The sequence below is a fragment of the Teredinibacter waterburyi genome (genome assembly GCF_001922985.1).
GTDB classification, from domain to species: Bacteria; Pseudomonadota; Gammaproteobacteria; order Pseudomonadales; family Cellvibrionaceae; genus Teredinibacter; species Teredinibacter waterburyi.
In genome coordinates this window covers 1-57,671 of the sequence record NZ_MRUH01000164.1, presented here as the reverse complement: position 1 = coordinate 57,671, position 57,671 = coordinate 1, and the positions used below count along the sequence as shown (strand labels likewise).

Genomic DNA, 57,671 nt, shown 5'->3' with positions numbered 1-57,671 from the left:
ATATAGATATATTGAGAAGTAATAATTTTTGCATAAAAATGAAGGTTAATAATGAGTAAAACAGCTTTAATATGCGGTATATCAGGCCAAGATGGATCATTGTTAGCAAAGTTACTACTTAAAAAGGGTTATAACGTAGTTGGTACATCCCGAGATGCTCAGGCCTCCTCGTTTAGAAATCTAGTTACATTAGGAATAAAAAGTGACATTGATGTTATGTCGATGGCATTAAGTGATTTTCGCAGTGTGCTTCAAGTAATTGATAGAGTTAAACCAGATGAAATCTATAATTTTGCAGGACAAAGTTCTGTTGGACTATCGTTTGAGCAGCCAGTAGAAACTTTAGAAAGCCATGCCATCGGCACATTAAATTTACTTGAGGTAATCCGTTTTTTAGGTGGAGGTGTTCGATTATATAATGCGGGGTCAGGTGAGTGCTTTGGCGAATTAGGGGTGAGAGCGGCAAATGAAAATACAATTTTTAAACCGAGAAGTCCTTATGCTGTAGCAAAAGCCGCTGCATATTGGGAGTCGGTTAACTATAGGGAAGCCTATGGGCTATATGTTTGTTCAGGCATTTTATTTAATCATGAATCTCCACTGCGGCCTAGTCGATTTGTTACCCAAAAGATAATTCAAGCGGCATGTAGAATAGCTGAATACCCTAAAGAAAAATTAAAATTGGGCGAACTTTCAATTTCTAGAGATTGGGGGTGGGCAGAAGAATACGTTGACGCTATGTGGCGTATGTTACAGCAAGATAAAGCTAACGATTATGTTATAGCAACAGGAAAAAAATCTAGCCTAGAAAGCTTTGTGTCTACAGCGTTTAGTTGTGTGGGCTTAAATTGGCAGGATCATGTTATTTCTGATTCGGCATTAATACGACCGGCAGAAATAGAGAGTAATAGAGGTGATTCAAGCAAGGCTGAAGCTGATTTGGGCTGGACGGCGACTCTTTTTATGGAAGATGTTGTTCAAAAAATGATAGATGCAGAATTAGAGAAAAATAGCTAAAAGTATTGCTGGGCTTAAAATTAATAAAGAGGTTTATATGTTGGTTGTCTGTAATGGAATGGTTAGGTCCGGGTCAACTTTACAATACAATATTGTAAGAATGGTTTTGGAACATACTACCGGTGTAAGTGTAGATGGTTTTTATGAGTTAAAAGATGTGCTTGGAAATAAAGAAAAATTTTTGATTAAGCAAAAAGAAAAACATACAACTTTGATAAAAATGCACGAAGTTTACCCTTTTGTTTCTCAAAATAAAAGCTCAGAAATAAAGTTATTATATATATATAGGGATATTCGTGATGTTGCTGTTTCATTAAAAGAAAAATTAAATATTGATGGAGACCGTCTAATTGAAATGTTAGATGACGCTATAGAGCAATCAAATATAATACATAATTCCCCTGTGATTCTGTCTCAGAGATATGAAAATTTATTTACTGATTTAAAAGGAGGGATTCATGAAATTGCTAGTTTTTTAGAAGTAGAACTTTCAGGCGAGCAAGTTTTAAAGATAGAAAAGGAATGCTCAATAGAGAAAGTTAAAATAAATGTTGATAGATTGTCAAAGAAAAGAATGATAAATTTCGGAAAAAGGTTAGCGAATAGATTAGGTGTGAGAACGGGAAGGTATCATAAAAAAACGTTATATCACCATAATCATATATCTAAAAATGAAGGTTCAATTGGAGTGTGGCGTACAAATCTAACGGAATTAGAGAAAGATATAATTAATGAAAGGTATTGTGATTGGATTGCATTAAAAAAATATTAAAATGAAGTGGTAATATAAATGAAAAAATTTTTTTACGGATTAAAAATGTTTATATTAAAAATAATTTTTCTCCTTCCCTCTCAATTAATGAGAAGAAAATTAATTAATTTTTTTATGTCTAATAAGTTAGATTCTAGTGTTAGTATTTATGGCGGCTGCGAATTTAGATCTCCAAAAAATATTAAAATTGGCCGAAATTCTATTATTGGTAATGGGTGTTTATTAGATGGGCGGCGAGGTCTAGAAATTGGAAGTAATGTCAATATAAGTAGTGGTGTATGGATATGGTCGCTGCATCATGATGTGCAGTCACCCGAATTTTCTGTGGCTGGGGGAAAAGTAAGTATAGGAAATAGAGCTTGGCTTGGATCTAGGTGCACTATTTTACCCGGTGTAACTATAGGAGAAGGATCAGTGATTGCGGCCGGAGCGGTTGTAGTGAGAGACGTGCCTGAATTTTCAATAATGGGTGGCGTCCCAGCAAAAAAAATAGGTGAAAGAAATAAGAATTTGACATATCAGCTTGAAAGTGGGTTGCCATTTATATAAGAACGCTTAATCAAAAGCGTATTTAAATTTTAAAGTAACTGTCAGAGTTAATAATGAGAAAATTTTTAAACCATGATTTTATTTGGCAGTCTGCGATAGCTTTTACTATTCGTATTATTGCAGCTTTCTCGGCTTTTTTTTTAAGTGTTGTTATTACAAGAGTACTAGGTGTTGAGCAGTCAGGGTATTACTTTTTAACTTTTACTCTTGTAAGTGTTTTGGCTGTCTTTAGCCGCATAGGCCTAGATCAAACCTTACTTCGTTTTACGAGTGAAGCATTTTCCAATAAAAACTCATTTCAAATCAAAGATGTTTTACTAAAGTCTCTTCTGATTACGGTACCGGTTAGCGGTGTACTATCATTCTTTCTGTATATTTTGTCAGATATAATAGCAAATGAATTATTTGGTCAGCCTGGGATGGCTGAACCTATCAAAAATATGGCTTGTGGTATTATTGGATTATCAGTTATTACACACGTTTCTATAAGTTTACAAGCGATGGGGCACATAATATGCTCGATTATTATAATTAATATTGGGATAAATTTACTACTTATCGGTGCTTTATTAATCTTTTCTTTAACTGATGCACAAGAATTGGCAACATATTTTAGCATGGCTAGTTTAACTATTATTGTTCTATCTTTTTTGTATTGGAAATATATTCAACCTGTTTCTGGTAGCTCAAAGAAAGTGACAATAAGTTGGAGTGTTTTATATCAAAGTTGCATGCCACTTTGGGTTGTTATGATTTCAGCTCAGTTAATTCAGTGGTCAGCGCAATTAATAGCTGGTGCTTGGGTGTCCCCAGCAGAATTATCTATGTTAGCAGTTGCTCAACGTACAGCAATGTTAACAAGCTTTGTGTTGGTAGCAGTTAATTTAGTGGTTGCACCACGTTTTGCAGCCATGTTTAAGCGGGGTGATTTGAAAGGTGTTGAGCATATGGCAAAATTATCAGTGTTTATGATGGCCTTATTCTCACTGCCTATTGTTGTTTTCATGCTAATTTTTCCAGAATTTATAATGAGTATATATGGTGAAAAATTTATTGGAGGGGCTTGCTTGCTCCAAATATTGGTATTAGGTCAATTTATTAATGTAGTGACAGGTTCTGTGGGTTATTTGCTTTCAATGACTGGGAATGAAAAAAAATTACGTAATTCCATGATTTTTTCTGCCCCTTTTGCCGTAATTGCTAGCTTAATTCTAGTGCCAATTTATGGCGCTACCGGTAGTGCAATAGCGACAGCGTTAGCGGTATCCGTACAAAATTTATTAGCTTCCTGGCATGTAAAGCAGGCATTAGGTTTTAATACTTTTGCCATTTGGCGAAAATTGACTTGATATAACTTGTTTATATTTAAACATAGTAGTGCAATCACTGCTGTCCCGTTAAGGAGAAATAAAAAAGCCTGGTTCCACCACAATTGATACAATGAAGTTGCTTAGAAAACACTGTATTAATAGAGGGAACCAGGCCATGGCACATTGTAATACCATTCTTTCACAAATACTAAAACTTGTTCCGAGACATGAATTTGAGACCCTTGCCAAACAACATCATTCAGGTCGCGCTTTTCGTAAAGCCTCCCGCTGGTCACAGTTTGTGTCACTGACTATGGCTCAATTGTCTGGGAGAAATAGCTTGCGTGACATCATAGATAATATGTCGGCGCAAATGCATCGTCTTTACCATCTTGGCACCGCAAAGCTGTCGCGATCTAATCTCTCTCGGATTAATGAAGATAAACCCTATGCTCTGTACGAGGCGCTATTTGGAAAGTTACCAGCTCGCTGTCAAGGTGTAGCACCTAACCATAACTTCAGGTTTAAACACCCGCTTTATTCACTGGATGCGTCAACGATCGACTTGTGCTTGGCTGCTTTTCCTTGGGCGGATTTTCGCACCACCAAAGGCGCAGTAAAATTACATGTCGGCTTAAATCATGCAGGCTATTTACCTGAGTTTGTGACTATCACAGAAGGCAAGAAACACGATGTAACGGTAGGCCGTATGCTTAACTTTCCAAAAGGAAGTATTGTGGCGATTGATAAAGCGTACAATGATTACGCGTGGTATAAGCAATTGACAGATAAGGATATTTTCTTCGTTACCAGACTTAAGAGCAATGCGAAATTCCGTATTACTGAGCGTCGATCAGTGCTGAAAGGCAAAGGATTAACGTGTGATCAAACAATAGAGTTCACCGGTCCCCAAGTCGCTAAAAAATGCCCCGTCCAGTTACGGCGGATTGGCTACAAAGATGCAACGACGGGTAAGCACTATGTGTTTTTAACAAACAATTTTAAGTTGGCAGCCAAGACGGTTGCTGATATCTACAAAGCGCGATGGCAAGTAGAGTTATTCTTTAAGTGGATAAAACAAAACCTGAAGATCAAATCGTTTGTTGGCACCAGTAAAAATGCCGTGATGACTCAAATATGGATTGCCATGTGCGTATACCTACTCATTGCATTCCTAAAGTTTCAGTCCGCGCTAACGAAAAGCATGCGGGAGTTATTGCGGTTATTACAACTTAATTTGTTTGATAAACGTGATCTGATGGCACTACTGAGAGGTGACCCTCATGATGATAATTTCCCTGATGTGAATCAGATGAAACTCATATGAAAGTTAACGGGACAGCAGTGTAGTGCAATATAAAAATATATAGTAGCTAAACCTAAAAAAATTGGAAAAATAGAATGTTAAAAGTTTCTATAATAATAGCGGTATATAATGGAAAAGAAACACTGGAAAAAGCAATTACCTCTTGCTTAGAGCAAACATACAGAAATAAAGAGTTAATCATTATTGACGGAGGGTCAACTGATGGGACGCAGAGTATATTAGAAAAATATAATAACGATATAACCTTTTGGAAATCTGAAAAAGATCGCGGTATTTATCATGCTTGGAATAAAGCAATACAGCATGTGACGGGTGAGTGGCTATGCTTTATTGGAGCGGATGACTACTGGGCTTATCCAAAAGCTATTGAAGATTTGATTTTTGAAAGCCAAAAAACGGGGGCGGAGCTTGTTTCTGGAAAGGTTGTAATTATAGATTCACAGCATAATGTTAAGCGAATATTTGGGAAGCCGTGGAGTTGGAAGGCAATTAAACGTCATCATTGTATAGCGCACCCCGGTATGATGCATCATAAAGTTTGTTTTGAGCGCAATGGTAGTTATGATGAAGGTTTTAAGATTGCAGGGGATTATGATTTTTCTTTACGGTTGGGTCAAAAAACAACATCTAGTTTCATTGACAGAAACTTTGTTTGTATGGGCGACTCAGGAATTAGTCATACACAGATAGAAAAAACACTGTCTGAGGTGCGTGATATACAAGCCAAGCATCCTGACATCGGCGCATTAAAAGCAAATATTAACTATATTCGAACAAGAGTGGTTGTTACAATAAAAAATATTTTAGGATTTTTCTAACAATGAAAAAAGGTAATATCTTTCACGATTTTGTAATAATTATTTTCTTTAGTATAAATTCTATATTTTTGCCATTTGGACTTTATTTCTCACATATTTTTTCACTTATTTCCTTTTTTTACATTGTAAAATGGAGTAAAGGAAGTTTGTTTTTTTTGTTAGTTATTATAGTGCTATTTATCTTATATAGTTTCCCTGTGTTAATGAATAATAATGTTAGGATTAGTGATTATATTGTTGGATTTACGATATTATTTTTAAGTATAGTTTTTTCAGTATATATTTACCTTTATATTGCTTATAGATTAAATGATTTTCATACTTTAATAAGTATAATTATAAAGATCAACTTTTCGATTTCAGTTATTTCTTCTATCCTTTTTATTTTTGGTCAAGGAACATCTCTTTGGACAGATAGCGGGTCTTATGGGGTTAATAGATTGCAATTGTTTTTTTATGAACCGTCAATATATTCACTGGTTTCATCTATTTTTGTAATTTATGCAGTAACAAATTTTCTTAAACTAAAAAATAAAGAATCTTTCTATTTATTAATGCTATCCATATTCCCGTTATTTTTATCAAAATCATTTGGCGTGATGTCAGCAATAGCTTTATCAATTATCTTAGGCGACATTAAAAATATTGCTATATCACTTTCAAGTTTTAAGACATGGGCTCTTGGGTTAATACTTATTCTAACATTAATTTTTATGGCGGATAGTTTAATCGAAAGATTTGAATCTGCTCTACAGGGGCAGGATAATTCGGGGATGGTTAGAGTAGTATATTCTTTATTATCGGCTATAGAGCTGGTGAAAGACGAGGGTGTTTTGTTAGGTGTTGGCCCAGGACAGCTTAAGTATGTAATTGGAAAATATACAGCTGAACACGTTGGCTTTGGAGCTTCAGAAAGGCTGCCAAATTCAGTGGCCAGCACTATTGCAACTGTAGGCATTTTAGGATTTTCGTTAAAATTAATTATATTAATAGGTTTGTTTTATTTTACTCGATCATATAAGTTCTCATATTCAAGATGTATATTTATATTTATATTTATTTATCAGTTTACAGGCGGATATTTTAATAACCTTAATGAGTTTGTTCCCATTGCATTTTCGTTTGGTTACGCCAAGTATTTACAAAGAAAAAATGGTTGCTTATATAGGGTTGTTAGGTATGAAAATAATAGTTAAAACAAACAGGGCTATAGTATTTAGTAAAAAAATATTACGAACCCAATTAATGGGTTTACGCTTATCATCAATTAAAGGGCGTTACACAGCTCCAAAAGTTTTGACGAATAGTATTCCTAAGGCAGGCACTAATCTGATGGAGCGAGTGCTGATGTTAATGCCCGGTATGAGAATGGCGGCATCTCGAACAGTTTTAGATTGGGGTGAGTGCTCTTCAAAAACAGAAAGAAAATTAATAAATATTAAAAAAGGTCAATTCCTAAACGCACACCTCCCTTCCCACAAAAAAGTGATAGATATAGTTGATCGAAAGAATATTAAGTCAATTTTAATGATTCGTGACCCAAGGGATGTGGTTATTTCAAATTATAAGTATGTTAATGAAATTGATATTACACATCCAACGCATAAAATCATATCAACATTGAATGATGATAACGAGCGTCTCTTGGCAGTAATTCGTGGTATAGATGGTGCTATCGCTTCGGTTGACGAGTTATGGCGTCGCTTTGACTATTGGTTTAATGATTCAAATACTCTAATTGTAAAATATGAAGACCTTGTAGGGCCTTTGGGAGGAGGGAATCTAAAAACACAAGTATATACAGTAAAAAATATTGCAGAACATATTGGTGTGAATATATCAAGTGATGAAATTGAATACATAGCAAAAAATATTTATAGTTCGAAGGCTTCTACCTTCAGAAAAGGAACTGTTGGAGGATGGAAAAAAACTTTTAATAAGGAACATATACAGGTTTTTAAAAAACAATCTAAAGATCTGTTGATAAAGCTTGGTTACGAAAGCAATAATGATTGGGAGGGAAGTTAAGTGGCTAAAAAGATAAAAGTATTAGTTGATGGCCATGTTTTTGATGGAATTTTTCAAGGGTCAAGAACTTTTTTAAAAGGTTTGTATGCTAAATTATCAGAAAGTGACAGTCTCGATATATATATTGCTGCGAATGATCTAAATAATTTAGAGCGTGAGTTCTCAGGAATTAACGGCACGATTAATTTTGTTCGTCTTAAAAGTAAGTCTAAAATTAAAAGGCTATTAGTCGACCTGCCTGCATTAGTAAGTAAATATAAATTTGATTATGTGCATTATCAATACATGGATTCACCAATAAAATTATGTAAAAGCATTATTACAATACATGATGTTTTATTTTTGGAGTTTGTTGATGATTTTAGCTGGCTGTACCAGCAAAAAAAATATTTATTCGCTCTTGCGGCTTATAGGTCGAGTATTTTAACAACCGATTCTGAATATTCTCGGATAGCGATAAATAAATATTTAAACGTACCATTAAACAAAATACATATTGTACAACCTGCATTAGATGACGATTTTATTATCCCTTTATCGAAAAGGGTAGCTATAGCTTCAAAAAAAAACATAGAAAGAAAATTTAAATTAAATAAATATATTCTATATGTGAGTAGAGTGGAGCCTAGAAAAAATCATGAGATTTTACTTAGGGCTTATCTTGAGATGAAGCTATGGGAAAGCGGATATCATCTTATATTTGTTGGAAAAAACTCTATTAACAGCCCAAAGCTAAATTTTTTATTTGATGCTATGACAGAAAATCAACAACAATATGTAAGTCACTATGAGTCAGTGCCGCATAATGAATTGTTAGACCTTCTTCGGTCAGCCTCTATCTTTGTGTGTCCAAGTAAGGCTGAGGGGTTTGGCTATCCTCCTCTTGAAGCAGGGGCATTTGGTGTAGAAACATTAATTTCAAATGCTACTTGTTTGTCTGAGTTTGATTTTTTTGGCGATCGTTTTTTTGATCCAAATGATTTAGATGATCTTAAAAATAAAATATTAAATATTATTTCGGGTGATAATGTTTTGCCGTCAATGAAGGGTATTTCTAATACAATAAGAACTAATTTTAACTGGGATAGGACTGCTTATACCATGGAGCGTTTAATAGTGAATGATTTTAAAATTAATTAAAACATAAGGAATAACCTATTGAATAACAAAATTCTTGCTATAGTTGGAATTGTAGGTGTTCCTGCTTGTTACGGTGGTTTTGAAACTCTTGTTGAAAACTTATTAGATGAAAATGAAACGAAAGAAAATATACGTATCTATTGTTCTTCTAAAAGTTACTCCGGCCAGCTTAAAAAGCATAAAAATGCTAATTTGGTCTATATTCCGCTAAATGCAAATGGGGCTCAAAGTATTCCGTACGATATTTGGTCGTTATGTCATGCTGTATATAAAGGGGCTGATAGCATATTGCTGTTGGGTGTTTCGGGTGCTATTTTTCTGCCTTTTATTAAGTTATTTTCTAAGGTAAAAGTTGTTACTAATATAGATGGTTTGGAGTGGAAAAGGGCTAAATGGGTTTTTTTAATTAAGATATTCCTTAAGTTTTCTGAAAATCTAGCAGTGAAATATTCAGATGTTGTAGTGGCTGATAATGCAGCCATTTCTGATTATATTAAAAATGAGTATGGCTGTGATTCAGAGGTGATTGCCTATGGTGGTGACCATGCGGTAACAAACAATTTAACTCTTTTTGATGAAGGCTATGCCTTGGCTTTATGTAGAATAGAGCCTGAAAATAATGTTGAGTTGATCTTAGAGGCTTTTAGCCAAACAGATAAAAAAATAATGTTCATCGGTAATTGGGATAATAGTGAATTTGGTTGTGCGATGAAATCTAAATATCAGTCATTTGATAATATTGATATTATTAACCCTATTTATGATATTGAAACTCTTTTTAATATCAGACAAAAATGTAGTTTTTATGTGCATGGTCATTCAGCGGGCGGTACAAACCCATCGCTTGTTGAAATGATGCACTTTAATAAAAATATATTGGCATTTGACTGTAATTACAATAGAGCTTCAACCGAGAATAAAGCTGACTATTTTAAAGATTCTAGTGGGTTAAGATTGCTTATACAGGAACAATATTCCTTGAATAACGCAAGCGACATGCTAGAAATTGCTAAGCGACTATATACATGGGAGATTGTGAGTAAACAGTATTTTAGTCTTTTTAAATAAGAATTGAGGGTTTGTTAAGTGTCCAAAGGAATAATTTTAGCTGGCGGCAGCGGTACTTGCTTGTACCGGTTGCAAAACTGACTCCCTCCTTAATGTGTAGTAGCTCAGACTTGATCGGACAGTTACCCGTTTTTAAATTGGTGTCTGTTAGTTTAGATCTAAGCTAAATTTTTCTTAGCCCCAATCGATTTTCCATCCAGTAAAGTGTCCATCGGCGTTCTGCCACAACACATTTTTCCCTGATGTTCTGGTCAAGTAAAACCGGACACAATAATTTGAGAGTTTAAAGGCTAACGCGCTGCACTTATTGGCCACTATAAATCCTTGCCGAACCTACGCCCTTGGCACCATGGAGCGGTATTGCTGGTTGCAATTTTTAGGACGGTAAATCATTCAAATGTATAGGCTTAAAGCCTTATTTGGGTCACTACAAAAAGCTACTATCTATATTAAGCTTGCGGGTTAAGTTGGGATTTGTTTATTGTTCTATAGGGCTGAAGAGTGTACTCACTATTGTCCCTCTCTCTGTCGCCACCATAAATAACAATGCCTTTTTCGACTCGATCCCCAAGGAGTTTCTTGAAATATTGAATGCCCTTTAAAAATGAGCTGTGCCATGTCTGGGAGGTTTTAATTTCAATCGGCGTTAGTTGATTACCTTGTTGAATGACAAGGTCTACTTCGTTGCCATGACTATCGCGGTAAAAGAATAGCCTGGGATCTTTACCTTGGTTCAGCTTTGACTTAAGCACATCCATAATAATTAAGTTCTCAAATAAATTGCCACGTAAGGGGTCTCGCTGCATTTGAGTACTTGTCTCTATTCCCATTAGCCATGCTGCTAAGCCGGTATCAACAAAATACAGCTTGGGTGATTTTATTAATCTCTTGCCAATATTTTCGAAATAAGGTTGCAGTCGATAAATAATAAATGAGGCTTCTAATACGGATATCCATTCATTGACGGTATTGGATGACACTCCTATCTCATTCGATAGACCGTGGCGTGTTGGCAGTACGCCAGGGCAAAGGCAAAAAAGACCGCTTTGTGCCGATCAGTGAACGCGCCGTTCACTGGCTGCAACGTTACCTTGAAGAGGTGCGCACCGGCTTCGCCATCGAGCCAGACCCGCATAGCTTGTTCCTGGATAAAACCGGCTTACCGCTCATACCCGACCTTGTACCGGAAGCAGGCCGAGGAAGGCGAGCCAGAGGCCATGGAAGAGGAGTTGTTGGCAACACTGGAATCTGAGGATGACGATTGAAATGTAGGTGGCTATAATGCGATGTAATGCACTGTATTACACAAAGGTGAATCCTATGGGAATGACAAGCGTAAGAATGCCTGATGAGTTGCTGGATCGCTTAGAGCGTACAGCCGAACAGCTTCGCCGTAGTAAGGGCTGGATCATCAAAGATGCTGTTGAAGAGTACCTGGCGCGCGAGGAACTCAAGCAACGCCGTAATCTGGAAACTCTGGAATCCTGGGAGGATTACAAAGCGGGGCGCGTCATTGATGGTGATGAAGTGATGGCCTGGCTGGAGAGCTGGGGAACTGATGACGAAAAGGAACCGCCCTTTAAATGAAAGTGACCTATACCGCACGAGCCGGACGGGACTTTATCCGGCTTCGTGATATTATCCGCAAAAAGAATCCTCAGGCTGCACAGAAAGCAAGCCGCCAACTCAAGAAAAATATAGATGCACTTGTCAGTCAGCCGCAGATGGGCACGCCAGTGGAAGAACTGGAAGACTTCCGCGAGCTGGTTGCTCGTGATTACATTGTTCGCTATCGCGTGTTGTCAGATGAGATCGTGATCTTGAATATCTGGCATGGAAAGGAAGACCGCTAAGGTCGAACATCTAGCCAACATCCCGCGTGTCACTAAGCTTGCAGAAAAAAGCGCAAGCTTGTCCCACTGATTACTCAGATACACTAAAGCTTTACCAATGGCTGTTTTGGGCGGTACGGTAAGTAAGCTTTTATCCATCCATGTTTTTAGTTTTTCTAGAATGGGTTTGCTGTCTTTTTGTATTGATCGTTCTTGAGCTATTTTAAGCGTCGCTGCGGGTCTTGGCGGCCGTGTAGTACGCGGATAATTTCTACCGTTTCGGTAGTGACCCTGTAAAACAAGGTATGACTTTCAATAGGTAGGCTTCTGGTACCAGACAGGAATTCAGAGCGATCAATGCCTATCAGGGGTTGCTCGGTAAGTGTCCAGAACTGTTCCTTTATACTCTCAAGGTAGCTTTCGGACTGGGTTTGCCCCCATTGCCGCAGCCCATACTGGTAGATATCTTTTAGATCTGTTTTGGCGGCAGGGGCTATAACGAGCTGGTGTGCAGGCATGTGGCTTAAGCCTTAATGTCGTCGAACAGTGAATCTAAGGCGGATTTTGATTCTATGGCAATACCTTCACCGCGATCTAGCTGGTCAGTGCCAATTTTAAGTTGGTCGCGCAGGTGAGCCAATTTTACTTCGTGGATCCAGTCTTCGTGAGTATCCATAAATCGTAGTGCTTCGCGGATCACTTCACTGGCATTGTTGTATAGGCCGCTTTCAACTTTGGCTTTAACGCGAGACTCTAGTTCGTTAGTCAGTGACACGTGCATAATTAACTCCAAGGGTAGACATTTATATAGGCCATGCTATGAACGAATACAAGGATTGTCAATGTTTGTATTCTATGGGTGAGCGAGAAGAGTATTGATGAGCAAGAGACGCTAAAGCGATGTGCAATCTACTCACGTTCGTCTGTAGAAAAACGCTCTTATAGTAAAGGTTGTTCTGCTCAAGTAAAACCGGACTCTAAAATTTGAGAGTATAAACGCTAACGCGCTGCGCTTGTTGGCCACTATAAATCCTTGCCTAACTGATGCTAAGGCTCAAAAGAATGGATTCCGGCTCAAAACACTACCGGAGTGACGATACAAAATAAACCGTCATTCTTGTGGATGCGGGGATCCTGTCCGCTAAAAGCGGAAGACCTTGATGACAAAATGCGCACGTACGGATGTGTACGGGGGCACCGAGCGACCGGTGTTCCTACCGTGATCGCTTAATCTTGCAATGCCCGTCTAATAACAGCCCTAGTTGTCGACTTCTGCTATTATTACCAGCCTCCGAAATCGCCCAACTCGTGTTTGTTTAATGGACAATGCTATGAAATATCTAGTAACAGGAGCCGCAGGCTTCATTGGCTCGAGCGTTAGCCGTCGTCTACTAGCCGCAGGGCATACAGTCATCGGCCTAGACAACCTAAACGACTACTACAGTGTCGACTTAAAAAAAGCTCGCCTTTCCAGTATCGCGTCTCATCCAAATTTTGAATTCGTACAAATGGATCTCGAAAACCGCGAGGGCATGGCGGCGTTGTTTGAAAAGCATCAGTTCGATCGCGTGATCCATCTTGCTGCTCAGGCGGGGGTTCGTTATTCAATTGAAAACCCAATGGCCTATGCCGATAGTAATCTTATTGGCCACTTGGCGGTGTTGGAAGGATGTCGTCGTACTGGGGTCAAGCATTTGGTTTATGCTTCTAGTAGCTCGGTTTATGGCTTAAATATCAAAATGCCTTTTGCTACGTCCGACTCGGTGGATCATCCCCTTTCTTTGTATGCTGCTACCAAAAAAGCTAACGAATTAATGAGCCATACCTATTCGCATTTATATGGTGTGCCAACCACCGGCTTACGATTTTTTACCGTGTATGGGCCTTGGGGTCGACCGGATATGGCGCTGTTTTTGTTCACCAAGGCGATCTTAGATGGCAAGCCCATCAATATTTTTAACAACGGTGAAATGAGTCGGGACTTTACCTATATCGACGATATTGTAGAAGGTATTGTACGAATTCAGGATTGTATCCCGCAGCCAAATTCGAGTTGGTCTGTAGAGGCCGGTGCTACAAGTACCAGTAGCGCACCTTATCGTGTGTTTAATATTGGTAACGGTAATCCGGTTAAGCTTATGGATTATATTTCGGCGCTGGAGTCGGCATTGGGAATTGAGGCGATTAAAAACTTTATGCCTATGCAACCTGGAGATGTTCCTGCGACTTGGGCTGAAACTGAGGATTTGTTTACGGCTACAGGTCATCGCCCGCAGGTTTCCGTGGAAGAGGGTGTTGCGAGGTTCGTAGAGTGGTACAGGTCGTTCTATAAGGTTTAGCATCGCTACCGTGGGGTTCAAGGATTGAGCCATGCTTCAGTTTAGTCCCTCTGTAATTATTCTTTATTTTAGTTTTTAGTGCGCTAAGTGAGTCTCACCGGTAGTTAGGTGACGTGCCCTTTGACTGAAATCGCAGTTTGCTTTGGCATGGCTACTTTACGCCATTATTTGCAATAAAACTGAAACCTCTCAGCCATATATTGGCACTGTCTATTATGGCTCCGTCACTATCTAGGCTAACATCCATCTTAGTCAGGTAACGGTTCTGCAGGTTATCTGTATAAGGTAGAATTCGCTCCGCGGCTTTTTATCGTCAACCATGTATTTAGTTTTGAAAGGAAACCCTATGAAAATAGCTGTTGCTGGGACCGGTTACGTAGGGTTGTCTAATGCGGTGCTACTTGCTCAACACCATCAGGTGGTGGCGGTAGATTTACTGCCAGATAAGGTCGATATGATCAATCGTGGCCTGTCACCAATAATCGATACAGAAATAGAAGACTTCCTCACCAATAAAACTCTCAATTTAAAAGCCACTCTCGATAAGCGCGAAGCGTATCAAGATGCGCAGTTTGTAATTATTGCTACTCCTACTGATTACGACCCCGTCACCAACTACTTTAATACGCGTTCGGTTGAGGCGGTTATTCGGGATGTTTCTGAAATTAACCCCACTGCGACTATGGTGGTTAAATCGACCGTGCCGGTGGGTTTTATCAATAGTGTGCGAGAGGAGTTGGGAACCGAGCAGGTGCTGTTTTCGCCAGAGTTTTTACGTGAAGGCAAGGCCCTGTACGACAATCTATACCCATCCCGTATTGTGGTTGGTGAGCAGTCGGAGCGGGCAAAAGTGTTTGCTGGCTTGTTGTGTGAAGGCGCTATTAAGCAAGATGTCGAGGTGTTGTTTACCGGTTCTACCGAAGCCGAGGCAATTAAGCTGTTTTCTAACACCTACTTGGCGATGCGGGTTGCTTACTTTAATGAGCTGGATACCTATGCGGAATCCTTAGGTTTGGATTCTAAGCAAATTATTGATGGCGTGTGTTTAGATCCGCGTATTGGCAATCACTATAACAATCCCTCGTTTGGCTATGGCGGTTACTGTTTGCCGAAGGATACTAAACAGCTTCTCGCAAATTACAACGAAGTGCCGAACAACTTGATTCGCGCGATTGTCGATGCCAACAGTACGCGCAAAGACTTTATTGCCGACTCTATTATTCGCAAGCAGCCAAAGCGGGTAGGGGTTTATCGTTTGATTATGAAAGCCGGTTCAGACAATTTTCGTGCGTCGTCTATTCAGGGCATTATGAAGCGCATAAAGGCTAAGGGTATTGAGGTGGTTGTGTATGAACCTGTTTTGACCGAGCCGGAGTTTTTCCATTCGAAGGTGGTGAATGATTTGGCGGAGTTTAAACAAACCTGCGATGTGATTCTTGCCAATCGTATGGTGGACGATATTCGCGATGTTGCCGAGAAGGTTTATACCCGCGACCTCTTCAATAGCGACTAATAATGTATGTAAGTATTCCTGTTTGACGGGTTCATCCCGTTTTGCAGGTTCTAGAAAAGCGACTTTTTAGTCGCTTTTTTTTGTGTGCGGGTAAGCTAAGCCAAATTTCCGAAAACCTACAAACCCCATCATCGTTGGCGCCTATATCATTGAAACTTAACAATAAACCCACATAAAAACCAATAATAAAGTACTATTTTTTATATTCAATATCTCATTATTTTTTGATCCTTATACTTATAAAATAGTTTTATTTGGCGTGCTTATCATTTAGTATCCGGTTACATTGTGACAAAGATCACATTGATCTTCGCTTTCCTACTCTCAATAGGGAGGACGAATACAAGACTCATTAGGTTCGAATAATAACTAAAGTACCAGCTGGTCTTCTGCTGTAGTTCGGTACTTAAACAAGGCTAAAGAGGGTTTTCTATGAGTGGTTCAACAACAAAATTAATTAAAAAAGCATTGCTGGCTTCTGCAATCGCAGTGACATCTGTGTGCTCGCTAAATAGTTACGCTGGTTTCGATGTTAGCAATGGTGATTTAGTTGATGGCAACGGTACTCCATTCGTTATGCGTGGTATTAACTACCCCCACGCGTGGTTTAGTGATAAATACAATGAGTCGTTTCCAGCTATGGCGTCAACCGGCGCAAACGTTGTTCGCGTGGTTTTGTCTAATGGCGTTAAGTGGAATAAAACACCGGCATCTGAAGTTGCTGCACTGATTAGTGCTGCCAAAGCTAACAATATGATTACCGTGTTAGAGGTGCACGACACGACGGGTTATGGTGAAGAGTCCGGCACGTCTACGCTGGCGCAGGCTGTTGATTATTGGCTCTCAATAAAGAGTACCTTGGTTGGCCAAGAAGACTACGTGATTATCAATATTGGTAATGAGGCGTTTGGTAATAATTCAACTGCAAGCGATTGGGTTGATGGCCACAAAGATGCAATAAGCCGTTTGCGAGCAGCGGGTTTAAGCCACACACTAATGGTAGATGCACCCAACTGGGGGCAGGATTGGACTAACACCATGCGCGATAATGCCTCGGCAGTGTTCGCAGGCGATAGTGCAGCCAATACTGTATTTAGTGTGCACATGTATCAGGTGTACAACACCTACAGTAAGGTAGATGACTATATGAAGGCGTTTGCTAACGCTGGATTACATCTCGTTGTCGGCGAATTTGCCGATGATCACTTTAGCGAAGACGTTGCCGACGAAGCGATTATGGAGTTGGCTGAGCATTACGACTTTGGCTATATGGGTTGGTCTTGGAAGGGTAATAGCAGCGATTTAGTATCCTTGGATATCGTCTCCAATTGGGGGGGTAATAGCTATTCTGCCTGGGGGCAAAAGTTGGTAAAGGGTACTTATGGTATTGATGCTACCGCTTCTACAGCCAGTATATTTGGCGGAAGTTCATCTACGCCTTCTTCTAGTTCTTCGTCGAGCAGTTCGTCGTCTAGCTCTTCCAGTAGCTCTTCTTCTAGTAGCTCCTCGTCGAGTGGCTCGTCGACTGGTGGCGCTCAGGAGTGTAGTTGGTACGGTTCGCCCGCACCGGTTTGTACTACTAGCTCTACGGGTTGGGGATGGGAGAACGGTGGCAGTTGTATAGGCGCGACTACCTGTACCGAAGCGGGACAAACCTTGTCTGGCGGCGGTAGCTCGAGTTCTTCGTCAAGTTCTAGCAGTTCGAGCTCTTCGTCTAGTTCTAGTAGCTCTTCGAGCTCAAGTAGTTCAAGTTCTAGCAGTTCGTCATCTGGTGGCGGCGGAACCTGTAATTGGTATGGTTCAAGTGTGCCAATGTGTTCGTCTACTTCTAGCGGTTGGGGATGGGAAAATGGCGAAAGCTGTGTGTCGCCTTCGACCTGTAGCTCGCAATAACGGGTTAAGTTTCCGATTTAAATAGAGCGTGAACAAAAAAACCGGTGAGCGAAGTGCTTACCGGTTTTTTTATGGAGTGTCATTTTATAGACGGCTATTTTGTAGGTGCTGGGCTTATTATAGCCAGCGGTTTTCTGGATATAGATTTACAGGAGGTTGCGAAACGCGATTAAACTGGCGGTGACGGCAACGTTTAGCGACTCCACTTGGTTGCGCATGTCTATTTTTACTTGCCGGTTACAAAGCTGTTGAATCCTATCAGACAATCCCTCTGTTTCATTCCCCAAAACGTAAATAGCCTGCTGTTTAGGTTGGTAGCTTTTTAAGCTTGTTTGCGCATTTACGTTTAAGCCCACTATGTCGTAGGCCTGCTTGGCAAAGCTTTCAAGGCAGGTGTCGAGATTATCGCAGCGAATAATATTGGTGCGAAATAAGGTTCCAGTACTGGCTTTAATGACTAGCGAATCTAATTTCGCACAACCATTTCTAGGTAAGATCAAGCCTTTAAGCGGGCTTGCACATACAGAGCGCAGAATCATGCCGAGGTTTTGCGGGTTGGTAATTCTGTCTAGCGCGATCAGTTCAATTTTGTCGCTTTGCGGCTGGCGAAGAAAATCTTCGTATTCAATAAATTGCTTTAAGTGTAAGTCGACGGCAACGCCTTGATCTTGTTTGCCATTTTTCGAAATTCGAGAAAGCGCTTTTTTATCGTGATACAGCACCTCGGCACCGCGCTGTTCGGCGAGTTTTACCAATTCATCTAAAACTTTTGCGGACTTGTTAGAGTCGGCAAGATGCAGCCGATAAACGTCTACGTTTTTATCTGCCATCGCTTCCAAGCAAGGGTTGCGACCATAAATTGTTAGCAGCTGGTTAATGAATTTTTTTCGTTTTAAGTATTCGGGGGAGTCGCTGTTCATTAATGCCGGTTCCTAGGCTTTACAAATAGTGCAGTAGGCTGCAACTGCAGTATCGAAGCCGAGAAAAAGTGCGTCTACGGTTAGTGCATGGCCAATAGACACTTCTTGCAAGCCTGGTAGGTCGCGATAAAGTGTCATATTTTCTAAGTTTAAATCATGCCCTGCGTTTACACCCAAGCCGAGTTCAAGCGCTAAGTTTGCTGCGGCGCTGTGTTGTTCAAATACTGCCTGTGCGGCTTCTGCACTTTCTTCGTAGGCTGCCGCGAAGGGGCCGGTATAGAGCTCTATACGGTCGGCACCAATTTTTTTCGCAAGTTTAATTTGTTCCAAATCTGGGTCCATAAACAAGCTTACGCGAATGCCGGCGTTCTTTAGTTGTGCAATTAGCGGCGCTAGTGCAGCACCATCTTTGGTTAAATCAAAACCGTGATCCGAAGTTTTTTGGCTGTCGCTATCGGGTACCAGAGTGCATTGGTTTGGCATTGTTTCGAGGGCGAGTGGAATTAACCCTGGGTAATTGTCGCGCGCTGGCGCAAACGGGTTGCCTTCTATATTAAACTCCAAAGGTTTTTCCTGTGAGGACAGGCGTTTGACCATTAGTGCTAGCAAACGTGTGTCGTTGGGGCGAATGTGACGTTGGTCGGGGCGCGGATGAACCGTAAGTCCCGAGGCGCCAGCGGCGATACTTTTTAAACCAAAGCTTTCCACGTTGGGGAAGTCGCCCTCGCGGGAGTTGCGGATAAGGGCGATTTTATTAAGGTTAACGCTTAGCGCTATAGGCATAGATCTGTCTCTTGGCTTTGACTCGTCATTTTTCTAGTCGTGATAAGTAATCGCTTAGTTTGCGGCTGTGGTACTGGCATCACTCACGGGCGCTAGTCGCTGTGCGCGCAAAATTCTCACCGCATAGTTCGGTGCTTCGGGGTGGTTGCGAAATAATCCGCGCGGTTCTTTTTCGATTTTTTTGGCAACTTCAAAACCTTCAATTACCTTGCCAAATACGGCGTATCCAGGAGCATCGTCTTCGGGGTCGAGGTTAGTGTTGTGTTTGAGATTGATAAAGAATTGTGAGGTGGCGCTATCTGGGTCTGAGGTTCGAGCCATTGAAAGCGTAGCCTGCTCGTTAAGTAAACCGTTGTTGGATTCGTTGACGACCGGGTCGCGAGTTTCTTTACGTTGAAAGTCGTAAGTATAGCCGCCGCCTTGAACAACAAAGTTATTAACGACGCGATGAAAAATAGTGCCGTTGTAAAAGCCAGCATCAACATAGGCTAAAAAGTTAGCTACGGTTTTTGGCGCTTTTTCGGGGTATAGCTCGATAACCATTTTGCCTAAATCGGTTTCGAAAACGACCTTGGGTAGATCGACATTAGCTGCAGGCTTTTTAGCGGCAATTACGGGGCTAAGTGCCAAGCCTAGTACAACTATAGCTACGCTAAAAAATTGCGAGGTGGTGGTAAATAAGGCGGCGCGAAATGGTGAGCGCATTGTGTATCTCCAAAAAAGTAGTTTTAATCTTTTAGGTTAAGATTCCGGTTTTCGTTTATTGCTACTGCTAGCGCCAATCGGACTGGCGTTTGCGCGGGGTAATGATCGGTAAAATAATCGTTAACAGCATGCCCAATATCAATAGCCCTGCGCCGTATAACATTGAATCGCGGCTGCTATCGTTTTTAAGCTGCTCGTTTTCGGCTGTTAATACGTCTTTTTCAGTCTGTAGCATTTGGTGTGCTTCTAGTAGTTCTGTGTAGCGTCGTTCCAGTTCAATTGCTCCAGCGGAAAGCGTTTTTATTTTCTGTAGTTCTGTGGCCATAGCCGATTCGGATGAGCTAGCTGTTTGTGCATTGCTGTTTAACTGCTGGTTTTCATTTGCAAGCTTGGCGTTGCTCGTTTTTAACTGCGCATTGATTTGCGTTAGCTTGGCGACTTGAGTTTGCGCCTTTGTCAGTTGCAGTTTGGCCGGCTCTTCTTTGCTGACATATTGGCTGCGCATCCAGCCCTCTTCACCCGCTTCGGTACGTACTTTTACCCATTCGTCGGTGTCTCCTGGGCCAAGGTAGTAAATTTTTGTGCCGCTTTTTAAGCTGGAATTAATAATGCGATATTCATTGCCTTGGCCGGAGCGAATCGGTACAAAAAGCACGTCGGTTATATAACGTAATTCTTCTGCTGTGACGATACTGGCGGGGGCCAGTGAGCCAAAAAATAGTAACGTGGAGGCGATAGCGGTGAGCCATTGGCGATCTGCTCGGCCAGCCATACTGATGGCTGGCTTACGCGGGGAAGTAAAAAATAATCGGGTTTTCATACTTGTTCTCAGTGCTAGCTATTTTAGTGCTGTCGATCGTTGCGGCGGTTGTCAGTGTAGGTTTGATTGCCAGTGAAACAGAATCGACAGTTGAGTACGGTTAGCGGTTGAACACGGCTAAAAAGTTGAAAGCCGAGCCTAATGGGTGACGACGTTGGTCAGTCCGCTAGGGTAATACTTTTTTAAAGGGTTTGACCGTAACTCTGTCATAAACTCCGGCACTCATATAAGGGTCGGCGTTTGCCCAAGCTTCGGCTTCGCTTAGGGAGTCGAATTCGGCTACCACCAGGCTACCGCTAAAACCCGCTTCACCGGGATCGTTGGAATCGATTGCCGGATGCGGCCCAGCCAAAATTAATCGGCCCTGATCTCTCAGGTTTTGCAGGCGCTCCAAATGGGCGGGGCGAACGCTTAATCGTTTGCTTAGGCTGTTGGCAACGTCTTCGCTAATAATGGCGTAAAGCATAGTAGGGCTTCCTGTAAATTTTTTATTGTTGTTTGGCGTTTATTTGGCTTGAGCTTCATCTTCTTCGGGAACGTTTAAAATATGTTCAAGCGGCAATTCGGTTAGGTGTGTAATTCGGCGATATAAATAATACAGCGCGCCGAATAATACCAGCATGGCGGGTACACTGATGACCGGAAAACTGAGCGCGGTCATTTTACCCAGTTCTGCATTAAATTCTTCTGTTCCGGGGGGGCTAACCAACACGTATTTGGCCAGCGCATAATTGAGGAATGAAGACAAAAAGAATGAGCTGGCAATCATGCAGGATGCAATAAACAAGCTGGAGTCAAAGGCTTTTTGATTGCCACGCTCGATCAGCGAGGCTTCAACGCGCGCTGTTTGCATTATTTTATCGTTGTATAAAAATGTGCGTACCAACGGGAACCGTGTCTTCAGAGATATCAGTGTGGCAATACCGAACAGCGCGGGAATTGTAGCTTCTTTAATTGCAATATATTTGGGATCCAGCTCCAGCAGGCTAACGCCGCCGGTAAAGAGGATGCTAATTACGCCTAGAGCGGAGAAGAAGTTAATTTTGCCCGCGCGAAAAAAGTCGTAAATGCCGTAACCGATAGGGAAGCTTAGGGCGACGATGATACCTAGTTTAGTGCCCAATTCTTCTGGGCCGCTGAATTTCATCAAAACCACGGTTGGAATGACGATATTTAGGGCCAAGTTGAGCAGCATGTTTTCTTGCTTCTCTTTAACTATAGGCTGGTTGGTCGTCAGCTCGGCGGGCTCTGTTGGCACTGGTGTGGGGGATTCGCTCATGTTTATAACTACATCTTTAGTTTGGGTGGGAGCTAACCCACAATTAAAAGGTCATTTTACCTAGGTGGTACTAATGCTGGGGTGAATAGCCGAATCGCGGCGCTGTTTCATCAGTCGTATTCAGGTAAACTGCTAAGTCAGCCCACGAAGATAGAACGCATGCAGACTCTAAACGATTTAAATCACGATTTGCACTGTCACAGCAATCAGTCGGACGGTATTTTAAGCCCTGAAGAGCTGGTGTCGAGAGCTAAATCCAAAGGGGTTGAAGTTCTCGCACTTACCGATCACGATTCCACCGCTGGAATCGCCCGCGCTCAGGCGCAAGCCAAGCTTGAAGGTATGACAGTGATTGCGGGTATAGAGTTCTCCAGCGATTGGTGTGGTCGAGGCGTTCATGTTGTTGGCCTAAACGTAGATTTAGATGCGGCGGCGCTAAAAGAGGCCGAACAACAACAAGAAAACCGGCGCAATCAGCGCGCCACTACCATCGCCGAGCGCTTGGAAAAGGTGGGTGTAAAAAACAGCCTAGAAGGCGCTCAAGCCTACGCAGATAGCGGCGTACTGGGTCGTCCGCACTTCGCTCGGTTTTTGGTCGAGCAAGGTTATGTAAGCAATGTCAATCAGGCTTTTAAGCGCTATTTGGGCGCAGGCAAGCCGGGCGATGTGAAGAATATGTGGCCAGATGTTGGTGAGGTGGTCGGCTGGATACGTGATTCAGGCGGCGTACCCGTATTGGCACACCCGATGAAATACACCATGACTCGCAGCAAACTGTGTAAATTGATCGAGGATTTTACCGAGGCTGGGGGGCAGGCGATGGAGGTGATTAGCGGTGCGCAAGCTGCAAATGTTACCGGTGATCTCGCCAATATTGTTTGCAAATACAGCTTGGCTGCCTCCTGTGGCAGCGATTTTCACGTGCCAGACCAGCCGTGGCAAGAACTCGGCCGATTTGGGCGATTGCCCGAAAAGGTACAACCTGTTTGGGAACTATTTTGATCGAAGGAGTAACAATGGCGCAGTTTTTTACCATACATCCCGAAAACCCGCAGGCTCGGTTGATTCGCCAAGCCGTCGATATTTTGCGTCGCGGCGGGCTTATTGCCTATCCAACCGATTCGGCCTACGCGCTGGGCTGTCATATTGGCGACAAGTTTGCGCTAGATCGCATTCGAGCCATTCGTCAGCTAGACAAAGATCACAACTTCACGCTGATGTGTCGCGATCTGTCTGAGCTAGCCATGTATGCCAAGGTTGATAACACCGCATTTCGCTTGATCAAGGCACATACCCCGGGTTCCTACACCTTTATATTAAATGCCACTGCAGAAGTGCCACGACGGTTACAGCACCCTAAGCGTAAAACCTTGGGCATGCGCGTACCGGCCAACAATATTGCCTTGGCCTTGATGGAGGAACTGGGAGAGCCATTGATGAGCAGCTCGTTAATATTGCCGGGTGATTCGGTGCCGCTTACCGACCCCTACGACATTCGCGACTCCCTAGAGCATCAGTTAGAACTCGTCATTGATGGTGGTTTTTGCGGCTTGGAGCCTACGACGGTGGTCGACCTTACCGGCGATGAACCCGAAGTTACCCGACACGGTTGCGGCGATCCAGCGGCGTTCCTGTAATTAAACCCGACTAATGCAACGCGACCCGTTATAATGCGCGGCTATTTTTGCGGCGATGCTGCCTAGGCAGGCCTTTGAGCCATACTTCGGCGGCTAACTATTTTTTTGAGGATGTACCTTGTCAGTAAGTGAACACGATCCAATAGCTGAGCGAAACCTGGCGGACGAGCCCGTTGTGAGCGGCGCTGTGGTAGATGCTGCCGCGGCCGCAGGATCTGAAGCTGACACCACTCATGCCACTGCCGAAAAAGTGTCTGTCGAACAAGTATCCGCAGAAAAAGTATCGCCAGCTCAGTCAGAAATGCCTTTTGCGATAGTGCAGGGCAAGGCCTACACCCAGCTGCCCAAAGACTTGTATATTCCACCCGATGCACTCGAAGTGTTTCTCGAGGCATTTGAAGGCCCGCTCGATTTATTGCTGTATTTAATTCGCCGTCAAAATATCGATATTTTAGAAATTGATGTGTCGGAGATTACGCTTCAGTACGTCGCCTACGTCGAGATGATGGAAGCCATTCAGTTTGAACTGGCGGCAGAATATCTTGTTATGGCGGCGATGCTCGCCGAAATTAAGTCTAGAATGCTGTTGCCGCGTTCCTCTGAAGAGGGTGACGAAGAGGAAGATGATCCGCGTGCGAACTTGATTCGTCGCTTGCAGGAATACGAGCGCTTCAAACAAGCAGCGGAAGATATCGAAGAACTGCCGCGGTTGCATCGAGACACCTTTATCGCCAAGGCAAATGGCCCAGATCGCGCCTTGACGCGCCCCGATCCCGAAGTGGAGATGAAGGAAATACTGTTGGCGCTAGGCGAAGTGTTGCGCCGCGCGGACATGTTCGAAAGTCACCACGTTGAACGTGAGCGTCTCTCTACGCGCGAGCGTATGGGGCAGGTACTCGACAAGCTCAATGGCCACCAATTTGTGCCCTTTGTGAGTTTGTTTAGTGTCGATGAGGGGCGTCTTGGCGTAGTTGTTACCTTTTTAGCGGTAATGGAGCTGATTAAAGAAGCTTTAGTCGAAATTGTACAAACCGAAGCCTTTGGCCCCATTCACGTTAAAGCGCGCAGCCAGAAAATTAACGAAGACGAGCTGGACGAAGACGATTTAGACAGCGAAGACTACGACAGCGAAGAATCCAGTAACGAATCTAGCGAAGAGAGCAACGAAGAAAGCGCTATAGCGCCAACAGATAAAAACAACGCAGAATAGGGCAGAGCAAGAAATATACACTATGAGCTACGACGTGGAACAACTACAACGAATCCTAGAGGGGGCCATTTTAGCGGCCGGTGAGCCATTAAATTTGGATCGTATGATCTCTCTTTTTGAGGAAGAGGAAGCTCCCAGTAAAGACGAGCTACGGGCGGCACTAGAAGCCTTGCGCCTTAGTTGCGAGGGCCGTGGTTTTCAGCTAGTTGAAGTCGCAAGTGGGTTTCGTTTTCAGGTGATCGAAGACTTAGCCGAGTGGGTAAACCGCCTGTGGGAAGAAAAACCGCAAAAATACTCGCGCGCAATGCTCGAAACACTCGCCCTAATTGCCTACCGCCAACCGATTACGCGTGGTGATATTGAAGAAGTTCGAGGTGTGGCGGTGAGTTCGCACATCATCAAAACTCTGGTTGAGCGCGATTGGGTTAAAGTCGTAGGGCATCGCGATGTGCCGGGGCGACCAGCGCTGTATGCGACCACCCGTCAGTTCTTAGATTACTTTAGCTTAAAGAGCTTGGAAGAATTACCGCTCTTGGGCGAACTAAAGGATATTGATAGCCTCGACGGAGCTTTAAACTTTGAAAACCTACCTGAAGAAATTCAAGCCAGTATTGCAGTGGCAAGCCAAGCTGCCGCCGCTGTGACTTTGACCGAAGGCAGTGAAGTTCAAAGCTCTGAACTCGGCAATGAAGAAGCTGACGAAGAGATTGGTGAAGATTCTGTAAACGATGAGCTTGCAGACGATGACCGCGAATCAGTCGCCGATGGCGTTGAAAATGCCGATCAGATGAAAGCTGGCGACTCGATGTTTGCTGACCACGACACTACTGAGCAAACCACTAACGAAATGACCCGTACCGAAAACGAAAGTACTACCGAAGATCTAATGAATGCCGAAAGCGCAGCAGCAGACGATCGAGACGAAAACGAACCCTCTGAAGATGAATTGACAGACGCTGCCGAGATGGCCGCGACGGAAGCACCCAAAACACATGACTGATGATATAGAGCTAGACCTAGAACAACCCGCCCCTCCCGAAGGTGAAAAACTGCAAAAAGTACTCGCGCGCGCGGGTGCAGGTTCGCGCCGAGAAATGGAGCGAGCAATTACCGATGGGCGTGTTGGCGTGAATGGCGTAACCGCACGTCTCGGCGATCGAGTTGGTAGCGACGATAAGGTTACCCTGGATGGTAAAGTCATCGCCTCCAAGCAAATACCCGATCAAGCCCTGCGCGTTATTTTATACAACAAGCCTGAAGGCCAAATCTGTTCGCGTTCCGATCCCGAAGGCCGGCCAACGGTCTACAACGGTTTGCCGCGTTTGCACAACGGTCGTTGGATTTCAGTGGGACGTTTAGATTTTAATACCAGTGGTTTGTTGTTATTTACCAATGATGGCGAACTCGCCAACCGCTTAATGCATCCCTCAACCGGTATCGATCGCGAATACCTCGCGCGTATTCAAGGCGAAGTTACCGATGAAATGCTACAGCGGATGCGCGAAGGCGTATTGCTAGAAGATGGCATCGCACGCTTTACCGATATTGTAGAAGGCAAAAAAGAAGGCTCTAATCGCTGGTTTTACTGTGTGGTAATGGAAGGCCGAAATCGCGAAGTACGACGCCTGTGGGAATCGCAGGAAGTACGCGTAAGCCGTTTGAAGCGCGTGCGCTTTGGCAATATGTTTATCCCCTCGCAAGTGCGCGCCGGTCAGTGGATTGAGCTAACCTATAAAGAGTTAAGCGACCTGTGTACAACAGCTGGGTTAGAGCCACCAGCCAAGCAAAAGTTTTCGCCAGAGCTTCAAAAAGCGCGTATACGCCATCAAGAAAAACTACGCAAACCATCCAGTTCACGTTCGCGGCCAAAGAAGTAGGCTAGTGTGCAGCCTGGTTGGTTGTCTTTAAGTTCGGGTTTGTTTCGCCTTTCGATTTTACTGGTTAGCTTTTCCGCTGCGGTTTCTGCTGTAGCGGAGGAGCAGAAAGCTAACTTGGATAACCCCGTTATCGTCGAGACGCCGAGTAAATTCATTACACCTTTCACAACCGACGGCTGTAGCGCCTTTCCCGATGGGACACCAGAACAAAATCAATTGTGGTTGCGTTGCTGTACTCAGCACGATCTTGCCTATTGGCAGGGTGGTACCTACCAGCAACGTTTAGATGCCGATATAGCTTTGCGTAATTGTGTTGCCAAGGTTGGTGAGCCGGATGTTGCGGAGTTAATGCTTGCCGGGGTGAGGGTGGGCGGTTCGCCATTTTGGCCAACCCCATTCCGCTGGGGTTACGGCTGGCCTTATCCTAGATTTTATGGCCCGCTGAGCATTGCCGAAACGGCGCAAATTGAGGCGCTTTTTCCTGAGGGTTTCTGATTCGCTGTTTTCGACTTGCGTGTAACTCATCTAGAGTTGTGCTTCTCGCAAGCCTTTAGCCAATTCTTTTTGTTGCTTCTCGTCTTTTTGCTGTTTAGCGCTTGTTTTTGATGGCAGCTCAGTAAGCGATTTATTCATTTCCGAACTACAGATTACCCGATTCCGGCCGGTTCCTTTGGCCAGATAAAGCGCTGCGTCGGCACGTTCGAACAAGCTATCGGTTGTGTCTTTCTGGTCTAAATGACTAACACCGATACTGATATTGGCCGAGTAGGTGTCGTCACCGAGTTTGATTGGGGTCATTGCCACTTTCATACGAATACGTTCGGCAGTTAAATTTGCCGCGGTAAGCGAGGTGTTGTTAAGGATAGCGACAAACTCTTCACCGCCAAACCGGAAAACCTGATCGGTTTCACGCAGCGATTTTTGAATTGTTGTCGCCACATGTTGCAGTACTCGGTCGCCATTTCGATGCCCGTAGTTATCGTTAATCTTCTTAAAGTGGTCAATATCAATGACCAGCAGAGACAAAGGCTGTTGGTGGCGCTGTGCCAGTTTAACCTCTCGTTCGAAGTTGGCCTCTAGCGCTTGACGGTTACCAATCCCGGTTAAGGAGTCGCGTAGAGAATTGTTGAGTGCTTGCTGATAAAGCAATGCGTTGCGCAAAGGGTAGTAAAGTACACCGGTTAACATTTCCAGCCCGGCAAGTTCCGCCTCTAGAAAGGGTTTACCGCGGCTGAACTCTAATACACCCAAATCGGTATTGTCGTTTGTAAGGGTATAGCTAACGCGGTGTTTACAGCGTTTGCCTAACTGTGTTGATTTACTGTCGCTGGGCGACGTGTAGTGCAAGCCCGAAACGGTGACGGCTTCGCGAATATTGTCGTAGAACAACTCAAGCGTGGTGGTGAGGTTTAATGAGCACTGTAAATTGTGTGCCAACTTAAACTGAAAGTCCCGCAGGGTGTTCTCACCGGGAAACCCGTGTACCCCTAACTCTGACATTGACGCGTTTGCATCGGTAAGCGAAAACCTTGTGGCCGATTCGTTTTCATTTGGGCCTGTGGGCTTTTTGGATTTACTCTGCGTCGATGCTGCGTTAACCATAGGAGTTTCCTGCTTCGCAAATAAAGTTTTGATTTGGATGACCTCGACAAAGAGCTCGACCATCCAGATTATCTTCTAGAGAGTTAGCGATATTCATGCCAGAAATTTAAGGCGAAAATTAGTCAATAAAAACAATGACTTATAAGTGTCTGGTAATGCGCGCACTAAATGACGACTATTTTTTGACGGTTGAGAGCTACGTGACGGGCTTCACACTTGCCGTTGCGGCGAGAGTTTGCCGCTGAAGGGAATGACTTATGTTAAAGCGCTAAGCAAAAGACATAACTGAATGACCGTAAGTTAATGGTGTAAGTTAATGGCGTAAGTAATTGACCCTTTAGGGTTAGGTTGCGAGAATGTGCGCGCCGCGCTGGCGGCCTGCCTATACCGTGAAAAAAGGTGTCAGGCTAAGGTGGGTGTTTACCCAACTGTATTATTAATCGAGTATCGAGGTTTTCCGTGGCAAAAATCGGCCTATTTTTTGGCAGTGACGAAGGTAATACCGAAGGTGTTGCCTACCGTATTCAGCAATGTTTGGGTGAAGACTTAGTTGATGTGAAAGACATTAGCGACGCTACCCAGCTAGATTTCAGTGAATATGAACTGTTGATATTGGGTATTCCTACTTGGGACTTTGGTCAGATCCAATCCGATTGGGAAGACTTTTGGGGCGATATTTCGGAAGTGGATTTCAGCGGTAAAACGGTTGCATTGTTTGGTTTGGGCGACCAGTTTGGTTACGGCGATTTCTTTTTAGATGCTATGGGCATGCTGCACGATGTTGTCGTGGCCAATGGTGCGGATATTGTCGGCCATTGGTCTACAGAAGGTTTTGAGTTTGATGCGTCTAAGGCCTTAGTCGAAGGCGAAGCCATGTTCGTAGGTTTGGGTATTGATGAAGACCAACAGCCCGAACTCAGCGAAGAGCGAATTCAGGCTTGGTGCGCGCAGATTAAAGTTGAGTTTGGCCTTGCCGGTTAAGCCTTTTTATCGGCAATAAAAACCGCGCGAAGCGGAGCTGGATGGCCTTCGACGGTTTTGCTGGAATCTTTGGGGTCGAGAAACTCCGGTAGCGAGTGGAAGCGCATCCAGTCGGTAGAGCGTTGCTCTTCGGTTGTTGTGGTACAAACATCTACACAGCGCGGGTTTTCAAAACCACATTTACTCAGCCAAGCTAACAGGGTGGGTACACTGGGTAAAAACCAAACATTATTCATTTTCGCGTAGCGCTCTGGCGGTACGAGCACCTCTCCTAATCCCCCATCAATAACCAATGTTTCTAAAACCAGTCGGCCGCCAGGGCGCAGCGTATCTCGCAGTTCGTAAAGGTGATCCATGGGCGAGCGGCGATGGTAGAGAACACCCATCGAGAAGGTCATATCAAAGGCTTCTAGCTTGGCGGGTAGGGCTTCGATACCTATGGGTAAAACGTCTACCGGCGCTGTCGGTAGAAAGTGTTTGACCATATAAAATTGCACCACGAAACGCGGTGAAGGGTCGATACCTATAACGCGCTCTGCGCCAGCGCCAAGCATTCGCCAGCAGTGGTAACCGTTGCCACAACCCACGTCGAGTATGGTTTTTCCTTTTAGGCTACCGAGGTGGTCGCGCACTCGGTCCCACTTCCAGTCCGATCGCCATTCGGTATTAATGTTGATATCAAATAGATTGAACGGCCCTTTGCGCCAAGGAATCAGCTCGCGAAGCGCTGTATCCAGCTGTTGTTGTATTGCGGCTGTTAGCGGTTTGCTCATGCCAAGCGACACTTCGCTGTCGAGCTCGATATGGTCTGGAGCCAATTCGGGCAGCTGATTAAGTGCGTCTAACCAGCCGGGTAGGTCACCGTAGCGCTGGCTACAGAGCCCAGCGGCCAGTTGGTCTGGCAGGTTCTTCGCCCAGTCGGCCAATCGCTCGGCTCGCTTGGTTTCGGCTGGCGTTTGGCTGAGTGCGGTTAGCAGTGGGTTGAAGTTAATTCGGTTAAGGTTAACAGTCATAGCTTGGGTTTAAAGGCCAGTAGCGAGGCGAAGTTAAAACACTGAAACCACACCTCGGTGCCAACAAAACCGGCATCGGCGAGTCGTTGTTTATGGGTGTTAACAGATTCAGGGATTAGGACATTCTCTAAGGCGGAGCGTTTTTGCGCTATTTCGAGGTCGCTGTAGCCATTCGTTTTTTTAAAGTAGTGGTGCAGTTCAGTCATCAGCTCATTGTGGTGGTCATCGTCGAAATGCAGTTTCTCGGATAGTACCAGCACGCCACCGGGCAACATTCCTTGGTAAATTTTACGGATCAGGGTATTGCGCTCACTCGGGGCAATAAATTGCAGCGTAAAATTCAACACCACGACTGAGGCCTGTTCGATTTGTGTTTGCTCTAAGTCTTGGCAGTGCAACTCGACGGCCACTTCACCACTATCGGCTGCTAGCACTTGGCGGCAACGCTCGATCATATCTTCGGAGTTATCCACTGCAACAATCGAAGCATCGGCGGCGGTTATGCGGTGACGCATAGCAAGGGTGCTAGCACCTAGCGAGCAGCCCAAGTCGTAACAGCGGCTATTGCTCTGAGCATAGCGTTCTGCAAGTTGGCCAACCATGTGAATAATGGTGCTGTAGCCCGGCACCGAGCGTTTGATCATATCGGGGAATACGTCGACCACCTTCCGATCAAAGATGAATTCTCCGAGCTCGGGGTTGGCCTGTGCGTAGATAGTGTCCTGCTGATGGGAATCGCTCATAGAATTTCGGAATTGCCTATAGTCTTTCGGAGTCGTTACCGAGCCAGCGGATTGGTCATGCGCGGTACTGCGATTGTATAGATTGCAGCGGCTCCTGTTTAGGCTCAGCATTTTATCCTCTCTACTTATCCCTTGCCCACCCAAATCTCATATTCTCAAAAGCTAGGCTACACTAAGTACTAAGCGAACAAACCACTAGCGTAGATTTGTACCCACGTAGGCCACAAGGCGCGGCCGATCACACCAACTTAATGCATGCACAGGAGTAGTAGTGGCTGAACCGAACTATGCCAAACTTCGTATTTTGGTGGCTGATGATTTCAGCAGCTTCCGCAATACCGTTAATAGCATGCTAAGCGGCTTGGGTGTGGCGAATGTGGTGATGGCGGCAAATGCCAATGAGATGCTGGTGCAGTGTGAACGCGCGCGCTTCGACATTATTCTAAGTGATTACAACTTGGGAGCGGGACGCACTGGGCAGCATGTATTAGAGGAATTACGCTTCCGAAAACTGATCGATCAAGCCACGTTATTTATTCTTGTTTCCGCCGAATCCAGCCGTAATATTGTTATGAGTACCTACGACTGTGCGCCGGATGATTATTTAATGAAACCACTTACGACAAAAATGCTGCAGCAGCGTATGGATCGTTTGTTGCTTCAGCGCAGTGTTATGGCGCCGGTTTATAGAGCGTTACAGAAAAACGATTTGGGTGCAGCAAGCGAGTTGTTAATTGACCTTTCGTTGGCTGAGAATCGCTATTCTACGTCGGCGCAGAAAATGTTGGGTAGTGTTTTTGTTTCGATGGGCGAGTGGGATAAGGCCGAGCGCCTGTACACGCGAGCTCTTGAGGTTCGCCCTTTAGAATGGGCTCAACTTGGCTTGGCTAAGGTAAAACAAGTGCGTGGCGAACTAGAGTTGGCCGGTAGTTGGCTGGAAAAAATCGTCGATGAAAACCCGTTATACCTTCCGGCCTATGATGTGCTTGCCGACAACTGGGGAATGCGTGGTGATAGCCACAACGTTCAGTTTACGGTGCAACGCGCGGTTGATGTATCGCCGATGTCAATATTGCGGCAAAAGCAGTTGGCAATAGTGGCACAAGAAAATGCCGACCTAGTCACGGCGGCTGATGCGTTACGCAAAACGGTAAAGCTTGGTCAAATGTCCTGTCATGGCACTGTCAACGACCATCTCAATTTTGCTCGTGTTAGCGCGCTTGGCGTTGAACGGGATTTAAACCTCGGGTCAAATGTCAGCAGCGAAGCCTTAGCGGTGTTAAAGCAAGCCGAAGAACGCTATGAGCTAAGTGATGCCGAACAGGCCCAAGTGCATTTGTTAAACGGTCGTATTCACGCGTTAAACAATCAGCCAGATCTGGCGATTAAGGCAATGGCGGAAGCTGAGCGGCTGCAACCCGCCGCCGAAAATATCGATGTCGAATTAGAATGTGTTTCGTTGATGCTGGCGTTAAAGCAGACCGATAAAGCGGAAGAGCGCCTGCAGGAATTGGCAAAATTATTTGCCGATGATCAATCTGCACTAGAAAAACTCGACAAGTTTCTTAATGAGCCTGCCAGTGATTCTAATCGCGCGGTGGTGGCGGAAATCAATCGTGAAGGTATCGACCTTTACAATCAATCGCAATTTGATGCGGCGCTCGATTGCTTTGAAAAAGCACGTAAGCTATTCCCCAAACATGTGGGCATTCAGCTGAATATCGTTCAAGCCTTAGTGGGTAAACTCAAAATAGATGACACGGATGAACTTGCCTTACATGAATATCAGGCGGCACTGGAATTGGTGGCGTCGCTAATTGATTCGTCTCATCCGCAGTTTGATCGTTACAATCGTCTGAGAAATAGAGTCGGAGCTTTAAATGCCTAACAATGCCGGAGTTTTAAATGTCTAAAAATGATAGCCCCATTGATTTTTCTATGGTGTTGGCCTCGAGCGTACACGACATGAAAAATTCTGTTGGCATGTTACTGGCGTCGTTAGAGTCGGTAATTTCTGATACGCCGCCAACCAATGATGTGCAGGCGCGACGTTTTACCACGCTGCACTACGAGGCCTCACGGATTAACAGTGAGTTAATTCAGTTGTTAACCATTTACCGTATGCAGGACAATCATTTGCCGGTGCATATTGATGAGCACTATCTAGTCGACGTGCTGGAAGACCAAGTTGCACGCAATCACATGCTGATCGAAACCGGCGCCTTGCAGTTGCAGTTCAATTGTGACGACGAGCTGCGCTGGTATTTTGATTCCGACCTGATCGGCAGCGTGGTGCACAATATTCTGGTGAACTCTATTCGCTATACCAAGACTACTATCGCCGTGAGTGCAGAGCTGGTTGATGATTTGCTTTGCATCACTATTGCCGACGATGGCCCAGGTTACCCAGACGATATGCTGCGACGACCGGCGGGCTTAATAGACGAGGGCGAAGTGAGTAAGGGGGAGACTCATTTGGGGCTGTATTTTGCCGAGCGTATCGCCGCCTTACATAAACAACATAATCGCGAGGGGTATATCCAGCTGGCCAATGGCGGTGACCTTGGTGGTGGGGTATTTAAGTTATTCCTTCCCTGATGGTAAGTCTTCCACAATCGTGTAGAGCCGCTGCAGAATCTCTTCGGGTATAGCTTGGCTGGTTTGCGTTTTAAAATCAAAATGTACTAATACCGCCGTTCCCGACGCGGTTTTACGTCCTTGCTGCCACGCCTCGTGGTAAATCTCTAACGACTTCGTGCCTATCTTACTGACGTGAGTGCGCAGTAGTACATCTTGCTCAATAAATGTTTGCAGATGAAAATCGACATTAATATGGGCGATCACAAAAGCCCAGTTTTTAATGTTAATTTCCGGTTGCATGGCGAGAAATATTGGCCGCCGCGACTCTTCGAACCAAACTGGAATTATTGTATTGCTAACGTGACCGAGAATGTCGGCATCACAAAAACGTGGCTGTAATATTGTTTCAAAAATCATCGGTAATCCCTTTCCATTTGGTCTGTGTGTTCAATTCTTGCTTAGTTTTACGTGCGAGAGCATTACAGTTGGTGTTGCAGCTTAACCTGCAACACCAAACCGACATGTTTAAAACATTACAAATTTATGGGGTTCAAGCCCAGTTTTAGCACTGCATCTTTTTGGCTGAAGTCGGTCACAATTGCGGTGCAAGCATTTTCGCTGCGCAGGTAAGTGTCGGCGACTCGATGCAAATCGCTAAGCGTTGTTGCTAGTACCCGCTCCCTAAAATGTTGTCGAACTTCTTGGGTGCGACCGTGAAGTTCTGCGTGGAAAATTCGCTTGGCACGACCGGCGGGCGACTCTGACCTATCCAGCGAGCTTACTGTACCGAGAATGGCTTCCTCAACTTTTTGTGCATCGTGTTTACTGCTGAGTAACCAGTCGATGGCACGATCAAAATCTTGCAGCGTTTCGCCCATGCGCGGATCGCGATAGGAATAAAAACGGAACGAACCAGAGTTGTTATCCTGCGAGGCTCCGCCACCGTAGGCGCCACCTTGCTCGCGCACCGCTTTGTGCAAAAAGCCATTGCGCAAAAATCCACCGAGAACAATTAACGCGGCAGCATCCGGATGGCCTGATGGAACGGTAGGGAAGGCGCGCGCACAAAAGTTAACCTGTGAATTGGTTAGCCATGCGTCGTTTACGATTTCTTGATGCTTGGCTAAGTCAAACCGACTGACATCTTTGACGCTCTTGGCGTTATTGAGCTTGGTCGATAAGTTGGTTTGAAAGGCGTCTAACTGAGTCGGTTCGGCAACAAGCAATAACTGGTGTGGCGCGGCGGTGAGGTGCTGGTGCAGGCTGTGTAAGTTACTCGACAACTCATCTAAGCCTTTACCTTGTTTAATGTCGCTATCCAACTCTTTCAGGGCGCGAATTCCCGCAAGACCATTAAGTTTGTGACTGAGCAGCGCCGAGGCGCATAAACCTGAGGTGGCGGCGAGCATTGCCAGTACGTGACCGCTGCCGGTAACGCTCTGTTCACGGTGGGCACGCATTTGACCAATCAGTTCTAACAGGCGTCCGGTTTCATCAAAGCGTGCCGCATCGATAAGAGTTTTCATCAGATCGGTCAGCGCCGCTTGATTGCGATTCAGCGCTTTACCGGAATAGGTAATAAAGCCCGATAGCGAATGCACATCATCGGTCGCGCCACGCACGGAAGTAAAAGCGCTTACACCACCGGTAACGCGTGCCTGCCAGCGTTGCATATCTAAATAACCGTGCTCACCGGCACCGAGTTCTGTTAAGCAGCCGGTATAAATCGGTAGCAGCGCGGTTTGGGTATCGCTTAACTCTGGTAAGGGGTAAATCACCTGCTGGTAAAGTAAACCGTTAGTGCCAACGCCATAGCTGGTAAGCGGCGTGTCGCCAGTAGCGCGGTAGCTAGGTTCTTGGTGGACTTCGTCGCTGGGCACATCGGCGAGAGTAACTTTAGGTAGGATCGATTCATCGTCAATCTGATCTTGGCGTAATTTCAGCGCCGCAGCTTGTTCTATTATCGCGGTTTTTTCCTGCTCCGAGAGCGCTGCTTTTTTTGCGGCGAGTCGAGCGACTTCGGCGCGCTCTTTGCGGGCGGCCATTTTGGCGTCCGGCTGTAGCATCAAGCGCACGCGATGGGGGTTGTCTAGCAATAGATCTTGCGCTAGTTTTTTAATGAATTCGGGGTCCTTAATGTCTTCTCGCAACTGCTCAAGGGCGGCATCTATATCGAGAAGCCCTACGGGATCGCCGCGATGGGTTGCGGCGGTGAGTGAGGTAAGGATTAGTTGTAAACCATAGGGGTAGCTATCGCCGCCGACTTCGCGCTGATGCAGCTCCAGCTGGTGTAGCGCTGATTCGATATCTTCTTGCGGAACGCCTTCTTCCGCAACTTTTTTAAGGGTGTCGAATATCAGCTTTTCAATCTCGTCGGCAGATTGGCGTTCGGTGCCTTCTAAGCCACACACGAATGTGAGTTCCAGCTGTGAATCGTCGAGGCCGCACAGCGGTGAAGGGCCATTGCCAAGTTCGCTAGATTCTAGAGCATGCATAAGCGGTGTGGCGCTGTTGTCGAGTAAAACACTGGAGAGTAATTGCGCGCGCAGGCTGTCACCCAGATCGGTACTCTTACCTAATAGCCAAGCCATAACAACATGACTTTTATGTTCAGCGTCGTCGTCGTTATAGGGGTAGGCTTCCTGCACACGCATAGGCGCGTGGTAGCGCTTCTCGTTGCCAACGGCGACGGTGTAATCCAGTTTTTCGAAGCGGTGTAGTGCCTGCTGTTCAAATTTTTGTTGATGTTCGCTCGCGCTGATTTCGCCGTAGGTCATGAAAATCGCGTTGCTGGGGTGATAGTGGGTGCGATAAAACTGCAATAGCTCTTGGTAGCTAAGGTCTGGAATGTCGTCCGGATCGCCGCCGCTGTTGTAGTGGTAGGTGGTGGTTGGAAACAGATGTTTGGAAAGCGTGTGCCAAAGCTGCGAGGGCACTGAACTCATCGCGCCTTTCATTTCGTTATAGACCACACCTTTATAAACTAGGGGTGAATCGGGATTACCGTCTTCTGCAAACTCTAAGCGATGGCCTTCTTGGGCGAAATCAAGTTGATCCAAACGCGAGAAAAACACCGCATCCAGATACACATCGAGCAGGTTATTGAAGTCCTTGCGATTCAAGCTGGCGAAGGGGTAGGCTGTCCAATCCGAGCTGGTGAAGGCATTCATAAAGGTGTTGAGTGAACGTCTTGTCATCATGAAAAATGGATCGCGCACGGGGAATTTTTCACTGCCACAAAGCGCGGTATGTTCCAGAATGTGAGCGACGCCACTGGAATCTTTGGGTACTGTACGCAGCGCCACCAAGAATACGTTTTCATCTGATGCTGCACTGAGGTGAAAGTGCTGCGCGCCGGTAACCTTGTGCTCGTATTCCTGCACCTCGATATTTAACGAGGCAACCACTTGTTGGCGTACAAGTTTGAAGGAAGAGTGGGGCGTGGCGGGGGTAAACGACATAGAGACCTCAGATGTTTCGGCGGATTAGCAACGGTGGGCAACGAATGTAAACGTATGCCACCCAGAATTCAACAAACACCGCGTGCAAAAGCCTTGTGTGCGGTGATAAAACCATAGTGAGAGAATGCGTGAAACTGAGTAACCAAGCTAACCGTAAGCAACAGGCTAAGAATCAAGCGGCGGTAGACGGCGACAGTAACCCTAGCAAGCCTCAGGGTAGACGAGGCAAGCCCCAGACGTCTACGCGAAAAGGAGTAGCAAAGGTGGATACAGATCGGAATTTCGACGACCTTGCCCAGCGCTTCAAACGTAATATTTACGGGACTCTTAAAGGGAAAATACGCTTAAGCGTATTGCAGCGCGATTTTGCCGCGCATATTCCCGAACTAAGGCTGCAGGCTACTGACGGTTTAACAAACGAGACATCAATAGCTAATCCTTTAAGTGTGTTGGATGCAGGCGCGGGGCAGGCTCAGTTTTCAATGACCTTAGCTGAACGTGGTTGCGAGCTGGTCATTAATGATATTTCCACCGAGATGCTGAAACTGGCGATGGAAAATATAACCGACCAGGGTGCTGATACGGTTGATTTGCTCGATCGCGTTCAAATTTTGCAGTGCCCAATCCAAGATCTTCAGAATCAGTTGTTGCGCAATCATCACCATCAACAGTTCGACATCATTATCTGTCATGCGGTTATTGAATGGCTGGCGAATCCACAGGGGTTGTTTGATCACTTAATGCCGCTGTTGAAGCCCGGCGGTTATCTGTCGTTAACCTTCTACAACATTAACGGTTTGGCCTTTAAGAACTTACTGCGTACCAATTATCATAAATTTGATATCGATAACTTCACCGCATTTCCCGGCAGCCTAACACCCACCCATCCACAGGACCCGCAACAGGTTTTGCGTTGGATGGAACAGCATAAGCTGGAGGTGTTGTGTAAAAGTGGAATTCGCGTCTTTCACGACTTCATTATGAGCCCGGAAGATCGCAACCGAGAGCCTGAGGCGTTAGTAGAAAAAGAGCTGGATTATTCGCAGCGCGAGCCGTTCTGGCAAATGGCGCGCTATATACATTTTTTGGCGAAGGCGGGTAAGTAGGGCGTTAGCAATAAGTCGTCTAGGGAGATAAGCCTTGCCAGTATTGCGCGGCAACAGTGCATTAACCTGTGCCGCACAAACTGCAAGTTGATCAAGCGAACTAGGCGGTGCCGAAGATCGCTTTAAAGCCGAAGAAAAATACGATTGCCAAACCTGCACCGGCAGGCAAGGTAATAATCCACGATAGAAAAATAGAACCAATAACCCGCAAATTCAGTGCGCCGATACCGCGTGCCAAGCCTACGCCTAGTACCGCGCCCACTAGCGTGTGGGTAGTCGAAATAGGTAGGCCCATTCCCGAAGCTACCACTACCGTGCCGGCAGCGCCAAGCTCAGCAGCAAAGCCGCGGCTTGGGGTAAGCTCGGTAATCTTTTTGCCGATTGTCGCGATAACCTTGTAACCATAGGTTGCCAAACCAACAACGATACCGAGACCACCCAAAAGAAGAATCCATGCAGGCATTGCCGATTTAGACGCAACGGCGCCCGACTTGATGACGCTGACAATGGCGGCGAGTGGGCCTACCGCGTTGGCGACGTCGTTAGAGCCGTGTGCAAACGCCATGGCGCAGGCCGTAAAGATCATCAAAATGGCGAATACACGCTCCACATCAGCAAAGCGGTTGCTGCGCTGCGGGGAGTCATCGCCTTCTTTTACGCGGCTCAATAAATAAAGGCCAAACAGCGCAACTAAAATGCCGGCAGCTACAGAGAGGCCAATTGATTCTGGGTAGCTCAACTGGTGATTCGTATCTTTAAGAACGTGCTTCAAGCCTTTTAATATCGTTACCATCGAAATTAAAAAACCAACTAAAAACATGTAAAACGGAATGTATCGGCGAGCGTTTTTTAACGGGTCGCTGGTGTTGAAGATAAGGTATTGCACACTTTTAAATAACAGGAATGACATGGTGCCGGCTAAAACCGGTGAAACCACCCAGCTGGCGACAATGGTGCCAACCTTGCCCCAGGCGACGGACGAGGTGGAAATACCAACAGCCGCGAAACCAACAATTGCCCCCACGATGGAGTGAGTTGTTGAAACCGGCCAGCCCATCAGACTGGCGAATACCAACCAAGTGCCTGCAGCTAACAGCGCCGAGAGCATACCGTAGACGAGTAGTTCCGGCGAACCGGCGAGTATCGCGGGGTCGACAATACCTTTGCGAACCGTTGCAGTAACTTCGCCACCGGCCAAATACGCGCCCAAAAATTCGAACACCATAGCGATAAAAATCGCCTGCTTCATGGTCAAAGCGCCAGAGCCCACCGAGGTGCCCATAGCATTGGCAACGTCATTGGCACCTACGCCCCACGCCATAAAAACACAAAAGATACAGCCCAGCACCAGCAATAGGGTGCCGTAATCAGAAAGAATAGACATTGAAGGGAATTCTCCGTAGAAACTTTTTAAAAGTCGTTAGCGTGCGAGTAGTAGGAGTAGGCGGCTACCCACTTTTTGAGCGCGATCGGCAAGGTCGCCAATCTCTTCGATAATGCGGTATAGGAACATCACATCAATCGGCGGGAGCGCCGCTTCAAGCTCATAAAGGCCGGAGCGAATGACGATTTGTTGTTGATCCGAGGTTTGTTCTAAGTCGTTGAGGGTTTCCACCATTTCTTCGACGAGATCCAGTTCACGGCCACTAAAGCCGGTTTCTAACAACTCATCGAGTTCGTGAATGGCTTTGCGAGCTTGTAATACCGTAGCAACGCCGGCATCGATATAGGTGCCAACAGCGGTTTGCAGTGAGGCTGGGATAACCATTTTACGGCCAAGCATTAGGCCGGAAATATCTTTGCAGCGGTTGGCGATCTTGTCCTGCATAGTCAATAGCTCGAGCAAATCTGAGCGCGGTACTGGCAGGAACAGGCTCTTCGGTAGGCGTAAACGAATATTCTTTTTCAGGCGGTCGCCTTCGCGCTCAAAATCACTGATCTTGTTGTAGCTGGCAAGCGCTGCGTCCCAGTCTTCATTGATGGTCGCTTTGTAAAAGTTGTTCAGTTCGCTCGCCGCAGCTGTGGCAACGGTTATGTGCTCTTCCATTGGTTTAATCGGGGAGCGCGCAAACATTTCAGTCAGTGGGTTTTTAAGGATCATGGCCTGAGTCTCTTGTTGGTTTGCGTCTGTGTAAGCATAAGATCGCAGATGCCTCTGGCGACGCTAATATGACATTTGTATGACAATGGCGGTTCGCAGTTTAACGTTTGCGAGCGGCGAGGCAAGCCCTGCGACTATCTAATTTTAGTGTAGGCGTTTTCAACCTAAGGGCATAAACAGATTTAGCGGGTCGCATAATCAATTATTTGACTCGGGTGGATAGGGTACGCATAATCCGCGTTCGCTAAATGAAACCGATTACACCTGTGTTTCTGTAGGGGATATTAGTGTTCGATGTGACCTATACTTGGCAGCTAAGTTAGGTAATGTCGAGCCTAATACTACCAAGCCTAAATACTACCGTGCTTAGAGTACTAAGTTCAGGAACCCCCTAAGTTCAGGAAAACCCAGAGGATAATAAAATGTACAAATCAGAGTCTAAATTTCGGCTTGCGGCCCTCGCAAGTCTTTGCTTGGCGGCCAGTTTACTTTCTGTAAACAGTTTTGCCGATAAGTTTGAGCATCTCGCCATGACACCGCCGATGGGCTGGAACAGCTGGAACCACTTTGGCTGTAACGTCGATGAAAAAATGATTAAAGCCACCGCCGATATGATGGTCAAGTCCGGCATGAAAGACGCCGGTTACGAGTACGTCAACATTGATGACTGCTGGCATGGTGAGCGAGATGCAAACGGTCGTATACAGCCAGACCCAAAGCATTTTCCCAGTGGAATGAAGGCCTTAGCGGACTATGTTCATAAAAAAGGTTTAAAGCTTGGGATCTATTCTGATGCCGGTTGGACGACTTGCGCGGGCAAGCCCGGCAGCCGCGGTTACGAGTTTATCGATGCTAAAACCTATGCAGAGTGGGGCATTGATTATGTTAAGTACGATTGGTGTGCTACCGATGGTCTCAAAGCTGAAGGCGCTTATATGACCATGAGTAAAGCGGTGAAAGAAGCCGGACGTCCGATGATCCTAAGTATTTGTGAATGGGGCGACAACAAGCCGTGGAACTGGGCGGCACCACTCGGTCAGTTGTGGCGTACAACCGGCGACATCTATGCCTGTTTCGATTGTGAATATGACCATGGCACCTGGTCGTCTTGGGGTGTGTTACAAATCCTTGATATGCAGGATGGTTTGCGCAAGTTTGCCGGCCCAGGCCACTGGAACGATCCGGATATGATGGAAGTTGGCAACGGTATGACACTGGCTGAAGATCGTGCTCACTTTTCTATGTGGGCGATGCTTGCAGCTCCGTTAATCGCAGGTAATGACCTGCGTAATATGAGCAAGGAAACCACTGCATTACTTACCAATAAAGCGGTAATTGCAGTCGATCAGGATGCGCTGGGTATTCAGGGCTTTAAATACGAAGCTGAAGACGGTGTTGAGGTTTGGTTTAAGCCTCTGGTGAACGACGAGTGGGCAATGGCCGTGCTTAACCGCAACAATCACGACACCAAGTTTGAGTTTCGCTGGCGTCACAAGGCTGTGAAAGACGAGCTGACCAAGCGCAGTATCGATTTCAATGCAGACGAATACAGCTGGCAGGATCTGTGGGACAAAGACAACAGTGGTAGTACGAAAGACTTCCTAAAGATAAAAATGGAGCGCCATAGTGTATTTATGGTGCGCCTGACCCCGAAAGCAAAAGACGCAAAATAGCGGGCTACCGAGTTAAGGCTGCTGTGCCTTGGCATTTGCTGAGCACAGCTTCGCCGGCCTTTGGGTTATTTGCATTAGCAAGTTAGGTTGCTAATGCAACTTTAGTCGCAACATATATGGTTGTTACATTACGTTAGTTACACCTCTTAAGTGTTTGAATCTAAAGATTAAATATAAAAAATTCTTATCTTGGCATCGTCTGTGCAACTCTCTGCTTACATGCGGCGAACTCACAGGTCGGCGGTCATGGAAGAAAAATTAGATGATGTTTAATCTAAGTTACTCACTTTTGTTTAGGGGCTTTATGCCTCGGTGTGTTGGAACTAAATGTTATGAAAAGTTTTTGGGAATCGCGGGGCAAGAGGCCCGAACTGACAGAGTGTATCGGTAAACCGTTTACCTTTGGTGACGAGCGCGAACTAGGCGTTTTGCGAGACACGATTTATCGACTTGCGATTAAGACGACCTTGTTGGAAACGCGGGTATATTTGGGCTACTACACAGTAGACGATGTACGCCAAGAGCTGCACAACTTGTCTTTAAATGGCGATGTTGAGCAGGATGAAATTATGAATAGGGCAGTGGCGAGTTTATTACCACTGTTAAATGCCTTGGTGCATGAGAGTCCAGTATTGGCGCTTGATGGTGTGCGCAAGATCCACCATGTATTGGATGCCTTGGATAGCTATGCCGCTGAGATCGAACATTACGGTATAGCAAGTAACAAAACCTTAATGGCGGCGACCAAAATGGCGCAAAGCTGGTTGTTCAAGGTGAGTTAAGTTTAGTTTGGGGCGCTAACGCGTCCACCCCCAGCACGATTTTTTGTGCCCTGTTAGCCCCTCCTTTGGAGGGGCTTTTTTATGCCTGCTAGGAGTTCGTTGTGCCTACTAGAATTGTCGCAAGAGAGGTTCTAACGAACGTATTGGCACAGGTAGGCGGTATCAACTGTCACTTTCAAATCGAAGCTTTGGTTGGCTTCTACTTCAAAGGTTTGGCCGCTAATAAAGGTTTGCCAACTGTCTTTGCCCGGTAGCTTTACTACCAGCTCGCCATTAACAACCGTCATTATCTCTTTGCAATCCGTGCCGAAGGTGTAATCGCCTGCGGCCATAACGCCCACAGTGGCGGGCAAGGTATTGCTCTGGAAAGCGATGGACTTTACTTTGCCGTCAAAATATTCATTTACGTCTAGCATGGGTGCTCCCGTTTTTTGTTTGTAAGGGGGTGATGGCTTTGCGAGCAAAGTCGTCGATGATTTTAGGGCTGCGGATTATAGCGGTTACGGTTTAAACAGCAATCTTTCTGCTTAGCTTTCCTGCTCGGGCGACTCAAACTGTAGCTGGTAGGCAAACGCGATGATGTGGGCTACCGCGATGTAAAGTTGTTCTGGAATGTTATCGCCAAGCTCGAGTTCGGAAAGCAGCTCAACTAGCGGCGCGTTATCGCAAAGGGGGACGCCTGCTTCCCGCGCGATGCGGATAATTTCTTCAGCTTCATCGCCGCCGCCTTTCGCGGTGACGGTTGGCGCGTTGTTGCCGTCGTAGAAGAGGGCGATGGCTTTTTGAGGTGTTTCGCTCATGTGCGTATGTCGATCAGGCTTTGTTGGGTTAGTTTTGTCTCTTGTTGCGGCGGTGGGCCATTTTCAAGTATTAGGTTGTCCAGTTCTATACCGCGTTGTTCAAATTGCTGGCGCAACTCCCCAAGACGTTCACCGGCACGACTTTTTAAGGTCGAATCGCTCACCCAGAGGTGAGTGCTTAGCTTTGGCTCCTTATATTCAATTTCGCTAGCGACTTGGCCGCCATCTCCCAGATCGAATTCCATAAACACTCGCCAGTATTTTTTGCGCTTTTTGTCGTTTTTTCGCTCTTCGTCTGCACGGCCTTTTTCGCTTTCGTCCTCGCGCGCCCAGTGTTGTTGAAACTGCAGGCTAATTGGCAGTAGCTGTTCTTGCATGCGAAGGGGTAGCTCTAAGCTAAAGCTCTGCAGCGGGCCGCCGTCCGTGGTGCGACTGGAACGACTCGAAAGTTCGCTAACCTGCAGCACGCTTAGACGAGCAATGGCTTGTGCGGCGCTAGAGCGAATGTTGTGAAGAATCAGAGAGCGCAGTTGCTTTTGTTCGAAGCTGAGTTGCCCAGCTCCAAGTGGCAGAGTCGCCGCTAAACTAGGCAGTTGTCGCGCCAAGGTGCGCAGTGAGTCGATGCTTCTCAGCTGGCTGGCCGCGCTCGCTAGCGCCGTTTGTAGGTTCTGGATATTACTTGCCGCACTGCCGAGGGCTCGGTTTGAGGCTCCGTCTGGAGTGGGTGTTATACCAGCTAATTGTCCCGCAGCTGCGAGCAGGGTTGAGCTTTCTTTGATCATGCCCAGCAAGGTAGCTTTGAGGTCGGTTTGCGGTAGCGCTGTATTTGTTGATGCAAGTTTGGCGAGGTGACTTTCGAGGAAAACGCCACTGCCCGCTATCGCCGTTTGTAGGCTTCGAGCCGAGAGCGTCGCCGAAGAGGTGTTGATTTGGTTGTCTAGGCTGTTGATCAGCTTGGTCAATGCCGCTGGCAGTTGTAATTGTAGGCTGAGTCGATTGTCGTTAAGGAGTTTGCTGACGTCTTGGATTTGGCTGAGCGCTTGTGTAAGCGGGCGATTATAAGGGAGATATTGGCGCAGGCCGGCACTCAAGGCTTGCTCGCGCGGCGTATTTGTTGACGGCATTATTGTTGACGGCATTGTGGCTTGGGCAGACAGTGCAGAGTTAGCTGGCTTGAGTTGTAGTTGACCGTCAGCCCGTACTTGCAATTGTATTTGTTGTTGAGGGGCTAACTTTTCCGCTGTAACTAAGTTGAGCTTGCCGTCGGCATTCAACTGGGGGGCTAGCGCTTGTAATAGTTTTGCTTGTGCTTGAACCTGTATTTGCGCTTGTCTCGCCGAGAGTTGTTCGAGAGGGGCCTGTTTTGCTGTCACGCTTACCTCGACTGAAAATAGCGATCTTGGCTCAGCTGCTTGAGCTGCTGCGGCTTTCGTCACTGTGGCACTGTTCTGCAGGCTTGCGATGGCCTTGTCGAGGGATGTAGCGAGCTGTTGGCGCGCAGTGCTCGATGGGTTGTTTTGTGGCTGTTGAATATTGTTCGTCGAGGTCTTTGTTGAAGCACCGCTGCTGTTGTTTGCGGTGTTGCTGAGGCGAACAATTTCGGTTGCTAGCTTTTGCAGTTGTTCGCTTACATCGAGCTTGGTAACCCTATCGACTCTCGCATTGATCACCGTTCCTGCAGCCAGCCCCTCAATTGCACCTAGTGCCGACGGGGTCTGAGCGGTTGTGGTCGAGTTTGACGTGTTAGCAGTGGCTCGAGTGGGTGCAAGTGGTGGCAATTGCATTAGCAAACGGCCCCTTTTTATCGTTGGTTAGCGCACAAATTGTCGCAGGTTAGGGTAGCTATCGGCGGGAAAAGACAATAGCTGATACCAAGTTTAGAGCGGATCGTTATAATACGCCCTCAAAAATAACGAATTTCAGGTGCTATTGCGTCTGTTTGCGACCTGAATCTGTTCCAGACTTGTGGGTGTTGGTAGTGGTTGAGTGCTCTCTTTCTTTAAACGGCCTTTCCTGTGAGCGGGAGGAGCGAGTGCTGTTCGAAAACCTCAGTGCACGCTTTGAGCCTGGGAGTATCTCCCAAATTGCAGGCCCAAATGGCGCAGGCAAGACGACGCTACTGCGCTTGATCGCAGGCCTGTCTCAGCCTCAGCAAGGCTCCATCGAATGGGGCGATCATTCCAGCTCCGATCCGAAACAACGCAATTTGGGCCGCTTAGGCTTGCACAGCGCCTTGTTATATTTCGGCCATCACCCCGCCGTAAACCCGTCGCTAACCGCACTCGAAAATTTAGAGTGGTACTTTGGTTTGAATGGCTGTAAACAGCCCTCGGTTGCAGAAGACGCCGATCAAGCAACGGCGACTATTCCGAGCAACGCTGAATATTTGACAGCATTACAGGCCGTGGGCTTAGCGGGCTACGATCAGGTTCAGTGTCAGAATATGTCGGCAGGACAGCAGCGCCGCATAGCGCTGGCGCGACTTTATCTCTCGCGGGCACCACTTTGGATTCTCGATGAACCCTTCACTGCAATTGATAAACAAGGCGTGGCCGAGCTAGAGAACTGTATTGCGCAGCATGCAGCGCGCGGCGGGGTGATAATTCTGACAACCCACCAACCTTTGGCTCTGGCAAATGTACATGTGTTGGATTTGGCGGAGTTCGAGCCCAAAAGCCTTTCTACTGAGTCAAAAACGGTTGGGGAGGTGGGACTTTGATTGCCTTGCCCGATCTCGGTGTTAGTCTTGGCGCCAGTCTGCGCCGTGAATGGCTGCTCGCTTTCCGCAATCGCGGTGATATTGCCAACCCAGCCATCTTCTTTTTGACGATTGTAGTCTTTGTACCCTTGGGTATATCCCCTGATGATAAGGTTTTAGCGACCCTTGCGCCCGGAATGATTTGGATCGTTGCCCTGCTTGCGACGCTGTTGTCTTTGGATCGCCTTTTTCAATCGGACTATGACGATGGCTCGCTGGAGCAGATGATTGTTAGCGGTCAGCCGCTTTATGGTTTGGTGCTGTGCAAGGTATTAGTTCATTGGCTGATTACCGGTTTGCCCTTGATATTGCTGGCCCCAGTGCTGGGGGTGATGATGAGTTTACCGGAAGCGGGGTACGTTCCACTATTGATCTCACTGTTCCTAGGTACGGGTACCTTGAGCTTGATTGGCGCAATCGGCGCGGCCTTAACGGTGGCGTTGCGGCGAGGGGGGCTGTTATTATCGCTAATTGTCATGCCGCTCTATGTACCGGTGTTGATATTCGGATCAAGCGCAGTGCGCTATGCCATTGAAGGTTTTGCCATAGGTGGGGTGTTGGCAGTGTTGGGGGCGTTACTTGCCGGAGCTTTGCTGTTGGCGCCACTTGCCGCTGCAGGGGCTTTACGAGTGGGTATCAATCAATAACAAATATAAAAGGCAGGGTGTATAAGTGGCTTCTTGGCAGTGGTTTCACCGTTTGGGTTCTCCTCGATGGTTTTATGAAAAAACAGAATCCTGGGTTCCGTGGTTGGCTGTGTTCGCTATTTGGATGATTGTTACTGGCTGTATCTGGGGCTTGGCGTTTACCCCGCCCGATGCCAAACAAGGTAATAGCTTCCGCATTCTCTATATTCATGCACCTACTTCGATGCTGGCCATGTCTGGCTATTACCTTATGGCGATCAGTGGGGCGGTTGGCTTAATTTGGCGTATGAAGCTTGCGTTCATGGTTATGAAGTCCGCGGCGGCTATTGGCGCTATGTTAACCTTTTTGGGTTTGTTCACCGGTGCGGTGTGGGGCAAACCTACGTGGGGTACTTGGTGGGAGTGGGATGCACGCATTACCTCGATGCTGGTATTGTTTTTTCTCTATCTCGGTATTATCGCTTTGCAGGAAGCCTACCGCGACCAAGATGCGGCCGATAAAACCAGTGCGATTCTCGCTTTAGTCGGTACGGTTAATATTCCTATCATCTATAAATCTGTAGATTGGTGGTACACGTTGCATCAGCCTGCCACCTTTAAAATAATGGAAAAATCAACGATAGCACCGAGTATGGCTTACCCCTTCGTTTGGATGATTCTGGCGTTTTATGTGACATTTGCCTGGTTGCTGATTATGCGCACGCGGGTTGAAATTCTGAAGCGAGAGCGCCGTACGACATGGGTACAGGAACTTGCGCGCGATTAGCGTCTCCAAAGCCTTGGCTATTGCAACACACGCGTTGATCAATTGGCGAATTGCCCTCAACCCAGATAATAAAGATTAGAGCGATGGATATAGTATTTCAGTTTGATAACCTAGCGGCTTTCTTTGCCATGAAAGGGCACGGCGGTTACGTGTTTGCCTGCTATGGAGCAACCTTGTTAGGCCTAGCTTACCTGGCAATTTCGCCAGCGCTAGCCAAACGAAAATTTATGAAGACTCAGCGTGCAATTCAAGCGCGCGCCGAACTGCGGAGTTAAAATGCACCCGAAGCGTAAGCAACGTTTGATCGTTATTCTTTTTATTGTTGTGGTCAGCAGCGCCGGAGTAGGGCTTACCCTCTACTCCCTTGGTAATAATTTGAATCTGTTCTATCCACCGTCGTCAATTGTCGACGGTACTGCACCAGTCAACACCAGTATTCGTGCTGGCGGTTGTGTTGTGCCGGGTTCTGTTGAGCGTAGTACTGATGGTATTGATGTTAGCTTCAAAGTGACTGATGGCGCCGTACAATTGCCGGTAACCTACAACAAAATTCTGCCCGACTTGTTCAGTGAAGGCGAAGCGGTTGTGCTCACGGGTAAGCTGAATGAGAGTGGCATTTTTGTCGCCACCAAAGTCTTGGCGAAGCACGACGAAAATTATACCCCTCCAGAAGTGTCCGACAGCCTGCAAGGGTCGGGCGAGCACCAAGCGGTGTGTGAGGAGTTATCCTATGATTCCTGAGTTTGGGCAGCTTTCGTTAATCATTGCTTTTTTCTTAGCCCTCTGTCTTGCCGTGATTCCTATGATTGGGAGTTTTACCGGTCGGGTAGTATGGATGGCGTCAAGCCGTTCGTTAGCGGCCGGCTTCTTCGTATTTATTTTGATAGCTTTCGTTATCCTAGGTTATTCATTTTACGTTGATGATTTTTCTGTCGCTTACGTCGCTCGCCATTCCAACCTAGTTTTACCGGTGCAATATAAATTGAGTGCCGTTTGGGGCGGACATGAAGGGTCGCTATTGCTGTGGATTCTAATCCTCAGTAGTTGGACCTTTGCAGTGAGTCGGCTGAGTAAAGGTTTACCGCTCGATATGTTGGCGCGTGTACTGTCGGTAATGGGTATGGTTGCCGTTGGCTTTATGAGCTTTACCCTTATTACCTCCAACCCCTTTGATCGCGCGCTGCCCAATATTCCGTTGGATGGTGGCGATTTGAACCCGCTGCTGCAAGACCCAGGGATGATTATCCATCCGCCCATGCTGTATATGGGTTATGTGGGCTTTTCTGTGGTATTTGCTTTTGCGATAGCCGCACTAATTTCTGGCCGCTTTGATGCGGCTTGGGCGCGCTGGTCTCGACCTTGGACAAACGCAGCTTGGTGTTTTTTGACGGTTGGTATCGCGCTGGGTAGTTGGTGGGCCTATTACGAACTCGGTTGGGGCGGCTGGTGGTTCTGGGACCCAGTCGAAAACGCCTCGCTTTTGCCTTGGCTTGTGGGTACAGCACTAATTCATACGCTGTCGATGACCGAGAAGCGTGGTGTGTTTAAAAACTGGACGCTACTACTGGCTATCTTCGCCTTTTCTTTGAGTTTGTTGGGGACTTTCTTGGTTCGTTCGGGGGTGTTAACCTCGGTGCATGCCTTTGCTGCAGACCCAACGCGCGGCATCTTTATTCTGGGCTTTTTAGGTGTCGTCGTCGGCGGCTCTTTAACACTGTTTGCTTTCCGTGCGCCAATGGTGAAAAGCTCCAGCGGTTTCGGTTTCTTTTCTAAAGAAGGGTTCTTGCTCGCCAATACTTTACTGTTCTTTATTTCGGCAAACCTAGTATTGCTTGGCACCCTGTATCCGCTGGTTTCCGACGCACTAAATATGGGGAAAATATCGGTTGGCGCCCCCTGGTTTAACTTCTTTTTTACCAAGGTGATGGGGTTGGTAGCGGCTCTTATGGGCTTGGGTATTATGCTCAACTGGAAGAAGACCGACTTTTCTCGGCTGCGTAATTGGTTTCTTCATCCGCTGTTACTCAGCTGCTGGATAGGTAGTTTTCTACCCGGTGTCTTTCCTGGTGAATACTCTATCCCTGCTGCGATTTCAATAACGCTTGGCTCTTGGGTGATTCTTGCATCACTGTGGGACGTAAAGCGTAAAACCTCAAAATCGAAAAGTTTTACTGACGGTTTGACTAAGCTCTCGCGTAGCTACTACGGCATGATCTTCGCCCATATTGGTTTTGCGGTCAGTCTTTTAGGTGCTTCGCTTAACACTATCTATACCGACGAGCGCGACGTGCGCTTAACCATAGGTGTGGCCAAGGTTTATGCTGGCTATGAATATGAATTAATCGATGTTATTCGGGTGCGTGGCGCAAACTATTTTGCTGATGTTGGTGAAGTGGCAGTACGCAAAAATGGCAAAGAAGTGGTGCGCTTGAAGCCGCAGAAACGTCATTACTTTTCTGGTGGTAACGTTATGACCGAAGCGGATATTGATGTGGGTTTCTTCCGCGATATCTACACGGCCCTTGGCGAACAATTAGGTAACACTGACTGGTCTGTACGAATTCATTACTTGCCTGTGGTGCGCTGGATCTGGCTCGGTGCGCTCATTATGGCGTTTGGTGGCGGACTGGCGATGTTTGATAAGCGCTACAAGATTCGCGATGAGAAATTAGTCGTTGGTGATAGTGAACCTAGCGCCGAAAAAAGAGCAGATGGAAACGAGGCCGATGCGATTTTAGAAATCGGTGGAGAGGCGTCCTCGGACCTAGTGTCAGACCTTGAACCCGCACCAGAAGGGAAGTCGTGATTGTGAACCGTTTAAAATTATTTATTCCACTTGTGATTTTTGCGGTGATGGCGGCTTTTTTATGGCGGGGGTTAAGTAATGACCCGAGTCATTTGCCGTCCGCTCTAATCGATAAGCCGGTTCCAGAGTTCTCCGTTCCGAATTTGCTCGCTAGTGAGCAGCGGGTTACTCGTGCCGATATTGTTGGCGCGCCGTTACTGATCAACGTCTGGGCCACTTGGTGTCCATCTTGTCGCGTTGAGCACCCGTATTTAAATACGCTCGCGCAAAAAGGGGTAAATATTGTTGGCTTAAACTATAAGGATGAAGATGAGCCTGCGCGGGAATGGATAGATCATTTTGGTAATCCTTATTCAACGATAATTGTCGATACCGATGGTCGCCTTGGTTTAGATCTCGGCGTATACGGTGCGCCAGAAACCTTTTTCGTCGATGCCGAAGGTATTATTCGTTACAAGCATGTGGGGGTGGTTGACGAACGTGTTTGGCGATCTAAATTAGCTCCGCTGTTTGCTCAATACAGGAATCCAGATGCGGAAGTTGCGAATTAGAGCGTTCGCAAAAAAGAGCCTTAGCGCCAAAGGCTTTCGCTAGAATATATTAGTGTTAATAAATCCCTGCGAAGGTTTGCGTTGATGATCTTACACGGCTAGGAACCTCAAAAGTTTATTTGAAGTTCCTAGCCGTTGTGCGTTTTGGTTGCGATATAAGCACGCTTCTCTTTAGTCAAATGTAAGAATCGATAACCGTTTTAATCGACGGAAAAATAGGTACGCAGGATTTATGGCTCTATACCCCGAATTTCTACCGATGCGCGCGGTACTGATGGCTTTGCCATTTTCAGGCAGCGCATGGCAAGAAACACTAGCCACGGTATTAAATTGCTATCGCGAGATGGTGGAAGCGGTTCTCGTTAACGACGATACAGTTGAGTTGTGGTTGCTGTGTCACGATTCAGAAGAACATAAACACTGGCTTGAACAGCTGAGTCTTTTGCCCAAGCAACGTGCTCGCTTGCGAAGCGTTACCCATATTCCCTACGACGACACCTGGATCCGCGACTACGGGCCGTTAACGCTTTCGAATAAAGGTGATGACAAAAGCTTTAATTATAAGAGTTTTGTGTTTAATGGCTGGGGGCAGAAATACCGCGCCGAGAAAGACGACGCCGTTGCAGTGAGACTAAGCGATTTGATTGGAGCTGCTGTCAGCAAGTCTCGGTTCGTATTGGAAGGTGGGGCGCTTGAAGTGAATTCTAAGGGCGTCCTTTTGGCGAATCGGAACTGTGTAGTCGATGAGTTGCGCAACCCGAATATGAGCGTGGCGAATGTTGAAAAATGTCTGTCAGAAGAGTTAGGCGTAACGCGTGTTGAATGGGTTACAGATATTAATCTAACCGGCGATGACACCGATGGTCATATCGATACCATCGCACGTTTTGTTGCCGACGATATTATTGTGGCTTGTGGCCGCGATGCGAATCACCCAGACGCAGACCAATTAGATTCTCTGAATACCCAGCTGGAAGCCATTTGTTTGAACAACGGGTGGCAGTTATACAGCTTGCCGGCGGCCGAAATTTACAGTCAAGTTGACGGTCGTATGTTGCCGGCAACCTATGCTAACGTTTTGCTTTGTAATAACACGGTCTATGTGCCTATTTATGGTTTAGAACAAGATGCGACGGCACTTTCGGTAATCGCAAAAGCATTGCCGAGTTATCGTACGGTAGCCGTGCGCTGTGAAGCGCTCTTAGAACAACACGGCAGTTTGCACTGCGCCACTATGCAAGTAGGGTGAAACAAATGAATAAAAAATTTATAGCTGCGGTCGTGCAGCAGGCAATTCCCGGCAATAACAAAACTGAAAATCTAGCGGCAACGGCTCGCCATGTGCGCGATGCTGCGGCCCAAGGTGCGCGCTTGGTTGTCTTGCAAGAATTACATGCGACGCAGTATTTTTGCCAAGTGGAAGATACCGATTGCTTCGACCTCGCCGAGCCACTAGACGGCCCAACCTATCAGCTGGTACGTGATCTGGCGGCGGAATTAGATATTGTTGTTGTTATGTCTGGGTTTGAAAAGCGTGCACCAGGGCTTTACCACAATACTGCTCAGGTATTAGATGGACAGAAAGGTCGTGTTGGTATCTTCCGCAAGATGCATATTCCCGATGACCCCGGATTTTACGAAAAATTTTATTTTACACCTGGCGATGTAGAGCCGACAAAACTGAACGGTTTTATGCCAATTGAAACCAGCGTCGGTAAGCTCGGCGTATTGGTCTGTTGGGATCAGTGGTATCCTGAGGCCGCAAGGTTAATGGCGCTGGCCGGTGCCGATATGCTGATTTACCCAACCGCGATCGGTTGGGCGCCCAACGATGATGAAGACGAGCAGGAGCGTCAGCGCACCGCGTGGCTAACCATTCAGCGTGCTCATGCGATAGCCAATGGATTGCCTGTTATTGTCGCAAATCGAACCGGTTTTGAGGCATCGCCAATGGACGACCAAGACGGCATTGAATTTTGGGGGAGCAGTTTTATTACAGGTCCTCAGGGCGAGTATTTACTAAAGCCCTCTATAGAAGAAGAGGGAGCTTTTTGCGCTCAAATAGATTTGGAACGATCTGAGTCTGTGCGTAGGATTTGGCCCTACTTTCGCGATCGTCGCGTCGATGCTTACGCGAACCTTAGTCGGCGCTGGATCGATAAGACAATCTGAGTCGGCAATCTTTCTTATTCTCGAAAATTAACGCTTACTAGGGCTATTCAATCTTAAGGCTGGAGTTGCAACATGAGGTATATTTTAAGCAGGGGTGCGTTGGCGGTTAGTAGCATTGGTATTTTGTTGTTCACAAGTTTTACGGTGTGTGCTGCTACGGCCTCCTCTCGGCCAAGCTACGCCGAGCAGGGAAAAACCCAAACTCAAGATTGGGCGCGGCGGGATCAATTTGTTAACCCTGAAGAAATTGGCGAAACCATTGTTGAAAGTTGGGATGGTGGCAGTTGGGAGTATCAGGGTGTAACGGGGATCTACCGTTTTGTGATTACTCACGCCACTGTTGCCGACGATCAGGCGGGGGCAAATCTGCAAACCAATAAACTCTATGTGCAGTGGATGCTGCAGACTGAGCCAGCCTCGGACACCAACCCTGAAGGCCTACGTGAGGTTAGTTACTCAATGAGCGTACGCGAGCTGAATGAGTTTCCGGTGTACCAATTTTCGATTCCTCAGTGCTCAGATGGCTGCGAGCAAGCCCGCGTGGTCGCTAACCACGTTTACGAGCAGCGCGAATCTCAATTTACCCTCTCTTTCCCGAATATTGGCGAATACAACTTTAAGCCTTCACACTGATTTTTGGAGGGTTTGGTTTTAACTGTTGCGCTCTGTTAGATCGTTTTACTGGTGCAACGCCCTCGTTAAAGGCCAAGTTTACGATCTTGTCTTTCGCCCTTTCTAATCTATCTTGACCTAAACTGGGTTCTAAATAGGTTTCAGACTAGCCTTTCCTGTTATTAGTGCTGCAGTTCCATGTGGCGCCTAAATCTAAACTATACTTCTACACAGTTTTCGCATTTCGCAAAAGGTTTAGGTTATTCAGATCATGTACGTGCGTTTCTCTCTGGGTGTTGTTCTGGCTGCAGTTAATAAATTTACACAGCCACTAGCCAATGCTGCCCTCTTGTTTGGCGGCTTCTTCCTATTGCTGTCGTCTATGTTTGTGCAGGCATCTGATCTTCAGGTACAGCGTTTTGCCAAGTCGGAAGAAGGCTATAAGCTCGATTCTATCAATGATGTTATTCAGGATCGTAAAGGCTTCTTGTGGTTGGCTGCCGAGGTAGGGCTGTTGCGCTTCGATGGCTCTCGAATTCAACGCTGGGGAACCGGCAGCGGTGTCGACACAAGCGAGCTAGCGTGGGACTTAGAAGAAGATCATCGAGGTCATTTGTGGATCGCTACAGATTACGGTTTGCGCAAATTTGACCCAGCCAGCCACACATTCACGGCTTACCTTCATCAGCCCGACAATGCGAATAGCATTAACCATAACTACGTCAGCGCGGTTATAGAATCTCGCGACCATCAAATATATGCCGCAACACTTGGTGGTATTGCCATCTTATCGTCGAGTCGCGACACTATCCGCCGTTTGCAAGCATCTAAGGGTGGGCTCGCATCTAATCTTGTGCGCGGGCTTTTCGAAGATCGCGACGGTTATATTTGGATCGGTTACCAAGATGCCGGTATTAGCCGTTTTGATCCCAGAGACAACTCCTTTATCCACTTCAAACACCAGCCCGGGGTCGTGAATAGTTTGGCGCATAATGACGTTCGTACGTTTGTTCAGGATGCATTAGGTCGAATTTGGGTAGGTACGTGGGGGGGAGGGGTCAGCCGGCTAAATTCAGACGCTAAAACCTTTACAAACTTTTTACCCGGAACACAATTTGGTCAGTTACGCGGTGGGATAGTTAACGATATCTACAGCGATAGTCGCGGCAATACTTGGGTGGCAATAGACAAAGGTGGCGTGTACCGCTTCAATAACGAAACCCAGCTCTTCCAACAATATGTACATGACAGTTTCGATGAGCGAAGTTTGCTATCCAGCAATGTACGGAGAGTTTTAGAAGATCGTTCTGGAGATGTTTGGTTTATGACTTTCCCCGGAGGCTTAAATCGCTACCACCCAGTGACCGACCAAATTAAGCGCTGGCAGAAAGAAATAAATAATCCCAACTCCTTAAGTGATAGCAGCATTCTTTCTTTGTTACGCAGCCGCGACGGTTATCTTTGGGTGGGGACCGAAAATGGCCTGAACCAAGTGGACGAGGCTAGTGGCGAAATTGTTCATTATTTGCATTCTTCAATAGATAAAAATTCCATTCCAGCCGATGCCGTTACGGCATTGGCGGAAACCCCAGATGGCGCTATTTGGATTGGTACTTGGTCGGGTGGTTTGGCACGGTTTGACCGAGTTAAAAATCAGTTTACCCGCTACCAAGATGGCTCTAATGACAGTCAGTTTAGTGGGGCGAATATATGGAAATTGTTTGTCGATAGCGACGGTACTCTGTGGATCGGTACCGAGAGCGCAGGTCTATATCGCTATAATTCCGGCACCGATAGTTTTCACGTCTATAACGTCGATGAAACCGATGAAAACTCGCTAAGCTCTAATTATGTGTTAGATATTGTTGAGGATCTCGATGGATCATTTTGGATTGGAACACAACGTGGGCTCAATCACTTTTATCCCAACACTGGCCAGTTTGAACGGATAGATTTTTCCAATTCTTTGGGGGTATCCACGCAGAGAGTTAAATCTATTTTACTCGGCCCCGATAATACTATTTGGTTAGCGACGCAAAGTTCCGGGCTGATACGTTGGGTGAAGGGAGGGAATGACGTTCGGCGGATAACGCAATTAGATGGGTTGCCGGCAAATGGTCTGTCGGCACTGCAGTTTGATCAACGCGGCGATGTTTGGTTGAGCAGTCATGCTGGCATTGCCAAAGTTAACGCTGAGACTGCACGTGTAGAAACACTCTTGACCAAACAGTTAGGGCTGGCGGGTGAAATTAGTAATCGGTTGACGACGTTGAAAAATAACGACGGTTCTTTGTATTTCGGCAGTACGGAGGGGCTTTCTAAGTTTAACCCCACGACACTTCGATTGCCTGATGGTGAACCAATTTTGGAATTCACAGATCTTTCGGTTCTCGGTGAGTCGGTAGCGGTTGCGGAGCAGGGGTCACCATTGACGCGCGCTGTTAGTGAGACGGAAACGGTTTCCTTCGCGGATAGTGCGAAGTTAATCAGCTTCGAATTCGCTAATTTAAACTACAGTTTTGCAAACGAAAGTAAGATTTTTTATCGGATGAAGGGCGTCGATCAGGATTGGCGATCGAGCATTGGCAACAGCTCCGTAAAGTATGCCAATCTTTCTCCTGGTCACTACACCTTTGAGCTGAAAGCTAGAAATCATTTTGGTGATTGGTCTCCAAATATCCGCAGTCTTGATGTGCGAGTGTTGCCGCCGCTATGGCGAAGTAACGTCGCCTATGCGATCTATCTAATCGTATTGATATTGTTGGCCTACCTTTTTTCGCGGCTAGTTTTTTTACGCTATATCAATGCCAAACTAAATCGACAAGTGGCATCGCGCACAGAGGAGTTACTAGAGGCAAATGCCGCTAAGTCCCGTTTTCTTGCTAATGTCTCGCACGAGTTGCGTACACCGCTAAACTCTATCAATGGGTTCTCTAAGCGAGCCTTAAATAAATATAGAGATAGTGGCGATAGCCAACTGTTGAATGCCTTGGATACCATTCATCGTAACGGCATACATTTAAACAACGTTATTAACGATATTCTCGACTTGTCAAAAATCGAAGCCGGCAAGATGGATGTTAATCTAGAGTTATGTCAGCTAACCAAGTTGCTTTCCGACTGTATCAATGACCATCACGTGGCGGCCGAGAAAAAAGGGCTTAGGTTAGAGTGGGCTGGTGAATGTCCGGTTGCCACTCTTACTGCAGACGTACAACGGTTAACTCAAATCATGCACAACCTGTTGTCTAACGCGATTAAATATACCGACAGCGGCGTGATCTCGGTATCGGTCGCTTTGGAGTTATATGAAGACCAGTACCACTGCGCAATTAAGGTCGCCGATACGGGTAAGGGAATAAGCCCCGAGAGCCAAGAGCGATTGTTTCGACGCTTCGAACAAGTCGATGACAGCACGCGGTACATACAGGGTTTTGGTACAGGCTTGGGGTTAGCGCTAGTAGATGAGTTTGTACGCTTGCATCGAGGGCGGGTAATTTGTGAAAGCGCGGTGGGCAAGGGTAGTACCTTTACCGTGCTGATCCCGATCTAGCTAGTCGCCAAGCTTGTTGTCCGGCCGTTCAATTTGTTGGGTTGCTGGACTTTTGGGGTGGGAATAAAAAACTATTCTGTATTAGATATAAAAAAACCCCGCTCTTGCGAGCGAGGTTTTCATATAT

The 57,671-nt window shown here is 46.2% G+C and carries 58 protein-coding genes; 38 read left to right on the top strand and 20 right to left on the bottom strand.

Annotation, left to right across the window (positions count from 1 at the left end; translation table 11 throughout):
- Positions 1–51 precede the first annotated feature (51 nt).
- The 10 genes from IDZ20_RS11705 to IDZ20_RS11660 all read left to right on the top strand — a co-directional run bounded on the left by IDZ20_RS11705 (position 52) and on the right by IDZ20_RS11660 (position 10,029).
- Positions 52–1,017 carry a GDP-mannose 4,6-dehydratase gene (locus IDZ20_RS11705; RefSeq protein ID WP_188151610.1) on the top strand — a complete coding sequence of 322 codons (966 nt, stop codon included), beginning with the start codon at positions 52–54 and terminating at the stop codon, positions 1,015–1,017.
- A 106-nt stretch (positions 1,018–1,123) separates the two neighbouring features.
- Positions 1,124–1,789 carry a sulfotransferase domain-containing protein gene (locus IDZ20_RS11700; protein ID WP_188151609.1) on the top strand — a complete coding sequence of 222 codons (666 nt, stop codon included), beginning with the start codon at positions 1,124–1,126 and terminating at the stop codon, positions 1,787–1,789.
- 18 nt (positions 1,790–1,807) lie between these two features.
- On the top strand, positions 1,808–2,338 hold the full coding sequence (locus IDZ20_RS11695) for an acyltransferase (protein ID WP_223144956.1): 531 nt from the start codon (positions 1,808–1,810) through the stop codon (positions 2,336–2,338).
- 53 nt (positions 2,339–2,391) lie between these two features.
- Entirely contained in the window at positions 2,392–3,687 is a 1,296-nt protein-coding gene (locus IDZ20_RS11690) for an MATE family efflux transporter (RefSeq protein WP_188151608.1), read from the top strand.
- Between the two features lie 136 nt (positions 3,688–3,823).
- Positions 3,824–4,975 (top strand): IS4 family transposase, encoded by a 1,152-nt coding sequence (locus tag IDZ20_RS11685; RefSeq protein WP_188151607.1) that lies wholly within the window; start codon positions 3,824–3,826, stop codon positions 4,973–4,975.
- Positions 4,976–5,049: 74 nt separating this feature from the next.
- Positions 5,050–5,793 (top strand): glycosyltransferase family 2 protein, encoded by a 744-nt coding sequence (locus IDZ20_RS11680; protein WP_188151606.1) that lies wholly within the window; start codon positions 5,050–5,052, stop codon positions 5,791–5,793.
- A gap of 2 nt (positions 5,794–5,795) precedes the next feature.
- Positions 5,796–6,989: a hypothetical protein gene (locus tag IDZ20_RS11675; protein ID WP_188151605.1), complete on the top strand. Its 1,194-nt coding sequence runs from the start codon at positions 5,796–5,798 to the stop codon at positions 6,987–6,989.
- Positions 6,973–7,821 (top strand): sulfotransferase domain-containing protein, encoded by an 849-nt coding sequence (locus tag IDZ20_RS11670; RefSeq protein WP_188151604.1) that lies wholly within the window; start codon positions 6,973–6,975, stop codon positions 7,819–7,821. Before IDZ20_RS11675 ends, IDZ20_RS11670 begins: the two co-directional genes overlap by 17 nt.
- Positions 7,822–8,961, top strand: a complete 1,140-nt coding sequence (locus IDZ20_RS11665; protein WP_188151603.1) for a glycosyltransferase family 4 protein — start codon at positions 7,822–7,824, stop codon at positions 8,959–8,961. It abuts the gene before it with no gap.
- A gap of 18 nt (positions 8,962–8,979) precedes the next feature.
- A complete protein-coding gene (locus tag IDZ20_RS11660; RefSeq protein WP_188151602.1) occupies positions 8,980–10,029 on the top strand; it encodes a DUF1972 domain-containing protein in 1,050 nt (349 codons plus the stop codon).
- Positions 10,030–10,478: 449 nt separating this feature from the next.
- Here IDZ20_RS11660 and IDZ20_RS11655 read toward each other — a convergent pair whose 3' ends face one another.
- The gene (locus IDZ20_RS11655) at positions 10,479–11,009 is read right to left on the bottom strand and encodes an ATP-binding protein (RefSeq protein ID WP_223144955.1); all 531 of its coding nucleotides are present in this window, start codon (positions 11,007–11,009) and stop codon (positions 10,479–10,481) included.
- A gap of 340 nt (positions 11,010–11,349) precedes the next feature.
- On the opposite strand from IDZ20_RS11655, the gene IDZ20_RS11650 reads away from it, so the two are divergent.
- Positions 11,350–11,616 (top strand): CopG family ribbon-helix-helix protein, encoded by a 267-nt coding sequence (locus tag IDZ20_RS11650; protein WP_188151601.1) that lies wholly within the window; start codon positions 11,350–11,352, stop codon positions 11,614–11,616.
- A complete protein-coding gene (locus IDZ20_RS11645) occupies positions 11,613–11,882 on the top strand; it encodes a type II toxin-antitoxin system RelE/ParE family toxin (RefSeq protein ID WP_188151600.1) in 270 nt (89 codons plus the stop codon). The genes IDZ20_RS11650 and IDZ20_RS11645 overlap by 4 nt, the downstream gene beginning before the upstream one ends.
- Here the strand turns inward: IDZ20_RS11645 and IDZ20_RS16365 are convergent.
- From IDZ20_RS16365 to IDZ20_RS11630, 3 genes are read right to left on the bottom strand one after another with little or no spacing between them, the layout of a single operon-like run.
- Positions 11,832–12,065, bottom strand: coding sequence for an IS66 family transposase (locus tag IDZ20_RS16365; RefSeq protein WP_281250572.1), 234 nt, complete (start codon positions 12,063–12,065; stop codon positions 11,832–11,834). The two genes, IDZ20_RS11645 and IDZ20_RS16365, sit on opposite strands and share 51 nt — an antisense overlap.
- Before the next feature lie 14 nt (positions 12,066–12,079).
- Entirely contained in the window at positions 12,080–12,379 is a 300-nt protein-coding gene (locus IDZ20_RS11635) for a type II toxin-antitoxin system RelE/ParE family toxin (RefSeq protein ID WP_188151599.1), read from the bottom strand.
- Between the two features lie 5 nt (positions 12,380–12,384).
- On the bottom strand, positions 12,385–12,642 hold the full coding sequence (locus IDZ20_RS11630; RefSeq protein ID WP_188151598.1) for a type II toxin-antitoxin system ParD family antitoxin: 258 nt from the start codon (positions 12,640–12,642) through the stop codon (positions 12,385–12,387).
- Positions 12,643–13,192: 550 nt separating this feature from the next.
- On the opposite strand from IDZ20_RS11630, the gene IDZ20_RS11625 reads away from it, so the two are divergent.
- From IDZ20_RS11625 to IDZ20_RS11615, 3 genes are all read left to right on the top strand, one after another.
- A complete protein-coding gene (locus IDZ20_RS11625) occupies positions 13,193–14,200 on the top strand; it encodes an NAD-dependent epimerase (RefSeq protein ID WP_188151597.1) in 1,008 nt (335 codons plus the stop codon).
- Between the two features lie 346 nt (positions 14,201–14,546).
- The gene (locus tag IDZ20_RS11620; RefSeq protein WP_188151596.1) at positions 14,547–15,713 is read left to right on the top strand and encodes a nucleotide sugar dehydrogenase; all 1,167 of its coding nucleotides are present in this window, start codon (positions 14,547–14,549) and stop codon (positions 15,711–15,713) included.
- A 432-nt stretch (positions 15,714–16,145) separates the two neighbouring features.
- Complete coding sequence (locus tag IDZ20_RS11615) at positions 16,146–17,606, top strand: cellulase family glycosylhydrolase (RefSeq protein ID WP_188151595.1); 1,461 nt, start codon at positions 16,146–16,148, stop codon at positions 17,604–17,606.
- Positions 17,607–17,752: 146 nt separating this feature from the next.
- On the opposite strand, the gene IDZ20_RS11610 is transcribed toward IDZ20_RS11615, so the two are convergent.
- From IDZ20_RS11610 to IDZ20_RS11585, 6 genes are all read right to left on the bottom strand, one after another.
- Positions 17,753–18,526 (bottom strand): TrmH family RNA methyltransferase, encoded by a 774-nt coding sequence (locus IDZ20_RS11610; protein WP_188151594.1) that lies wholly within the window; start codon positions 18,524–18,526, stop codon positions 17,753–17,755.
- 12 nt (positions 18,527–18,538) lie between these two features.
- Positions 18,539–19,309 carry a pyridoxine 5'-phosphate synthase gene (locus IDZ20_RS11605; RefSeq protein WP_188151593.1) on the bottom strand — a complete coding sequence of 257 codons (771 nt, stop codon included), beginning with the start codon at positions 19,307–19,309 and terminating at the stop codon, positions 18,539–18,541.
- Between the two features lie 54 nt (positions 19,310–19,363).
- Positions 19,364–20,014: a peptidylprolyl isomerase gene (locus IDZ20_RS11600; protein ID WP_188151592.1), complete on the bottom strand. Its 651-nt coding sequence runs from the start codon at positions 20,012–20,014 to the stop codon at positions 19,364–19,366.
- Positions 20,015–20,081: 67 nt separating this feature from the next.
- Positions 20,082–20,834, bottom strand: coding sequence for a TIGR04211 family SH3 domain-containing protein (locus IDZ20_RS11595; RefSeq protein WP_245792282.1), 753 nt, complete (start codon positions 20,832–20,834; stop codon positions 20,082–20,084).
- A 166-nt stretch (positions 20,835–21,000) separates the two neighbouring features.
- On the bottom strand, positions 21,001–21,300 hold the full coding sequence (locus IDZ20_RS11590) for a YciI family protein (RefSeq protein ID WP_188151591.1): 300 nt from the start codon (positions 21,298–21,300) through the stop codon (positions 21,001–21,003).
- 39 nt (positions 21,301–21,339) lie between these two features.
- Positions 21,340–22,029 carry a VC0807 family protein gene (locus IDZ20_RS11585; RefSeq protein WP_425443430.1) on the bottom strand — a complete coding sequence of 230 codons (690 nt, stop codon included), beginning with the start codon at positions 22,027–22,029 and terminating at the stop codon, positions 21,340–21,342.
- A 243-nt stretch (positions 22,030–22,272) separates the two neighbouring features.
- Here IDZ20_RS11585 and IDZ20_RS11580 point away from each other — a divergent pair, with 243 nt between their 5' ends.
- From IDZ20_RS11580 to IDZ20_RS11555, 6 genes are all read left to right on the top strand, one after another.
- Positions 22,273–23,115 carry a PHP domain-containing protein gene (locus IDZ20_RS11580; RefSeq protein WP_188151589.1) on the top strand — a complete coding sequence of 281 codons (843 nt, stop codon included), beginning with the start codon at positions 22,273–22,275 and terminating at the stop codon, positions 23,113–23,115.
- A gap of 14 nt (positions 23,116–23,129) precedes the next feature.
- The gene (locus IDZ20_RS11575; RefSeq protein WP_188151588.1) at positions 23,130–23,750 is read left to right on the top strand and encodes an L-threonylcarbamoyladenylate synthase; all 621 of its coding nucleotides are present in this window, start codon (positions 23,130–23,132) and stop codon (positions 23,748–23,750) included.
- Positions 23,751–24,000: 250 nt separating this feature from the next.
- The gene (locus tag IDZ20_RS11570; RefSeq protein WP_245792296.1) at positions 24,001–24,960 is read left to right on the top strand and encodes a segregation and condensation protein A; all 960 of its coding nucleotides are present in this window, start codon (positions 24,001–24,003) and stop codon (positions 24,958–24,960) included.
- 22 nt (positions 24,961–24,982) lie between these two features.
- Positions 24,983–25,960, top strand: a complete 978-nt coding sequence (gene scpB / locus IDZ20_RS11565) for an SMC-Scp complex subunit ScpB (RefSeq protein WP_188151587.1) — start codon at positions 24,983–24,985, stop codon at positions 25,958–25,960.
- Positions 25,953–26,837 carry a 23S rRNA pseudouridine(2605) synthase RluB gene (gene rluB, locus IDZ20_RS11560; protein ID WP_188151586.1) on the top strand — a complete coding sequence of 295 codons (885 nt, stop codon included), beginning with the start codon at positions 25,953–25,955 and terminating at the stop codon, positions 26,835–26,837. Before scpB ends, rluB begins: the two co-directional genes overlap by 8 nt.
- A gap of 6 nt (positions 26,838–26,843) precedes the next feature.
- Complete coding sequence (locus IDZ20_RS11555) at positions 26,844–27,332, top strand: FAD-binding oxidoreductase (protein WP_245792280.1); 489 nt, start codon at positions 26,844–26,846, stop codon at positions 27,330–27,332.
- A 30-nt stretch (positions 27,333–27,362) separates the two neighbouring features.
- On the opposite strand, the gene IDZ20_RS11550 is transcribed toward IDZ20_RS11555, so the two are convergent.
- Positions 27,363–28,439, bottom strand: coding sequence for a GGDEF domain-containing protein (locus tag IDZ20_RS11550; RefSeq protein ID WP_188151585.1), 1,077 nt, complete (start codon positions 28,437–28,439; stop codon positions 27,363–27,365).
- A gap of 459 nt (positions 28,440–28,898) precedes the next feature.
- Between IDZ20_RS11550 and IDZ20_RS11545 the strand changes: the two genes are divergently transcribed.
- Positions 28,899–29,420, top strand: coding sequence for a flavodoxin (locus tag IDZ20_RS11545; protein WP_188151584.1), 522 nt, complete (start codon positions 28,899–28,901; stop codon positions 29,418–29,420).
- Here IDZ20_RS11545 and cmoB read toward each other — a convergent pair.
- Complete coding sequence (cmoB, locus tag IDZ20_RS11540; protein WP_188151583.1) at positions 29,417–30,433, bottom strand: tRNA 5-methoxyuridine(34)/uridine 5-oxyacetic acid(34) synthase CmoB; 1,017 nt, start codon at positions 30,431–30,433, stop codon at positions 29,417–29,419. The two genes, IDZ20_RS11545 and cmoB, sit on opposite strands and share 4 nt — an antisense overlap.
- Positions 30,430–31,176 (bottom strand): carboxy-S-adenosyl-L-methionine synthase CmoA, encoded by a 747-nt coding sequence (cmoA, locus tag IDZ20_RS11535; RefSeq protein ID WP_188151582.1) that lies wholly within the window; start codon positions 31,174–31,176, stop codon positions 30,430–30,432. Before cmoA ends, cmoB begins: the two co-directional genes overlap by 4 nt.
- Before the next feature lie 271 nt (positions 31,177–31,447).
- Here cmoA and IDZ20_RS11530 point away from each other — a divergent pair, with 271 nt between their 5' ends.
- Entirely contained in the window at positions 31,448–33,064 is a 1,617-nt protein-coding gene (locus IDZ20_RS11530; protein WP_245792278.1) for a tetratricopeptide repeat-containing response regulator, read from the top strand.
- Positions 33,065–33,081: 17 nt separating this feature from the next.
- Positions 33,082–33,774: a sensor histidine kinase gene (locus IDZ20_RS11525; RefSeq protein ID WP_188151581.1), complete on the top strand. Its 693-nt coding sequence runs from the start codon at positions 33,082–33,084 to the stop codon at positions 33,772–33,774.
- On the opposite strand, the gene IDZ20_RS11520 is transcribed toward IDZ20_RS11525, so the two are convergent.
- Together IDZ20_RS11520 and IDZ20_RS11515 are read right to left on the bottom strand one after the other, a co-directional pair.
- A complete protein-coding gene (locus IDZ20_RS11520) occupies positions 33,760–34,173 on the bottom strand; it encodes an acyl-CoA thioesterase (RefSeq protein WP_188151580.1) in 414 nt (137 codons plus the stop codon). The genes IDZ20_RS11525 and IDZ20_RS11520 overlap by 15 nt on opposite strands.
- A gap of 116 nt (positions 34,174–34,289) precedes the next feature.
- Positions 34,290–37,217 (bottom strand): insulinase family protein, encoded by a 2,928-nt coding sequence (locus tag IDZ20_RS11515; RefSeq protein WP_188151579.1) that lies wholly within the window; start codon positions 37,215–37,217, stop codon positions 34,290–34,292.
- A gap of 128 nt (positions 37,218–37,345) precedes the next feature.
- Here IDZ20_RS11515 and IDZ20_RS11510 point away from each other — a divergent pair, with 128 nt between their 5' ends.
- Positions 37,346–38,323 carry a methyltransferase domain-containing protein gene (locus IDZ20_RS11510; RefSeq protein ID WP_245792277.1) on the top strand — a complete coding sequence of 326 codons (978 nt, stop codon included), beginning with the start codon at positions 37,346–37,348 and terminating at the stop codon, positions 38,321–38,323.
- Positions 38,324–38,423: 100 nt separating this feature from the next.
- On the opposite strand, the gene IDZ20_RS11505 is transcribed toward IDZ20_RS11510, so the two are convergent.
- A complete protein-coding gene (locus IDZ20_RS11505; protein ID WP_188151578.1) occupies positions 38,424–39,707 on the bottom strand; it encodes an inorganic phosphate transporter in 1,284 nt (427 codons plus the stop codon).
- A 36-nt stretch (positions 39,708–39,743) separates the two neighbouring features.
- The gene (locus tag IDZ20_RS11500; protein WP_188151577.1) at positions 39,744–40,424 is read right to left on the bottom strand and encodes a TIGR00153 family protein; all 681 of its coding nucleotides are present in this window, start codon (positions 40,422–40,424) and stop codon (positions 39,744–39,746) included.
- Between the two features lie 422 nt (positions 40,425–40,846).
- Here IDZ20_RS11500 and IDZ20_RS11495 point away from each other — a divergent pair, with 422 nt between their 5' ends.
- Together IDZ20_RS11495 and IDZ20_RS11490 are read left to right on the top strand one after the other, a co-directional pair.
- Complete coding sequence (locus IDZ20_RS11495) at positions 40,847–42,097, top strand: glycoside hydrolase family 27 protein (RefSeq protein ID WP_188151576.1); 1,251 nt, start codon at positions 40,847–40,849, stop codon at positions 42,095–42,097.
- A gap of 332 nt (positions 42,098–42,429) precedes the next feature.
- Positions 42,430–42,879 (top strand): hypothetical protein, encoded by a 450-nt coding sequence (locus IDZ20_RS11490; RefSeq protein WP_188151575.1) that lies wholly within the window; start codon positions 42,430–42,432, stop codon positions 42,877–42,879.
- Between the two features lie 131 nt (positions 42,880–43,010).
- Here IDZ20_RS11490 and ppnP read toward each other — a convergent pair whose 3' ends face one another.
- From ppnP to IDZ20_RS11475, 3 genes are all read right to left on the bottom strand, one after another.
- Positions 43,011–43,295 (bottom strand): pyrimidine/purine nucleoside phosphorylase, encoded by a 285-nt coding sequence (gene ppnP / locus IDZ20_RS11485; RefSeq protein ID WP_188151574.1) that lies wholly within the window; start codon positions 43,293–43,295, stop codon positions 43,011–43,013.
- A gap of 111 nt (positions 43,296–43,406) precedes the next feature.
- Positions 43,407–43,679, bottom strand: a complete 273-nt coding sequence (locus IDZ20_RS11480) for an EscU/YscU/HrcU family type III secretion system export apparatus switch protein (RefSeq protein WP_188151573.1) — start codon at positions 43,677–43,679, stop codon at positions 43,407–43,409.
- Entirely contained in the window at positions 43,676–45,463 is a 1,788-nt protein-coding gene (locus IDZ20_RS11475) for a flagellar hook-length control protein FliK (RefSeq protein ID WP_188151572.1), read from the bottom strand. Before IDZ20_RS11475 ends, IDZ20_RS11480 begins: the two co-directional genes overlap by 4 nt.
- A gap of 248 nt (positions 45,464–45,711) precedes the next feature.
- On the opposite strand from IDZ20_RS11475, the gene ccmA reads away from it, so the two are divergent.
- The 11 genes from ccmA to IDZ20_RS11420 all read left to right on the top strand — a co-directional run bounded on the left by ccmA (position 45,712) and on the right by IDZ20_RS11420 (position 57,544).
- Positions 45,712–46,398, top strand: coding sequence for a cytochrome c biogenesis heme-transporting ATPase CcmA (ccmA, locus tag IDZ20_RS11470; protein ID WP_245792275.1), 687 nt, complete (start codon positions 45,712–45,714; stop codon positions 46,396–46,398).
- Entirely contained in the window at positions 46,395–47,084 is a 690-nt protein-coding gene (gene ccmB, locus IDZ20_RS11465) for a heme exporter protein CcmB (protein ID WP_188151570.1), read from the top strand. The genes ccmA and ccmB overlap by 4 nt, the downstream gene beginning before the upstream one ends.
- Before the next feature lie 25 nt (positions 47,085–47,109).
- A complete protein-coding gene (locus IDZ20_RS11460) occupies positions 47,110–47,850 on the top strand; it encodes a heme ABC transporter permease (protein WP_245792274.1) in 741 nt (246 codons plus the stop codon).
- An 83-nt stretch (positions 47,851–47,933) separates the two neighbouring features.
- Positions 47,934–48,125, top strand: coding sequence for a heme exporter protein CcmD (gene ccmD / locus IDZ20_RS11455; RefSeq protein ID WP_188151569.1), 192 nt, complete (start codon positions 47,934–47,936; stop codon positions 48,123–48,125).
- A gap of 1 nt (position 48,126) precedes the next feature.
- Positions 48,127–48,591: a cytochrome c maturation protein CcmE gene (gene ccmE / locus IDZ20_RS11450; protein WP_188151568.1), complete on the top strand. Its 465-nt coding sequence runs from the start codon at positions 48,127–48,129 to the stop codon at positions 48,589–48,591.
- A complete protein-coding gene (locus IDZ20_RS11445) occupies positions 48,581–50,656 on the top strand; it encodes a heme lyase CcmF/NrfE family subunit (protein WP_188151567.1) in 2,076 nt (691 codons plus the stop codon). Before ccmE ends, IDZ20_RS11445 begins: the two co-directional genes overlap by 11 nt.
- 2 nt (positions 50,657–50,658) lie before the next feature.
- Positions 50,659–51,207: a DsbE family thiol:disulfide interchange protein gene (locus tag IDZ20_RS11440; RefSeq protein ID WP_188151566.1), complete on the top strand. Its 549-nt coding sequence runs from the start codon at positions 50,659–50,661 to the stop codon at positions 51,205–51,207.
- A gap of 232 nt (positions 51,208–51,439) precedes the next feature.
- Entirely contained in the window at positions 51,440–52,456 is a 1,017-nt protein-coding gene (locus IDZ20_RS11435) for an agmatine deiminase family protein (protein ID WP_188151565.1), read from the top strand.
- A 5-nt stretch (positions 52,457–52,461) separates the two neighbouring features.
- Entirely contained in the window at positions 52,462–53,379 is a 918-nt protein-coding gene (locus IDZ20_RS11430; RefSeq protein ID WP_188151564.1) for a carbon-nitrogen hydrolase, read from the top strand.
- 72 nt (positions 53,380–53,451) lie between these two features.
- Positions 53,452–54,012 (top strand): hypothetical protein, encoded by a 561-nt coding sequence (locus tag IDZ20_RS11425; RefSeq protein ID WP_188151563.1) that lies wholly within the window; start codon positions 53,452–53,454, stop codon positions 54,010–54,012.
- A gap of 250 nt (positions 54,013–54,262) precedes the next feature.
- A complete protein-coding gene (locus tag IDZ20_RS11420) occupies positions 54,263–57,544 on the top strand; it encodes a ligand-binding sensor domain-containing protein (protein WP_188151562.1) in 3,282 nt (1,093 codons plus the stop codon).
- The last annotated feature ends 127 nt before the right edge of the window (positions 57,545–57,671 follow it).

Coding starts and splice junctions, on each gene's coding strand:
- IDZ20_RS11705 (WP_188151610.1), top strand. CDS start 52: ATGAGTAAAACAGCTTTAATATGCGGTATATCAGGCCAAGATGGATCA.
- IDZ20_RS11695 (WP_223144956.1), top strand. CDS start 1,808: ATGAAAAAATTTTTTTACGGATTAAAAATGTTTATATTAAAAATAATT.
- IDZ20_RS11690 (WP_188151608.1), top strand. CDS start 2,392: ATGAGAAAATTTTTAAACCATGATTTTATTTGGCAGTCTGCGATAGCT.
- IDZ20_RS11685 (WP_188151607.1), top strand. CDS start 3,824: ATGGCACATTGTAATACCATTCTTTCACAAATACTAAAACTTGTTCCG.
- IDZ20_RS11680 (WP_188151606.1), top strand. CDS start 5,050: ATGTTAAAAGTTTCTATAATAATAGCGGTATATAATGGAAAAGAAACA.
- IDZ20_RS11675 (WP_188151605.1), top strand. CDS start 5,796: ATGAAAAAAGGTAATATCTTTCACGATTTTGTAATAATTATTTTCTTT.
- IDZ20_RS11670 (WP_188151604.1), top strand. CDS start 6,973: ATGAAAATAATAGTTAAAACAAACAGGGCTATAGTATTTAGTAAAAAA.
- IDZ20_RS11650 (WP_188151601.1), top strand. CDS start 11,350: ATGGGAATGACAAGCGTAAGAATGCCTGATGAGTTGCTGGATCGCTTA.
- IDZ20_RS11645 (WP_188151600.1), top strand. CDS start 11,613: ATGAAAGTGACCTATACCGCACGAGCCGGACGGGACTTTATCCGGCTT.
- IDZ20_RS11635 (WP_188151599.1), bottom strand. CDS start 12,379: ATGCCTGCACACCAGCTCGTTATAGCCCCTGCCGCCAAAACAGATCTA.
- IDZ20_RS11630 (WP_188151598.1), bottom strand. CDS start 12,642: ATGCACGTGTCACTGACTAACGAACTAGAGTCTCGCGTTAAAGCCAAA.
- IDZ20_RS11625 (WP_188151597.1), top strand. CDS start 13,193: ATGAAATATCTAGTAACAGGAGCCGCAGGCTTCATTGGCTCGAGCGTT.
- IDZ20_RS11620 (WP_188151596.1), top strand. CDS start 14,547: ATGAAAATAGCTGTTGCTGGGACCGGTTACGTAGGGTTGTCTAATGCG.
- IDZ20_RS11615 (WP_188151595.1), top strand. CDS start 16,146: ATGAGTGGTTCAACAACAAAATTAATTAAAAAAGCATTGCTGGCTTCT.
- IDZ20_RS11610 (WP_188151594.1), bottom strand. CDS start 18,526: ATGAACAGCGACTCCCCCGAATACTTAAAACGAAAAAAATTCATTAAC.
- IDZ20_RS11605 (WP_188151593.1), bottom strand. CDS start 19,309: ATGCCTATAGCGCTAAGCGTTAACCTTAATAAAATCGCCCTTATCCGC.
- IDZ20_RS11600 (WP_188151592.1), bottom strand. CDS start 20,014: ATGCGCTCACCATTTCGCGCCGCCTTATTTACCACCACCTCGCAATTT.
- IDZ20_RS11595 (WP_245792282.1), bottom strand. CDS start 20,834: ATGAAAACCCGATTATTTTTTACTTCCCCGCGTAAGCCAGCCATCAGT.
- IDZ20_RS11590 (WP_188151591.1), bottom strand. CDS start 21,300: ATGCTTTACGCCATTATTAGCGAAGACGTTGCCAACAGCCTAAGCAAA.
- IDZ20_RS11585 (WP_425443430.1), bottom strand. CDS start 22,029: ATGCTGCTCAACTTGGCCCTAAATATCGTCATTCCAACCGTGGTTTTG.
- IDZ20_RS11580 (WP_188151589.1), top strand. CDS start 22,273: ATGCAGACTCTAAACGATTTAAATCACGATTTGCACTGTCACAGCAAT.
- IDZ20_RS11575 (WP_188151588.1), top strand. CDS start 23,130: ATGGCGCAGTTTTTTACCATACATCCCGAAAACCCGCAGGCTCGGTTG.
- scpB (WP_188151587.1), top strand. CDS start 24,983: ATGAGCTACGACGTGGAACAACTACAACGAATCCTAGAGGGGGCCATT.
- rluB (WP_188151586.1), top strand. CDS start 25,953: ATGACTGATGATATAGAGCTAGACCTAGAACAACCCGCCCCTCCCGAA.
- IDZ20_RS11550 (WP_188151585.1), bottom strand. CDS start 28,439: ATGGTTAACGCAGCATCGACGCAGAGTAAATCCAAAAAGCCCACAGGC.
- cmoB (WP_188151583.1), bottom strand. CDS start 30,433: ATGACTGTTAACCTTAACCGAATTAACTTCAACCCACTGCTAACCGCA.
- cmoA (WP_188151582.1), bottom strand. CDS start 31,176: ATGAGCGATTCCCATCAGCAGGACACTATCTACGCACAGGCCAACCCC.
- IDZ20_RS11525 (WP_188151581.1), top strand. CDS start 33,082: ATGTCTAAAAATGATAGCCCCATTGATTTTTCTATGGTGTTGGCCTCG.
- IDZ20_RS11520 (WP_188151580.1), bottom strand. CDS start 34,173: ATGATTTTTGAAACAATATTACAGCCACGTTTTTGTGATGCCGACATT.
- IDZ20_RS11515 (WP_188151579.1), bottom strand. CDS start 37,217: ATGTCGTTTACCCCCGCCACGCCCCACTCTTCCTTCAAACTTGTACGC.
- IDZ20_RS11505 (WP_188151578.1), bottom strand. CDS start 39,707: ATGTCTATTCTTTCTGATTACGGCACCCTATTGCTGGTGCTGGGCTGT.
- IDZ20_RS11500 (WP_188151577.1), bottom strand. CDS start 40,424: ATGATCCTTAAAAACCCACTGACTGAAATGTTTGCGCGCTCCCCGATT.
- IDZ20_RS11495 (WP_188151576.1), top strand. CDS start 40,847: ATGTACAAATCAGAGTCTAAATTTCGGCTTGCGGCCCTCGCAAGTCTT.
- IDZ20_RS11490 (WP_188151575.1), top strand. CDS start 42,430: ATGAAAAGTTTTTGGGAATCGCGGGGCAAGAGGCCCGAACTGACAGAG.
- ppnP (WP_188151574.1), bottom strand. CDS start 43,295: ATGCTAGACGTAAATGAATATTTTGACGGCAAAGTAAAGTCCATCGCT.
- IDZ20_RS11480 (WP_188151573.1), bottom strand. CDS start 43,679: ATGAGCGAAACACCTCAAAAAGCCATCGCCCTCTTCTACGACGGCAAC.
- IDZ20_RS11475 (WP_188151572.1), bottom strand. CDS start 45,463: ATGCAATTGCCACCACTTGCACCCACTCGAGCCACTGCTAACACGTCA.
- ccmD (WP_188151569.1), top strand. CDS start 47,934: ATGGATATAGTATTTCAGTTTGATAACCTAGCGGCTTTCTTTGCCATG.
- ccmE (WP_188151568.1), top strand. CDS start 48,127: ATGCACCCGAAGCGTAAGCAACGTTTGATCGTTATTCTTTTTATTGTT.
- IDZ20_RS11445 (WP_188151567.1), top strand. CDS start 48,581: ATGATTCCTGAGTTTGGGCAGCTTTCGTTAATCATTGCTTTTTTCTTA.
- IDZ20_RS11435 (WP_188151565.1), top strand. CDS start 51,440: ATGGCTCTATACCCCGAATTTCTACCGATGCGCGCGGTACTGATGGCT.
- IDZ20_RS11430 (WP_188151564.1), top strand. CDS start 52,462: ATGAATAAAAAATTTATAGCTGCGGTCGTGCAGCAGGCAATTCCCGGC.
- IDZ20_RS11425 (WP_188151563.1), top strand. CDS start 53,452: ATGAGGTATATTTTAAGCAGGGGTGCGTTGGCGGTTAGTAGCATTGGT.
- IDZ20_RS11420 (WP_188151562.1), top strand. CDS start 54,263: ATGTACGTGCGTTTCTCTCTGGGTGTTGTTCTGGCTGCAGTTAATAAA.